This is a genomic window from Paraburkholderia sp. BR10872 (assembly GCF_040965835.1).
Classification (GTDB): Bacteria; Pseudomonadota; Gammaproteobacteria; order Burkholderiales; family Burkholderiaceae; genus Paraburkholderia; species Paraburkholderia nodosa_A.
Genome location: NZ_JBFRCN010000027.1, coordinates 1 through 57051, shown reverse-complemented (window position 1 = coordinate 57051; position 57051 = coordinate 1). Strand labels below are relative to the sequence as shown.

The window sequence follows — 57051 nt, the reverse complement described above, 5'->3', positions numbered from 1 at the left end:
GAGCGTGACCTGCGAGTTCATCGTCACGACGTTGGCGGCCATGTCGCGCGATTCCACGATCACGGCGTGTTCGAGGAGTTCGTCGAGCATGGCCTGGCGCGCGGGCGCGGCGCCGGGTTCCGCGGCGCATTTTTCGAGGCGGGCGACATCGAGTTCGGTGAAGTAACGGATTTTCTTCGACATGGCAGTCTTCCTTGCGGTCCAGAAAAGATTCGAGGTAACGGCGAGGGCTGGGAGCGAACTCGCGCAATCGGGCGCGGGCCGCAGCGGGGCGTAACGGCGGTGTAACGGATCGGCCCGGAGCCCGACCGACCGGCTCCGATGGGTTGGGGAGGCGGTTCAGTGCGGACGCCGGGCGGCGTAAAGCGGAGCGGAGAGAGTAGCTAGGGCGCGCGCTCGGGTGTCGAGAGGCCACGGCGCGGTTCGCTCGCGCTCGGCGCGTACGCGTGCCGACGCGCCGCGCAAATGACGCGGCGGCAAGGCGAATACGGGACGCGAAACGAGCGAAAGCATGGCGAGCGGCGTGTATGAAATCCGGTTGGTGAAAGTTAAGCGAAAGGTTTTGTCATGCTAGCACGGTCTTCCCAGCGCGGCGCAACGCGGCCGTTACACGGCAATATGGTGCGCGATCCGCGGTCCTCGCTTGCGCCGCTCACACTGTGACGCGCACGCAACGAATCGCTGCGCATAAAGCATCCTGAAAGCATCCGCAACACCCGGCGTTGTTGCATAATGCGCTTCGCCCGTCCCGGGTGTCCTTCGTACTCCGTCTTTTTTCGCGTTTTTGCGCATCTGCACCATGCCGTCGAGCTTCACACGTCCCGCCACCTTGCTGCCGGGGCGCCCGCGGTCCTGCCTTTCACCTGCCGCGGTGAATTGACGATGCCTCCCCGTTTGCCTTTCCACGTGAACACTCAATCTTTTTTCGCCGGGGCCCACCAGGTCGCAGCCGCGCTATGGCGTTTCGCGCGCGCCGTGCGACTGCCGCAATCGCGCACCGGGCGCGTCGCGCTCTCGCTCGCCGTCGTCTACTTCGTTTGGGGCTCGACGTATCTCGGCGTGAAAGTCGCGCTCGATTCTTTCCCGCCGCTCCTGCTTTCCGGCTTGCGCAATCTGCTCGCCGGGATCGGCCTGTTCGTCTTCGCCATGCGCCGGCGGCCCGTCATGCCGACGCTGCTCGAAGTGCGCAACGCGGGCGTGGTGGGCACGCTGCTCGTGGGCCTGTCGAGCGGCATGCTCGCCTACGGCATGCGTACCGTGGGCACCGGCAAGGCGGCCGTGATGGTCGCCACGGTGCCGCTCTTTGCGACCGTGATCTCGGCGGTCACCGGGCGGCGCGTGGCAAAGGCCGAATGGGCCGCGGTCGCGCTCGGCCTCGTCGGCATCGCCATCCTGAGCCACGGCGGCGCCGCGGCCGGCTCGGCGGGCGGCAGCCTCGCGATTCTGTGCGGCGCGCTCTTCTGGGCAATCGGCGCGCATCTGGCGGGCAAGCTCACGTTGCCGACCGATCTCTTCGTCGCGACGGCGCTGCAGATCGGCCTGGGCGGCGCCATTTCGACGACGGTCGCGTGGATCAGCGGCGAACGCATGGGCGAGTTGCATTTCCTGCCGCTCGTGGCGTTTCTCTACCTGCTTTTCATCGGCACGATGGCGGCCTACGTCGCTTATGGCTACCTGATCCGCCATACCAGCCCGCTCGTCGCGAGCAGTTGCATGTACGTGAATCCCGTTGTTGCCGTCGCACTCGGCGCGCTGCTGCTCGGCGAGCCGGTCACAAGCGCAACCGTTGTCGCGACCGTGCTGATTCTCGGCAGCGTGGGTCTGTCGTTCCTGTTCGACGACCGCCGCCGCACTGCCTGAGTTCATCCTGCCTTCGCGACGCGCCTCGCGTCATCGCGCCGCGTTGCGCGCGCGGCCGCTGCGCATGTGAGGCGCACAGCGGCCGCGACTTCGTCGTTCACCGGTGATTGATGCCGGTAGCGTACGTACGGGCTACGCGCACGCGTTAGCCGTCATTCCGGCGCCTTTACCGTTTGCCGGACACTATTTTGCCTTTTCCGCCGAATTCGTGAGGGCGTGGCCGCCTGCGGAAACGTCCTCGCCGGCACCCGCCATCGTGTTGCAGGCCGAGAGCGCTGCCAGCGATGCGGTAACGAGAAAGAGGGCAATCAGGCGTTTCATGAGGAAGTCCTCCACGGTGTCAAAGGAGGTCACTCTCCAGCATGTCGCGTGCCCGGTCATTTGTGCCGCCATGCGTCTGCGTGTGCGCAGGCGTCGGGTCCGCGGCTTGCGCTAGCGCTGACGCAGGCGCGACATAGCGCAGCACATCCGCCCACAAGGAGGACTACGCCATGCTTCACTACGCCATCGTGTTTTTCATCATCGCGATCATCGCCGCCGTGTTCGGCTTCACGGGAATCGCTGCGGGCGCGGCCGAAATCGCCAAGATCCTGTTCTATATCTTCCTCGTGGTCTTCGTCGTCACGTTGCTGCTAGGCGTGATGCACCGATGACGCGCGCATGCGAAACCCAATCCCACTCATGCATGTCATGTTCGAAGGAGAGTCAGATGTCGAAGACACACGCTTCGTTTGAGTTCGATCTCAAGCGCGTACGCGATGAGGCGCGCCGCAATCTCGACCAGGGGCCGGTCACGTCGGACTACCCCGCGAATCGCGAGACCGTGCTCAAGTTGCTCAACGATTCGCTCGCCACGGAGCTCGTGTGCGTGCTGCGCTACAAGCGGCACCATTTCATGGCGAAGGGCATCGAGTCCGAGTCGGTGGCGGCCGAGTTTCTCCAGCACGCGACCGAGGAGCAGCAGCACGCCGATATGCTCGCGGCCCGTATCGTGCAGCTAGGCGGCGAGCCAGACTTCTCGCCGGCAACGCTGCTCGAGCGCTCGCACTCGGAATACAAGGAGGGGGTCGACCTGAAGGACATGATCCGCGAGAATCTGATCGCGGAGCGCATCGCCATCGAGAGCTATCGCGCGATCATCAATTATCTCGGTCATGACGACACCACGACGCGACGCATCTTTGAGGAAATCCTCGCGACGGAGGAAGAGCACGCCGACGATATGACCGATTTGCTGTATGCGAGCAAATAACGCCTGACGCCAGCCCTCAGGAAGAAGTCCGCGCGCCCGCGCCCATGCGCGGGCGCGTTGCATGGTGAATCCAGCCGGCGAGCGCCGTGAATGCGATGCCCGCCGCGCACACGCCGATCCAGCCGAATGCGTGCCACGCGGTTACGCCCACGGCGGAACCGGTCGCGCCGCCAATGAAGTAGCAGACCATGAACACCGTATTCACGCGGCTGCGCGCCTCGGGGCGCAGCGCGTAGATGCGCGACTGATTCGAGATCTGCGCGGCCTGCACGCCCACGTCGAGCACGATCACGCCGATCACGAGGCCAATCAGGCTCGTGCCGGAGAATGCGAAGATCACGAACGCGAGCGCCATCAGCGCGATCGACATCGTGATGACAGCGCGCGGCCCGCGCTTGTCGGCGGAGCGGCCCGCCATCGGCGCGGCCAGCGCGCCCGCCGCACCGACGATGCCGAACAGGCCCGCCGCCTGCGGCCCGAGATGGAACGGCTCGCCCGCGAGCAGCAGCGTGAGCACGGGCCAGAAGAGGCTGAACGCGGCGAAGAGGCAGGCGCCGGTCGCCGATGCTTCACGCAGTCCGGGCAGCTCCAGCACGAGATGCCACATCGAGCCGAGCAGCTTGCCGTAGCCGAGCGTCGAGGTCGGCTGGCTCTTCGGCAACTTTTTCACGATGACGAGCGCGAGCGCGAGCAGCGCGACGATCGACGCGCCGAATACCGCGCGCCAGCCGAAGTACTGACCGACGAAACCGGCCGCCGTACGCGCGAGCAGGATGCCGAGCAAGAGGCCGCTCATCACCGTGCCCACCGCGTGGCCGCGCGCCTCGGGCGGCGCGAGTTCCGCGGAAAACGGCACGGCCTGCTGCGCGATGGTGGAGAGGATGCCGATCGCGAGGCTCGCGCCGACCAGCACGGCAAGCGAGGGCGCCGTGGCCGCGACGAGCAGCGCGACGCACAGGCCGGCGGTTTGCAGCAGGATGATGCGGCGGCGGTCGTAGCGGTCGCCGAGCGGCGCGAGCAGCAGCATGCCCGCTGCGTAGCCGAGCTGGGTGCCGGCCGGCACGGCGCCGATCCACGCGGCGCCGGCCGGGAAGCTCTGGCGGAAATCGTCGAGCAGCGGCTGGTTGAAGTAGATGTTCGCGACCGTGACGCCCGCGATGGTCGCGAGCAGGAGCAGCAGGCCGCGCAGCGACTGGCTTGCGCCAGCGGTTGCGGAATCAGGTGTGGACATGTGCGATGCGGGCGGCGCCCGGTGATGCGAAAGGCAGGCTTCGAGCGTGCCGATCATACCGGAGCGCGCACAATCGCGCTGGCGGCCCGGGAGCGCGCCGCCTGTCGCGCTTTCAGGCAATCAGCTTGCCCGAGGGCTCGTAGAACGGATACGGTCCGTCGAATGGATCGACGTAGCCATGATGCGTGACGATCCCGCCCCGCGGATCGTAGCGATGCATCGCGAAGGCGGGCGGCTCCAGCGTGAAGGTGGAGGGCGCATCGGGTGCGAGGTCGAGTGTGACCTGGTGGGCCGGCGCCGGCACGGCCGCAGCGATCGTGCCGCCGAAGCGCACGAACATGGGCCGGTGCACGTGGCCGCACAGCACGCGCTCGACGTTGGGATGGTGCGCCACGAGCGCTTCGAGCGCCTGCGCGGCACTGTCGTCGAGCCGAATCGCATCCATGTGGCCGATGCCGCAGTCGAACGGCGGGTGATGGAGTGCGACGATCACGGGCTTGCCGCGCGCCGCATCGAGCTGCTGCGCGAGCCACGCGAGGCGCGTCGCGCAGAGTGTGCCCGCGCTTTGCCCCGGCTGCATGGAGTCGAGCGCGATCACGCGCAGCGCGCCGAGGTCAACGGCGTACTGGATGAACTCGCCGCCTTCGCGCAGTTCGGGCCGATCGGCGAATACTTCGCGCAGCGGCTCGCGCGCGTCGTGGTTGCCGATCAGGAGCCAGTACGGAATCTCGAGCGTGTCGAGCAGCGATTTGAGGTGCCGGTATTCCTCGACCGAGCCCTGGTCGACGAGGTCGCCGGTCATGAGCACCGCGTCGGGGCGCGGCGTGAGCGCGTTCAACCGCGCGATGGTGCGTGCGAGGCTCGCGGCCGTATCGACGCGGCGATAGGCGAGCGCGCCCGGTGGCTTGATGTGCAGGTCGCTGATCTGGGCGAGCAGCATGGTAGTCCTCATTGAGTAAGAATTACGCGAGCGCGATGAGCGCTTCAGGGGCAATCGAAATGCCGACCGGCGTGCCGCGCGCCAGCTCGACGCGGCCCGCCACGTCGACGAGCAGGGCATCGGGCGCCGCGCCGCCGATCGTGAGCCGCGTGCGCTCGCCGAGAAAGGTCGCCTGTTCGATCACGCCGCGCAGCTGCGCGCCGACAGGGTCGGCGAGCGTGGCGTCTTCGGGGCGGAAATACAGCTCGGCGGTGCCGCTCGTCTGGTACGGGCCGGCCGGCACGGCGCCGCCGCTCGTGCGCAGCATGCCACCTTGCCATTCTCCGGCGATCCGGTTGAGCGTGCCGACGAACTGCGCGACCGCACGACTCGCAGGCCGGAAATAGATCTCGCGCGGCGTGCCGATCTGCTCGATGCGGCCTGCGCTCATCACGACGATGCGGTCGCCCAGCTCCATCGCCTCGGCCTGATCGTGCGTGACGTAGACCGTCGTCACGCCCAGCTCGCGCAACAGCGTGTTCATCTCGCTGCGCAAGGTATCGCGCAGGCGCGCATCGAGCGCGGTGAGCGGCTCGTCCAGCAGCAGTACACGCGGGCGTGGCGCGAGCGCGCGTGCGAGCGCCACGCGCTGGCGCTGGCCGCCCGAAAGCTGGTTGATGGGCTTGGTCGCGTGCGCTTCGAGACGCATCATCGCGAGCAATTCGTCCACGCGTGCGCGCGCGTCGGCGGCGGGAACGCGCTGGATTTTCAGGCCATAGCCGATGTTGCCGCGCACGTCGAGGTTCGGAAAGAGGGCGTAGTTCTGGAACACCATACCGACCTTGCGCCGCTCGATCGGCAGCGCGGTCACGTCCTCGTCGCCAAAGGCCACGCGGCCGCCGGCGTCGGGCGTCTCCAGACCCGCGATCATGCGCAGCGTGGTGGTCTTGCCGCAGCCCGAAGGGCCGAGCAGCACGAGCGTTTCGCCGGCGCCGATCGCGAGGTCGAGCGGTTCGAGCACGCGCGTGCCGCGAAACGTCTTCGCGCAGCGCGTGAGCGTAATCGGGATCGGTTCGAGTTTCATTCGGAATCCTTGTTGCTATTTTGCTGGCCTGCGAGGCGCTGCTTGCCAGTGGGCTTTCCCGAGGCGCCAGGCACGTCGACGCCGAGCCATTGCATCGCCACGAGCAGCGGCATCGTCATGACGAAGAAGAGGATCGTGTAGGCGCTGCCCACTTCGATGCGCAGCGACGCATAGGTGTCCGCGAGGCCGACTGGCAGCGTTTTGGTGTCGGGCGTGTGCAACATCCAGGTGAGGTTGAATTCGCCGATCGAAAGCGTGAGCACCGCGAGCGCGCCCGCCACGATGCCGGGCCGTGCATTGGGCAGCACGATGGTCGTGAAGCGCTGCCAGAAGCTCGCACCGAGGCTCGCCGCGCCTTCTTCGAGCGTGCGCAGGTCCGCCGACGCGCACACGGCTGCCACGGGCCGCACCATGAACGGCAGCGTGAACACCACGTGGCCGACCACGATGAATGCCGCGCTCATGCGAAAGGTGCTGAAGCCGCCGTACACCACGAGCAGGGCGAGCGCCGAAGCGAGGCCGGGCAGCGCAACGGGCAGCACGAGCAATTCCTCGATCAGGCGCGAGAGGCGCGTGCGGCTGCGTGCGAGCGCATAGCCCGCGGGCACGCCGGTCACGAGCGTGATGACGAGCGTGGCGGCCGCCACTTCGAGCGAGAGAAAGACGCTCGCGTGATACTGCGCCCAGACCTGGTCGAGCCAGCGCAGCGTAAGGCCGCTCGCGACGCCGCGAAAATAGTTGACGGTAAGCCCCGCGAGGATCGACATCACCACGGGCACGATGAGAAATGCGCAGGTGGCGAGCGTGACGAGCCATTGCGCGCACGCAATCCATGCGCGCACCGAGGGCCGGGCGAAGCGCCGCCGCGCGGCGGGCGGCTGGCCGGGCGCTTCGTGCATGTCTTGCGCAGCCGTTGCGGCGGGATTGACGACCGAATTCATTCTGGAGTCCTCGAAAACCACAGCGTGCTCATGCCGTGGCCGCGACGGCCGCGCCCGTCACGCTGCGTGCGAGCGTGAGCACCGCCCACGTCACGAGACCGAGCACGATCGAGAGGCCGGCTGCGGTGACCATGTTCGCGTTGAGCGTGAACTCGGTATAGATCGTCATCGGCAGGACGTCGATGTCGGTGGCGAGCGTGAAGGCCGTGCCGAACGCGCCCATCGCGGTCGCGAAGCAGATCGCTCCTGAGGCGACGAGGCCGGGCGCGAGCGCGGGCAGGATCACATCGCACAGCACGCGCCACGACGACGCGCCAAGCGATCGCGCGGCCTCTTCGAGCGAGCCGTCGAGCTGGCTTGCGCAGGCGATCACGGTCACGATCACCCGCGGAATCGAAAAGTACAGATAGCCCGCGAAGAGTCCCGCCATCGAGTACGCGAACACCCAGCGCTCGCCGGTGAGCCGCAGCGAGAGCGCGCCGATGAGCCCCTGGCGGCCGGCGAGCATGATCACCATGAAGCCGACCACCACGCCAGGAAAGGCCAGCGGAAACGTGAGCAGCGCGACGAGCGCGCGGCGCCCGGCGAACGTGCGCCGTGCGAGCAGAAGGCCGCAGATCGTGGAGATCACGAGCGTTGCCGCGGTCACGGCGGCCGAGAGCGCGATAGTCGCGCCAAGGCTCCTCATGTAGCGGCCATTCGTCAGGAGTGCGCGATAAGTTTCGATGAAGTGCCCGTCGGCGCTCACCTGCACGAGTGCGATCATCGGCAGCAGCCAGAAGGCGAGGAACACCGCGAGCGCGGGCGCGATGAGCGCCACACGCCAGCGCAGCGGAAAAGTGAGGTCATGCATGGAAGTGATCGGCCGGGGTATCAGTGCATGATCTGCAGATAGCGCTCGCCGAACGCCTGCTGCTGCGCCGCCATCTTCGCGAAGTCCACGGGTTTTGCGCGTGCATAATCGCTCGCGGGCAGGAACTTCGAAGCCGCTTCCGGCGAGAGCGCGCTTGCGCGCACCGGGCGCAGGTAGGCATTGGCCCAGAGCTTCTGGCCTTCGTCGGACAGCACGAAGTCGAGCACCTTCTTGCCGTTCGCTTCGTGCGGGCCGTTCTTCACGAGGCTCATCACGTAGGGCACCGAAATCGTGCCTTCCTTGGGGATCACGAACTCGACGTTTGCGTGGTCCTTGTACCTGGCGCGGTAGGCGTCGAAGTCGTAGTCGAGCAGGATCGGAATCTCACCCGACAGCACGCGCGCGTAGGCGGTCTGCTTCGGCACGATCGGCTGGTTGGCCTTGAGCTTGCCGAACCATTCGAAAGCGGGCTGGAAGTTGTCGAGCGTGCCGCCCAACGCGAGATTCACGGCTACCGCGCCCGCATAACCCACGAAGGCGCTCGACGGATCGAGGTAACCGACCATGCCCTTGTACTCGGGTTTGAGGAGATCGGCCCACGAACGCGGCACCGGCTTGCCTTCGAGCGCGTCCTTGTTGACGAAGAAGCCGAGCGTGCCCGAGTGGATGGCGAACCAGTAGCCTTGCGGGTCCTTCAGGTCGGCGGGAATGTCGTTCCAGTGCGCGGGCTTGTACGGCGTGATCACGCCCTTGTCCTTCGCCTGGAATGCCGATGACACGCCGAGATAAACGACATCGGCGACTGGGCTCTTCTGCTCGGCCATCAGTTGTGCGATGGATTGGCCGGAGTTCTTGTTGTCGAACGGCACGCGAATACCGGTCTCTTTCTGGATAGCCTGAATCTGGCTCGCCCAGTCGGCCCATTCGGGCGGACAGTTGTAGCAGATGGCGGTCTGATCGGCCTGCGCCGTCAGCGGCGCGGCAAATCCGGCTACGAGGGCGGCGGCGCTCGCGGCGAGCGGCAGCGCGCGGGAGGAGGGGGCGAAGCGGGTCAGGCGCCGCACGGGTGCGGCTAGCGTGCGCAGGACGGCGCGCACGGGCACAAGCGAAAGCGGGCCGGCAAAGGCGAGTCGGCTGGTCAAGGCAGGTCTCCAGGTCGGTTGCGAGAGCGTTCTGGTGGATGAGGGCCGCGTGCGTGCACGGCCCCGGATTGTTCGGCTGGTTCGGTTTGTTCCTCAGACGCGCCACAGACTCACGAGAGCGCGCCGCCGAGTTCGAGGCCGCGATCGATCGCGCTTCCACGCGCGCCGAGCGGCGCGTGCGCGATCGCCGCGATGGTGCCGCCGGTGCGCAAGGTGTGCGGCAGCGTATTGGCGAGTGGCCCCGCATACTGGCCGCCGATGCGCGCCATCAGGCATTGCCACGCTTCGCAGCCGATATCGCGGTTCGGCGTGCCGATGCTCGCAAGCGGCGGTGCGAGCAGTTCGCTCATCGCGAGGCCGTCGAAGCCGAGAATCGACATGTCCTGCGGCACGCGCAGGCGGGCGCGGCGCAGTCCGCGCATCACGACCATGGCCAGCAGGTCGTTGCTGCAGAAGAGGGCCGTGGGCCGCGCGGGCCCGCTCGTCAGATGTGCGAGCACCGAAGGCGCAAGCTCTTGCGCGTTGAAATCGACTTCGAGGGCCGGCGCGGGCGTGAGGCCGGCCTGCTGCATTGCGAGTGCATAGCCCGCATGGCGCTGGCGCGCGCGGTCGGAGGCGGCGAGCGTGCCGGCCAGCATGAGGATGCGGCGATGGCCGTGCGCGATGAGCATGCGCACGCCGTCGCAGGCGGCCTGGTGGTTGTCCACCGACACCGAAGGGCGCCGTTTCGTGTCGTTGTGCATCAGCACGTAGAGCGGGCCGTCCGCGTCGAGTTCGTCGAGCAGGGGATGGGTGTCGGCGTCGGCGACGGTCAGGATCAGCCCCTCGACACGTTGCGCGCGCAACGTCTCGATCGCATGACGCTCGCGTTCGGCGTCGTACTGCGTGGTCATCAGCATGAGGCGAAAGCCCTGCGCCGCGGCGAGTTCGTCGATGCCCTGCAGGCACTCGGCGAACACCGGATTGGCGAGCGTGGGCAGCACCACGCCGATCAGACGCGTGCGCTCGCCGCGCAACTGGCGGCCGAGCGGGTTCGGGCGGAACTTCAGCGCGTCGATTGCTTCGCGCACCCGCGCGAGCGTGACGGGGTTGACCGTATGAGGCGCATTGATCGCGCGCGACACGGTGGCGATCGAGAATCCGGCGTGTGCGGCGACATCCTTGATGGTTGGCGTCATGCGATCGGCCCCGGCGTCGTATGTAAACGTTTTCGATGGGGCCGATTATGAAAAATGCGTATGACCGGCAGATGACGGATGCGGTCCCCCGTCCCGCCTTTGGGAGGTGCGCCGGGCAATGGTAGAATCGCGTCCGCCCTGCCGGGGTGATGAAATTGGTAAACATAGCGGACTTAAGAAACGATTGAGTGCCCGACCGGAAACGGCCGGTGCAGAACCCCTCAAATTCGGCGAAACCCCTGGGCCTGGAAGCGCGTCGCGCGCGAGGCGCCGAGGCAACGCCGAGCCAAGCCGGCTGCCGCGCAAAGCGGTGGTCAGGAAGGTGTAGAGACTAGACGGGGGGCGCCTAAGGCGAGGCGCGGCGTGAGATTACGCGGCGCTCAGCGACGGTGAAGGCATAGTCCAGCGCACGAACGCGCGCCCATGCATGGCGTGTGGCGTCGAAAGACGTGGTGTGACGAAAATCCGCCGCCTTACGGCTTGCCGGTTCGAGTCCGGTCCCCGGCACCAGATGTTGTTGTTCCAGCGAATGCCGCTGGATTCCCGAAACCCGCGATAGCTTCAGGCTTCGCGGGTTTTTCATTTGCATGGCTAAATCCGTGCGGGCGCACGAAGGGATCTGGCTACACCGAAGAGAAAAAACAGGATAGGGCGGGAAAAGCCCGAGGCAGCCGCGCAGAATGGCGGCGCGAGGATTAGTCGGGCGCTGCGCCGCAACCGGGCGCTTGCGCAATCAACGACTACCGATCTTCCCGGTGAGAGGATTGATCAGCCTTGCGAACCCGAACAATGCCGCGATGCCGAAGGGGCAGGCGATAAAGAATGCGGTCAACATGACGCGGCCCTAAACGTAACAAAATGTATCGTCAGTTTAGCGCGGTCATGCGATTTGGGTATCAGGGTGAACGACAACAAACTATTGCGCCATCTCGAGCAATCTGGTCTGCAACAGCGCGCTAACGGGCTGCAACGCCCGTTTGACGCGGATGCGCGAGAAGACTATGCGGTCCCCCTCAGATGCAGTCGAAGATGACTTCTACTGTCTGGGACGTCATGCCGCGCACGCCTTCGCTGTGGATCTCGACCGTGTGCAACTGCTTCTTCCGTTTTTCGCAGTAGTCCTCGGCTTCGCTGAGCCCGACTGCGCGCACGTGGTTCCACGAAACAAGCTCCCAGCGCGCGCGGCTCGTGACGGTGAGATGCCCATCCTGTCTCGAATTGACGGCCGTTACCGATGTGCACGCCGCCAGCATGCTGACTCCAAACAACAGGATGCAACCTTTCATAGATTCTCCGTGGTCCGCGAGCATTCTCGCCGCCAACCCGGGGAATTGGCAACCCGCAGCGGTGCGTCCCGGCGCGCCGGGTTTGCTTGACGCTGTGGAACCGCCCGCGCCTGCGTCAACGAGCGGGAGCGACTGAGCGGTGCCTGCGGAGGTATCGACTTCGGGTGGCGCGGATGCGCGTGAACTTACGGGCGTCAGCGCGAGTCGACGACTTGTCGCACCTGAGGTCAAGGGCGAAGGTGTCGGGCAGCCGGGCGTTGGCTTCGGGGCGGCCGCGGACATCGAGGTCCGCAGTGGCGGGCGTGTGACCCTGTCCAGCCGAATGCTGAACGGCGTTCGGCGGGTCGGTCATGAGCGCGCTCCGGCGGTGGGGCCGCGAGCGAGCGTGGTACCACGTGTCGCGCCGTTAAACCGCGCCCACGCCGCGAAACGCGGCTGGGCGCTCGCGGCGTGGGCGCTCAGTCATTGGCGCTCAGTCGTGGGCGATCAGGTCGCCGACTTGACCCTGGCCTGAAACGAGACAGGAAGAGAGGAAGTTTTCGCTCTGGGCGCTCGCACCGTGTTCGCCGAATCCGCGCACGAGGGCTTCGGCCTTGACGAGTGCCGAGCCCTGGGCACAGGTAAGCGAGCCAGCCTCGTGAGCCTGCACACGTGTCATGGCACGATTCGCGAGGAGGAGTGCGAGGACGATGACAACACCAACGTTGAATGCTTGTCTCATGATTCCGTCTCCTTGTGCATTGAGACTATCTCAGCCGTTCGGCGTCCGAATCCAGGAGTTTCCCGGCGATGCACTGCAGCACATGCGGCGCGCAAAAACCCGGTTTCATGCGGTCTGCCTAATGCTTCGGCATCCTTTGCTTGCACCCCGCACGCCGCTGCGCCTTGAGCAGCGCGGCACGGTAAAAAGACGCCGGTACGCTGGGTGAAGCGCTGCGGCGCAACAATGCCGCGACGCGTCAGATTCGACGTCTGCTAACAAATGTAGCCCTGCAGTGCGGCGAGCCGGACGTGGCACATCGACACGGTGTGTTTTTGCACAACGACCGCGTTGCCGTGGCGCCGTTCCGGGATGCTCAACGTGGCTTGAAATGCGATGGGGCTTCCTGCAAGATCGACGTCCGATCCCTTTTTACTGTTCGAGGTGAACCCATGCAGTTGATCGGTATGATGGACTCCCCCTACGTGCGTCGCGTCGCGATTTCGCTCCATGTGCTGGGGCTCGAGTTCGAGCACCGCAGCATTTCGGTATTTCGGCAGTACGACGAATTTGCTCAGATCAATCCCGTCGTGAAGGCGCCGACCTTCGTCGACGACGACGGCACCCAGTTGATCGACTCGACGCTGATCCTCGACTATCTGGACCGCAAAGTGCCCGCCGCGCGGCGGCTCATGCCGGAGGAGGCGCAGGAGCGGACCTTCGCGCTGCGCGTGAACGGTTTCGCGCTCGCGGCCATGGAAAAGACGGTGCAGCAGGTCTATGAACGCCAGTTGCGCCCCGCCGAGCGCCAGCACGAGCCGTGGTTCGAGCGCGTGAACGCCCAGATGCACGCGGCCTGGACCGTACTCGACCAACTCGTTGCGGGTCGCGACGGCTGGCTGTGCGCGGGCCGCATCACGCAGGCCGACATCACCGCGGCCGTTGCGTGGCGTTTCAACCAGTACATGCTGCCCGGCTGCGCTGATCCCGCCCGATATCCGGCGATTGCCGCGCTTTCCGCACGTGCCGAGACACTGCCGGAATTCGTCGCCACGCCCCTCGACTGAAGCGCGTCCGCAGGGCCGGGATTCGCCCAAAGCCGCGTGGCGCGGCCGCGCGCGATGCCCGGCGAACACGGCGGACGCCGCCGCCGCAACCCTTGTTTCCACATTCGGGTCGATTGTTTGCGATTCTCGACAAGTGACTTCGCTGGCGGCCCATTTATCCACGCACGCCGCATTCCTAGAATGACAACCATGGAATGACCTTGCGTCAGGAGGACGCGGGGCATGCCAGCGGGAGCGGTCATGAAATCCTTTATCGAACGACAGTTATATCAGCCAGCATTGGTCCTGCCGATGGTGGACCTGATGCAGCTGATGGTGTCGCACGACTTCAACATGGGGCAAATCGGCCTGATGATGGCGACGCGCGGCGCGCGCGCCGCATTCCTGCGCTCGCGCGAACTCTGGAACGCGGGCCACGGAGAATGTGCGGCCACCGATTGTGTGCACTGATTGTGTGCTGATTGCACGCACGCGGAGCTTCCTCAACTTCAACGATTGAATATCCAGTCACGGATTCACCGAACGCCTGACGCAAGCGTGTCCAGAGTTCGCCGATCCCCCTGACGCGCAGCGGCTTCGCCCGTTTGCTGTTGCGACGTCACCCTGTGAGCCGCCTCGACGTGCGAGGCGGCTCTTTTTTTGCCCCTGCGCCCCCTTCGCAATACGTGCCAATGCGTACCCGATTCGCACAATCACGCTGCGGGCGGTGGCTAGTCGTCGCGCGTAAGATGGCGCGATCGGCCGCCTTTCGCGACTCGCGGCTCAACTCGCGTCAACGGCAAAGGAGAGCGGCATGGCACAACGTTTCGATGCGATCGTGATCGGCACGGGGCAAAGCGGGCCGCCTCTCGCGGTGCGGCTCGGCAAGAGCGGCCGCAAGACCGCGGTGATCGAGCGCGCGTCATTCGGCGGGACCTGCGTGAACGTCGGCTGCACGCCGACCAAGGCCTACGTCGCCTGCGCACGTGCCGCTCATGTTGCGCGCCACGCGGCGGACTTCGGCGTGCAGATCGGCACGGGCGCGCCGCCCGGCGACGTGCGCGTCGATCTCGCGTTCGTGAAGGCGCGCAAGGAGCGCATCATCGGGGCGTCGCGCGATGGTGTCGAGCAGTGGCTGCGCCATGCGCCGAACGTCACCGTGTTCAAGGGGCACGCGCGCTTCACGGGAGCGCATGCGGTGCGCGTGGCTGCGCACGACGGTGCGCAGGTCGATCTCGAAGCGCCCGAGATCTTCATCAACACGGGCACACGCGCGCTGATTCCTGCTATTCCCGGCGTCGAGACGATCCGCTACGAGACTAACTCGACGCTGCTCGCGCTGGAGCAACTCCCCGAGCATCTGGCGATCTGCGGCGGCAGCTACGTGGCGCTCGAATTCGCGCAGATGTTCCGCCGCTTCGGCAGCCGCGTGACGGTGCTCGTGCGCGGGCAGCGCGTCCTCGCACGCGAGGACGAGGATTATTCGCGCGCGGTCCAGGACGTGCTCGCACGCGAAGGCGTGGAGTTTCGCTTCGGCGCAGAGCCGCGCAGCGTTGCGCCGCTGGATGGCCAGGCTGGCGTGCGCATCGCGCTCGACAGTGGTTCGCTCGACGTTTCGCATCTGCTCTTCGCGACTGGGCGCCTGCCTAACACTGACGATCTGGGGCTGGACGCGGCGGGCATCGAGCGCGACGCCCACGGGCTCATCGCCGTGGACGGCCAGTTGCGCACGCGCGTAGAGGGCATCTGGGCGCTCGGCGACGTGAATGGCCGCGGCGCGTTCACGCACACGTCATACGACGACTTTCAGATCGTTGCGGCGAACCTGCTGGACGGCAAAGCGCGCAGCGCCGACACACGCATTCCCGCCTACGCGGTGTTCGTCGATCCGCCGCTCGCGCGCGTCGGCATGAGCGAGCGCGAAGTGCGCGAGCGCGGCAAACCCGCGCTCATCGCCACCATGCCGATGTCGCGCGTGGGCCGCGCTCGCGAACGCGGCGAGACGGACGGCTTCATGAAGGCGCTGGTGGACCCGCCAACGCAACGTATTCTCGGCGCAGCGATCTTCGGCATCGAGGGCGACGAGGCGATCCACACGTTCATCGACACGATGACGGCCGACGCCCCCTATACGACGCTGCAATACGCGATGCACATCCACCCGACCGTGAGCGAGCTGGTGCCGACCTTGCTCGACGGCCTGAAACCTCTCGAATGAGCGCATTGGCATGAACGAACCGAACACGGTTGCATTCGGCAATCTCTTCGCAGGCATCGACGCAAATGCCGAGGATGAGCGCTTCGACACGCTCGTTTCGCGTGACGGGGTGCTGATCGAGCGCATCGTCTCCACGGGCCAGGCGAGCCCGCCCGGTTTTTGGTATGACGACGCGCGCGAGGAATGGGTGGCGCTTCTCGCCGGCGCGGCGACGCTGGAATTCGAGAACCCGGCAGTGCCGCCGCGACGCCTGCTGCCCGGCGACTATGTGCACATCCCGGCGCACTGCCGTCATCGCGTGTCATGGACCGATCCGACCGTGCCGAGCGTCTGGCTCGCGGTGTACGTCGGCGCAGCGCCTGAGGAAGGCGACGGCGAGGCGTGAGCGCGGCGATAATCGGCAGGATTCAACCGAAACGCAACGTCATGTCCGCGAAACATCCGCTACCTCCGCTACGTGTTGCACTGGTTTCCGACACGCACAATCTGCTGCGTCCGGAGCTACTCGCCTTCGTCGAGGGCGCGGACGCCATCGTGCATGCGGGCGACATCTGCGATCAACGCGTGCTCGACATGCTCGCGGCCATCGCGCCGCTCACCGCCGTGCGCGGCAACAACGATCATGGCGCGTGGGCCGAGGCGTTGCCGGTGCAAACGACCGTCGCGTTCGCTGGGGTCCGGCTTGCGGTGGTCCACGAACTACCTGACCTGCAGGGCGATCCTGCTGGCGAAGGCATTGCTGTGGTCGTGAGCGGGCATTCGCACAAGCCCGCGCTCGAAGCGCGCGAGGGCGTGCTGTACGTGAACCCCGGCAGCGCGGGGCCGCGCCGTTTCAAATTGCCGATCTCGGCAGCGATGCTGACGATCGGCGACCACGGCGCATTGGACGTCGAGCACGTCAATCTCGTCGAATAGGCTCAAGCGAGCGCGCAAGAAAAAAGGCCAGCATGAAGAGCTGGCCTTTTTGCGTTTCAGTGGTGCCCTATCAGGCGCGCACGGCGTTGGCGACGGCGTATTCCTCGTCGAGTTCGCGCGCGAGACGCACCCCGCGTAGCACCGCGTGTGCTTCCGCCCTGGTGCTCACGCTCGGCGCCGAGCCCGGCAGCGGGCGGCGCGCCGTTTCATGCAGCGCCAGCACCGAAATGATGCCGATCACGGCTGCGCCCATCAGGTAGTACGCGGGCATCATGAGGTTCTGCGTGTGCTCGACGAGCCATGCCGCCACGAGCGGCGTGGTACCGCCGAACAGCGACACCGAGACGTTGAAGCCGATGGCGAGCGCGCCATAGCGGATCGCGGTCGGGAACAGCGCCGGCAGCGCCGAGGGCATCACGCCCGTGAAGCACGAGAGCAGCGCGCCGAGGATCAGGAGACCGAAAAACACCGGCACGAGGGCGCCCGTCTGGATCAGCGTGAGCGACGGGATCGACAGCAGGATCAGGCCCACGCAGCCCGCGAGCATCACGGGCTTGCGGCCCACGGCGTCGGACAGGCGGCCGAACGCGAGCGTCATCGGCATCATCAGCACCATCACGATCAGCACGAGGAAGAGGCCGTGCGTCTCGTTGAAGTGCAGCGTCGCCGAGAGGTAGCTCGGCAGGTACGACAGCGCCATGTAGTCGGTCACGTTGAAGATCAGCACGAGACCCACGCACAGCAGGAAGGGGCGCAGATGCTGTGTGAGGAGCGAATGCAGCGTGAGCTTGGGGCGCGTGTGCTCTTCGGCCTCGCGCAGTTCCGCTTCGCGCTTGAACGCCGGCGTTTCCTCGAGCTTCATGCGGATATAGAGACCGACGAGGCCGAGCGGGCCCGCGATCATGAACGGCACGCGCCAGCCCCAGTCGAGCAGTTGCTGGTGCGAGAGCACGGCGGTCAGCACGGCAACCGTGCCCGCGCCGAACACGTAGCCGATCAGCGTGCCGAACTCGAGGAAGCTGCCCATGAAGCCGCGGCGCTTGTCGGTGGCGAATTCGGCGATGAAGGTCGCCGCGCCGCCGTATTCGCCGCCGGTCGAGAAACCCTGAACGAGGCGTGCCACGAGCAGAAGCGCCGGCGCGGCAATGCCGATCGACTTGTACGAGGGAATCAAGCCGATGGCGAAGGTGCCGCAGGCCATCATGATCATCGTCATCGCGAGCACGCGCTGGCGGCCGATGCGGTCGCCGAGCGGCCCGAACACCATGCCGCCGATCGGGCGCACGACGAACGCGGCCGCGAATGTGCCGAACGTGGCGATGAGCTGCGCCGAGGGGCTGCTCGACGGGAAGAACACCTGGCCGAGCGTGACGGCGATGTAGCTGTACACGCCGAAGTCGAACCATTCCATGGCGTTGCCGAGCGCCATGGCGCCGACGGCGCGTTTGAGGAGGCTTTTGTCGACGATCGTGATGTCGTCGAGGGTAAGGTCGGTCTGGGCCGACGCGCCGGAAGTGGAAGCGGTCAAGGTCTGCATCTCCAATGACTGCGACGAACCCATGAGGGCCCGCCACGGTTGCCGGAGAGTACCGTTTCGCGATAGCGGCGACATTTCGCGCACGGCACGCCACGTTGCGTCAGCGACGAAGGCGGGCCGATGGTGCATCGCGCAAGGCGAGCGGCGCACGAAAGCAATGCTGAAGTGTCGCGAAACGACACTCGGACAAATTGTGTTTAACGTTGCGCCTGCGTGGCCGTGGATGGGGAGCAGGGCGCATGAGGACGCTGGACCGGCACGAGGTGCCTCGGATTGCCTGGTCAAAGCGCCACTGAAACGAAAAAGAAGCCCGCGTGGCGGAGCGTTCCTTTTGTCATATGCGCATTCGGAATGATGGCGTTTTTGGGCGCCGTGCCGAATGCAATTGATGGCTAATGCCTGTTGAACGAGGCCACATGTTAGCACGATAACGGAAGATCGCGCAAACCCAAGTATCTGCGGGGATTCGGGGCGCGGACTGGAAGCCCCACGCGGCGGGGGATTGCGCCGTTTCGATGGAACCGTTTCCGCGCCCTGGAATGCGCATGAAGCGCATAAAAAAACCGCGCCGGGGGCGCGGTTTTTGCAGGGTAACCGGTTGCGTGATGCGGCTCAGGGACGGATCCCGGTGCGCATCGCGAGGCCTTAGCCTTCGGTCGGCGGCACGTAGCCCGAAGCCTGGTCGGCGCCTTCGCCGAAGAAGAACTTCTCGGTCTGCTTCATCAGGTACTGGCGCGCGCGCGGATCGGCCATGTTCAGGCGGTTTTCATTGATGAGCATGGTCTGCTGCTTGAGCCACTGCTGCCATGCCTCTTTCGAGACGCTTTCATAGATACGCTTGCCGAGCTCGCCCGGCAGCGGCGGAAAGTCGAGACCTTCGGCTTCCTTGCCGAGCTTCGCGCATTGGATCATACGGGCCATGCTGTGCTTCTCCTGTAGTCGTATGTGTGGGTGGCGGCGCGCTCAGAGCTGTTTCATCAGCACGAGCGATTTGCGCTGCCAGTTATAGAGGCGGCGGCGGTCTTCGGGCAGGTCGTCGACCGTTGCCTTGACGAAGCCGCGCTTCAGGAACCAGTGTTCGGTGCGCGTGGTGAGCACGAAGATACGCGTGAGACCGCGCGCCCGTGCACGCTGCTCGATGCGGCGCAAGAGACGTTCGCCGTCGCCGGAGCCTTGTGCTTCGGGAGAGACCGTGAGGCACGCCATTTCGCCGATACGCTCCTGCGAGTACGCGTAAAGCGCCGCGCAGCCGAACAGCACGCCATCGTGCTCGATCACCGAGAAGTGGTCGATGTCGCGCTCGATCTGGTGACGCCCGCGCCGCACGAGCGTGCCGTCGGATTCGAGCGGCTCGATCAGCGTGAGAATGCCGCCGACGTCGTCAGGCGTGGCTTCGCGCAGGCTTTCCAGATTCTCGTACGAGATCATGGTGCCCACGCCGTCGTGCAGGAACAGTTCGAGCAGCAAGCCGCCGTCGAGCGCGTAGGGAATGATGTGCGCACGCCCCACGCCGCCGCGGCACGCGCGAATGGAGTGCTTCAGATAGAAGCCTTCGTCGCCGAGCACCGTGCCGCCTTCTTGCAGCTTGTAGGCGTCGTCGAGCGACATTTCGCGGATCAGCTCGCCTTCCTCGTCGATCAGGCCCTGCGTTTCCGTAAGGAAGACGATCTTGTCGGCGCGCAGCGCGATGGCTGCCGCCGAGGCGACGTCTTCCATCGACAGATTGAACGCCTCGCCCGTGGGCGAAAAACCGAGCGGCGAGAGCAGCACGAGCTTGCGGCTCGCGAGCGAGTGGCGGATCGAATCGGCGTCGATCTTGCGCACGACGCCCGTGTGCTGGAAGTCCACGCCGTCGAGAATGCCGACCGGCCGCGCCGTCACGAAGTTGCCCGACACCACGCTGATGTGCGCGTGCGCCATCGGCGTGTTCGGCAGACCCTGACTGATCGCGGCCTCGATGTCGAGACGCACTTCACCGGCCGCTTCCTTCGCCGATTCGAGCGCGCGGGCATTGGTGATGCGCATGCCGTGCGAGAACTCGGACTCGACGCCGTGCAGGCTCATCTGCTCCTCGACCTGCGGGCGCGAACCGTGCACGAGCACGATCTGGATGCCCATGGCCTGCAAGAGCGCGATGTCGGCGACGAGCGCGTTGAGCAGGTTCTGGTGCACGACCTCGCCGCCGAAACCGACGACGAACGTCTTGCCCTGGAACGCGTGGATGTAGGGCGCGACCGATCGCATCCAGTCGACGAACTGCGCGTGCTGCGCCATGATCTGCGAGTCGGAATCCGCAGCGGCGGCGGAGGCCGGCGCGCTGGCGGTGGCGGGGACGAGGTCGGTTTGGGAATTCATGCCCGGGATTATAATGCGCCCCCATGTCGAATGTACCCAAAAGACCTGCCTCGGCGCAGGGCAGCAACACCCCGGCCGGGAAGGAAACGGCGCAGGACGGCGCGAAAGCGAAAGGCGCGTCGCAGAAGTATGGCGACGGGCAAAAGCTCGCGTCGACGGACAAGCTTGCCGCGCTGATGGGCGGCGCGCTGGGCGGCGCGCGCGTGCAGGACAAGCGTGCGGAGCAGAAGCAACCACAGGCGCAACAGCAGACGCCGCCGCGCGCGGAACAGCGCCCGGATCAGCAACTGGATCAGCAACTGGATCAGCAGCCGGATCAGCAACTGCATCAGCAGCCTGAGCAGGGAAACGAAACGAAACCCGCGCCGCAGTCGCCGTCACAATCGCCATCGCGAGGCGAACCGCGTGCGCAGCGCAGCGCCGCTCAGCCGGCCAGGCGACACGAGGCGCGCGACGATCGACGCCCGGCGCAGCGAAACGAGCCGCGAGATCGCCCGAACGAATCGCGCGAGGCGCGCGCCGAGGCGCCGCGCAATCAACCGTCGCGCGCGCAGCAACCTCCGAAGCAGGCGAAGCCGCAGAACCCGCCGAATCCGCAGCGATCCGCAAAACCGAAATCCGAACACGCGCCGCGCCAAGGCAGTGAAGGCGAACGTGATCGCGCGCCGCGCGCCGAACGCCACGAACGTCCGCCGCGTGCACCACGCGCGCACATCGAGCCGAACAAGGTTCCGCCCATCACGTTCCCCGAAGCGCTGCCGGTCTCCGGCCGCCGCGAAGAGATCGCGCGTGCGATCGCACAGAATCAGGTCGTGATCGTGAGCGGCGAAACGGGCTCGGGCAAGACCACGCAGTTGCCGAAGATCGCGCTCGCGCTGGGTCGCGGCCTCGGCGCGGGCGGCACGGGTTTGATCGGCCATACGCAGCCGCGCCGGATCGCGGCCTCGGCCACGGCGCGGCGCATCGCCGACGAACTCAATACGCCGTTCGGCGAAGTGGTCGGCTACAAGGTGCGCTTCACCGACAATCTCTCGCCGGGCGCCTCGGTCAAGCTCATGACCGACGGCATCTTGCTCGCGGAGACGCAAACCGATCCGCTGCTCAAGGCCTACGACACGATCATCATCGACGAGGCGCACGAGCGTAGCCTGAACATCGACTTCCTGCTCGGCTATCTGAAAGAGATTCTGCCGCGCAGGCCCGACCTCAAGCTGATCGTGACGTCGGCGACCATCGACGCCGATCGCTTCGCGCGCCACTTCGGCAGCGAGGAAAAGCCCGCGCCGGTGATCGAGGTGAGCGGCCGGCTGTATCCGGTCGAAGTGCGCTATCGCCCGGTGCAGGAAGACAGCCCGGCGGTGAAGAACGCGCAGGGCACGACGGGCCGCGAAAAAGGTGCGAAGTCGCAGCGCGACACCGATCGCGACCTGATGGAAGCCATCGTCGATGCCGTCGACGAACTCTGCCGAGAAGGCTCAGGCGACGTGCTCGTGTTCCTGCCCGGCGAGCGCGAGATTCGCGACGCCGCGGAAGCACTACGCAAGCACCATCCGCCGCACACGGAAATCCTGCCGCTATTCGCGCGGCTGTCCGCGCAGGAGCAGGAGCGCGTCTTCAAGCCGTCGAACGCGCGCCGCATCGTGCTCGCGACCAATGTGGCGGAAACGTCGCTCACGGTGCCGGGCATCCGCTACGTGGTCGATACGGGCCTCGCGCGCGTGAAGCGCTATTCGTATCGCAACAAGGTCGAGCAGCTGCAGATCGAGTCGATTGCGCAGGCGGCGGCGAACCAGCGCGCGGGCCGTTGCGGGCGGGTCGCGGACGGCATCTGCATCCGGCTTTACGAGGAAGCGGATTTCATCGCACGGCCGCGCTTCTCCGATCCGGAAATCCTGCGCTCGTCGCTTGCCGCCGTGATTCTGCGCATGAAGTCGCTGCATCTCACGGCGATCGAGACGTTCCCGTTCATCGAGCCGCCGCCGGGCCGCGCGATCGCCGACGGCTATCAGCTGCTCAACGAACTCGGCGCCGTGGACGACGACAACGCGCTCACGCCGCTCGGCCGCGAACTCGCGCGCCTGCCGCTCGATCCGCGTGTGGGACGCATGATTCTCGGCGCACGCGACGAGCAGGCGCTGCGCGAAGTGCTCATCATCGCGAGCGCGCTGTCGGTGCAGGATCCGCGCGACCGACCGATCGAGGCGCAGGAGCAGGCGGACCAGGCGCATCGGCGTTTTGCGGACGAACGCTCCGAGTTTCTGCAGTGGCTCAAGATCTGGGCCTGGTTCGAAGAGGCCGTCGCGCACAAGAAGTCCAACCGGCAACTGCTCGATGCGTGCCGCGCGAATTTTCTGTCGCACTTGCGTCTGCGCGAATGGCGCGACGTGCATTCGCAATTGCTGACCGTGGTGCGCGAGCATGGCTGGCGCATCAACGAAGCCGACGCGACCTACGAGCAGATCCATCACGCGCTGCTCACGGGCCTGCTCGGCAATATCGGTCTAAAGGCCGACGACGACCCGCATTACCTCGGCGCGCGCGGCATCAAGTTCCACTTGTGGCCGGGCTCGGCGCTCGTGAAGAAGGCGGGGCGCTGGGTGGTGGCCGCCGAACTCGTCGAAACGAGCCGCCTCTACGCGCGCTGCATCGCGAAGATCGAGCCCGAGTGGCTGGAGAAGGTCGGCGCGCACTTGTTAAAGAAGTCGCTCTCCGAGCCGCATTGGGAAAAACGCGCGGCGCAGGTGAGCGCGTTCGAGCGCGGGGTGCTGTATGGCCTGCCGGTGTATCAACGCAGGCGCGTGGCGTTCGGCAAGCAGGACCCGGCGCGCGCCCGCGAACTCTTCATTCGCGGCGCGCTCGTGGAGGGCGAGTTCGACACGAAGCTCGCGTTCTTCGCGCACAACCGCAAGCTGCTCGCCGATATCGAGCAACTGGAACACAAGTCGCGCCGCCAGGATGTGCTGGTCGACGATGAGCTGATCTACGGCTTCTACGATCAGGCGATTCCGGAAGGCATTTACTCGGGCGCGTCGTTCGAGCGCTGGTATCGCGACGAGGTGAGGAAGGGCGGCGAGCCCGAGGACAAGCTGCGTCTGTTGTACCTCTCTCGCGACGACCTGATGCGCCATGAGGCGGCGGGCGTGACGACCGAGCTGTTCCCGAAGCGCATGACGATGTCGGGCGTGGCGATGGCGCTCACGTATCACTTCGAGCCGGGCTCGCCGCGCGACGGCGTGACGCTCGCGGTGCCGCTCTACGCGCTCAACCAGGTCGATGCGCGCCGCTGCGAATGGCTCGTGCCGGGCATGCTCAAGGAGAAGGCGCAACTGCTGCTGAAGTCGCTGCCGCAGAAGCTGCGCCGCCACTGCGTGCCGCTGCCCGAGTACGCGGCCGGCTTCGCGGAGCGCGTGGGCGGCGAGCGTTTCGGCGCGGGCGGCCTGCTGGAAGCGCTCATCGCCGACGTGCGCGAGCAAAAGCAGATCGCCCTGAAGTCGGCCGACTTCAAGCTGGAGACGCTGCCTGCGCACCTCTTCATGAACTTCAAGGTGGTCGACGAGCACGGTCGCCAGCTCGCGATGGGCCGCAACCTCGCGCAACTGCGCGCCGAACTCGGCGCGCAGGCGCAGCAGCAATTCCAGAAGCTCGCGAGCGCGACGGCGCTCGCGGCGCTGGAAACGCATGCGCAGGGCGGTGAAGCACCACAGAACGCTCCGGGCGAGCGCATCGCAAGCAACAACGCGCCGCAAAAGAGCAATGCACCACATACGCCCACGCTGGGCGACGGGGCGCCTGCCACGGCGCTCTACGAAAACCTCACGACGTGGAATTTCGGCAAGCTGCCCGAGCTGCTGGAAATCCGCCGCGGCGGACAGACGCTGTTCGGCTATCCCGCGCTCGTCGATCGCGGCACGCATTGCGACGTCGAAGTGTTCGATTCGCCGGAGGAGGCCGCACGCATCCATCGCGCGGGGCTGCGCCGGCTCTTCGGGCTGCAGTTGCGCGAGCCGATCCGCTACCTGGAGAAGAACCTGCCGGGCCTGCGCGAGATGGCGATGCAGTTCATGGCGCGCGCCACGCAGGAGGAGCTGCGCGACCAGCTGGTCGAACTCGCGCTCGATCGCGCCTGCCTGCAAGACCCGCTGCCCGATGACGACGCGAGCTTCCACGCACGCAAGGATGAAGGCCGCGGACGCCTTTCGCTGCTCGCGCAGGAAATCGCGCGGCTGGTCGGGCAGATCCTCGCGGAATACGCATCGTTGGCGAAGAAGCTCGTGCAGGCCAAGGCCTTTGGCGCGCCGGCCGCGGACATGCAGGCGCAGGTCGACGCGCTCATCAGCAAGCGCTTCATTCTGGAGACGCCCTATGCACAGCTCGTGCATTTCCCGCGCTACCTGAAGGGCGTCGCGCTGCGCATCGACAAGCTGCGCGCCGACCCCGCTCGCGACGCACGCCAGGCCGCCGAATTCCAGCCGCTCGCGCAGCAGTACCAGCGCGCGCTCTCGCAGCGCGGCGGCGTGTTCGATCCGCGTCTTTCGGAGTTCCGCTGGCTGCTCGAAGAACTGCGCATCTCGCTCTTTGCGCAGGAATTGCGCACGCCGATGCCGGTCTCGGTCAAGCGCCTCCACAAGGTATGGGAATCGATGCAGCGATAAAGCGCATTGCGGGCCATAACAGTTCTTCAAAATTGTTCGAAAAAGGGGCGCTCAATTGCGCCCCTTGCATATTTCAAGGGCTTTACGTCAACCTTGCTTGCGGGTAGACGTTCTACAATCACGAATCTGCCCGGGAACGATTCTTCATGCCGAACAACAACACCTTTAGCCGCGTCGCCGCCAAGGCCGCAACGTTTGCGCTCGCTTGCGCAGCGACGGTCGCCACTTTCGCCTCCACGGCCGCTTACGCGAACAACATCATCGTCCTGAATTCGGGCGAAGCCACGTTGAGCCTCATCGACGACAAGACGCACGAAGTCGTCGGCACCGTGCCCACGGGCAAGGAACCGCACCACCTCTTTCCCACGCCGGACAACACCTCGCTGATCGTCGCGAACTCGGTGTCGAACAACCTCCTGTTCGTCGATCCGAAGACCGGCAAGGCGCAGCGCTGGGTCGAAAACGTCGAAGACCCGTACCAGCTCGGCTTCTCGCCCGACCGCAAGTGGTTCGTGACCACGGGCCTGCGCCTCGACCGCCTCGACATCTACAACTACGCGGGCGGCAGCAACATCACGCTCGCCAAACGCCTGCCGCTCTCGGCCATGCCGAGCCACCTGGCGTTCACGAACGACAGCCGCACCGTGTTCGTTTCGCTGCAGGTTTCCGGCGAAATCGCCGCGGTCGATCTGCCGACGCAGAAGGTGCTCTGGAAGATGAAGGTCGGCGCCGCGCCCGCTGGCCTGTGGCTCACGCCCGGCGACAAGTACCTGCTCGTCGGCATGACGGGCGCCGACTACGTGGCGGTGGTGGACTGGCGCAACCAGAAGATCGTCAAGACGATCCAGGTGGGCAAGGCCGCGCACAACTTCCGCTCGCTCGTGGACGGCCACCACGTGCTGGTGTCGAGCCGCGTGGCGAACGTCATCAGCATCATCGACGAGGACACGCTCGAAAAGACCGGCGAGATCAGCGGCCTGATGCCCGGCCCCGACGACATGGAGCTGACCGCCGACAAGCGCTATCTGTGGGTGACGTTCCGTTTCGCGAAGCACATCGGCCTCATCGACATGCAAACCAGGAAGCTCATCAAAACCATCGCCGTGGGCCGCTCGCCGCATGGCATCTACTTCTACGATCGCGCGCCCGTCACGGCGCCGAACGGAGCTTAAGGCAACGGGGCGCGCGCATGGATACGGTGGCGTCGTTGCTGGCCTTCGTCGCGCACGCGGGGCAGTCCGTGATCGCGTCGGCAGACGACCTCGTCTCCTGGCTGCAAACGCTCCTCTACATCGACGTCATTCAGCCGCTGCTCTTCCGCGTCGGCATGATGGACGTGGACGAAGACACCTACGACGCACTGTACTGGGTGATCGTGGGTCTGCTCGAAGTGGGCCTGATGTACGCGCTGCTGCGCCCGCTCGAAGCGCTCGTGCCCGCGGAGAAGTGGCGCGACCGCAAGGGCGTGGGCGTCGACGCGCTCTACACGTGGGTCACGCGCCTCGGCATCCTGAACCTGCTGTTTTTCTTCACGATGCAGCCGTTCTTCGATCGTGCGCAGAGCGCGCTGCGGCTCATGGGCGTGAAGACGGTGGACCTCGACAATCTCTGGCCGGGCGTGAGCACGCAGCCGCTCGTGGCGTTCGCGATCTATCTCGTGGTGCTCGACTTCTTCAGCTACTGGTACCACCGGCTTTCGCATCGCTACGGCGTCTGGTGGGAGTTGCACGCCGTGCACCACAGCCAGCGCAAGATGTCGCTCTGGTGCGACGACCGCAACCACCTGCTCGACGTGATCGGGCAGTCGTGCATGTTCGCCGCCGTGGCACTCGTCATCGGCGTGCCGCCCGCGCAATTCGTGGTGCTCGTCGCGCTCACGAACTTCGTGCAGAGCGTGCAGCACGCCAACATTCGCGTGCATTTCGGCTGGCTCGGCGAACGGCTGCTGGTGAGCCCGCGCTTTCACCGCCGCCATCACGCCGTCGGCTATGGCCACGAAGGCACCCACTATGGCTGCAACTTCGGCGTGCTGTTCCCCTGGTGGGACATGATGTTCGGCAGCGCGTCGTTCAATCGCGAGATCGAGCCCACGGGCATTCGCGATCAGCTCGAAGGCGTGAGCTATGGCGAGGGTTTCTGGGCGCAGCAGGGTTATGCGTTCACCCGCATCGCGCGGCGCCTGCGTTCGCGTTCGCACGCCGCCGCCGCCACGCCGGCCGAGGCGCGCGACGACGCCACCGTGACCTGAGCGCCGCCACGGCGTCCTTGCACTTGCTCGCACCCGTCTCACCCGCCATGCGCGCGGTGGTTTATGCTGTCGGCTTGGTCGCACCGATTTCGCCGACACCGTGTTCTCCACCCGTCCTTTTCACCGTATTCCGCTCGCATGAATGACCTGTTGCGCTCGTTCGGACGCGCGCTCGCGAGCGTGTTCCATCCCGCCATGCTGCTGCTCACCTTCGTGCCATTTCTCGTGGCGGCGGCGGTGTGGGGCGCTGTGCTCTACGTGTTCTGGCAGCCGCTGCTCGACCTGATGCGCGGCGCGCTCGCGAACTGGTCCTCGACGGCCTACCTCTATCATCTGTTCGACGCGCTCGGTTTCGGCTGGCTGCGCGCGACGATCGCGCCGTTTCTCGTCATCATCCTGACGATTCCGCTCATCGTGATCACGGTGCTGCTGCTGATCGTCGCGATTTCGATGCCGCGCGTGATCCGCCATCTGTCGAAGCGCCAGTACGGGACGCTCGAGATGCGGCACGGCGGCAGTTGGTACGGCAGCCTGTTCTATTCGCTCGTCACGACGCTCGTCTGCCTGATCGTGATGATCGTGACGCTGCCGCTGTGGCTCATTCCGCCGTTCTTCGCGCTGATTCCGCCGCTGTTGTGGGGCTGGCTCACGTATCGGGTGATGACCTACGATGCGCTCGCGCTGCACGCAACCGTCGAAGAGCGCCGCACGCTGGTGCGCAGCCATCGGTTGCCGCTGCTCGTGATCGGCGTGGTGAGCGGACTGCTCGGCTCGCTGCCAACGGCCATCTGGGCCGTGTCCGCGTGGCTGCTGCTGTTCTTCCCGGTACTGGCGGCGGTGACCATCTGGATCTATGCGTTCATTCTGGTGTTCACGGCGCTCTGGTTCGGGCACTACTGCCTGCGGGCGCTGCAGCGCATGCGTGCCCACGATGTGCAGCAGGCGTCCGGCGACGTGACGATCGTGCACTAACGCTCAATCATCAAGACAATCCAACGAGGCGGCCCATGGCATTTGGCGTCATCATCATCGGCGACGAGATTCTCTCGGGGCGCCGCTCCGACAAGCATCTGCCGAAGGTCATCGAACTGCTCGGCGCGCGCGGCCTCTCGCTCGAGTGGGCCCAGTACGTGGGCGACGATCCCGAGCGCATCACCGAGACGCTGCGGCGCTCGTTCGCTTCGGGCGACATCGTGTTCTCGACGGGCGGCATCGGCGCGACGCCGGACGACCACACGCGCCAGTGCGCCGCTGCGGCGCTGGGGGTGCCGCTCGCGTTGCACCCTGACGCCGAGGTGGCGATCCGCGAGCGCATCCGCGACATGCACACGGGCGCCGATCCCGTGAATTACCAGTCGCCAGAGAATCTGCACCGCTTCCAGATGGGCACGTTCCCGCAGGGCTGCGAGATCATCCCGAACGGCTACAACAAGATTCCGGGTTTTTCGATTCGCGATCATTACTTCGTGCCCGGTTTTCCCGTGATGGCCTGGCCGATGATCGAATGGGTGCTCGACACGAAGTACGCGCACCTGCATCACCAGACGCCGCACGCCGAGAAGTCGCTGCTCGTGTTCGAGCTGCCGGAGTCGACGCTCACGCCGCTCATGGAGCGCATCGAGCGCGATTTTCCGGGCGTGCGGGTGTTTAGCCTGCCGAGCGTGGGCGATGCGGAGCGCGGCGGCATTTATGCGCGCCGGCACATCGATCTGGGCGTGAAGGGCGAGCCCGAGGCCGTGGCGGCCGCCTTCGTGAAGCTGCGCGAAGGCGTGCACGAGCTCGGCGGCGATGTGGTCGAGCCGGCGGCGCCGGGCGAGGGGACGCCCGATCGCGAACGCCGCAGCGCGCCGCGCGCCGGTTTTTGAATCAGCGTGTGAAGATGGGCCGCGTGCGGCGGGAGGGCAGGCGGCGCATCATCGGCATGTCACACGGGGCGCTCAGAGTGGCCCGTTGGGTTGGAGCGGGGCGGTTTCAGGGTGTCAGGCGCCGATCCACGGCAGGCCGCGGAAGCACCAGCCCGTAACGGTCTTGCGGTGCCCCTGGCCGTCCTTGTCGCCTTCGAAGCCTTCGAGCAGGTCATAGGCCTTCGTGAAGCCGGCCTTGGCGGCCTCGATGGCGGCGAGCTTGGAGCGCGCGGCGCTGCGGCACAGGAACAGCACTGGCGCGTCGGCTTCCACGGCGCTCTTGAGCTGGGTGAGGAACTCGGCGTTGGGCACGCCGCCCGGATAGCGGGTCCATTCGACATGCGAATACTGGCCGTCGCCCACGACGGGACGGCCGACCCAGTCGAGTTCGGCGCGTGTGCGCACGTCGACGAGGCGCGCACGCGGGTCGAGCTGCAGAAGCTCGAATGCCTCTGCGGGCGACACCGCGCCCGCGTAGGGCAGCTGGTTCTCGACGCGGCGTTTCTCGGCCTGGGCGTACAACTGTTCGAGCGTACTCATGACAACGGATCTCCTGTTTCGCGTTGGACCAAAAAACCATTCTAGCGCGTAGGGACGGAGCGGGCTGGACGGTCCGGACAAGGTGAAACCGGACGGGCGCGATGGATGGGGCGGCACAAAGGGCGGGTTGCATTGAAATGGTGCATGCGAGGTGTTTTGCACCATAATGAAGAGAGATTCGCGCGCCAAATTCGGGATTGCACGAATTTGGTGCCGATGAGCCGCCACGGTGGCGGCTCCATAAAAGCGCGGCGCACGATTTTTGACTCCAAGTGCGTGTCGCGAAAGGGATTTGCGCCACGTTGGCGCATGCATGGCACGGAAGCTGCTTTATACGTCTCGATCGATTCGCAGCCGGCCAGCCAGGGCAGCAGGGCAGACCCGGGAAAGAGGCGGCCGGCGGGGATCAAACAAGATTGGGACGGCGGCAGCGTTCGCCGAAATCGTTAATCAGGAGAATAGGTTATGAGTAAATCCGTGGCCGACGTCATGCAACTCGTCAAGGACGAAGACGTCAAGTTTGTCGACTTCCGCTTCACGGACACGCGCGGCAAGGAGCAGCACGTTTCGGTTCCGCTGTCGGCATTCGACGAAGACAAGTTCGAGTCGGGTCATGCGTTTGACGGTTCGTCGATCGCCGGCTGGAAGGGCATCGAAGCCTCGGACATGTTGCTCGTGCCGGACCCGAACACGGCCTTCATCGACCCGTTCTACGAAGAATCGACGCTCGTGCTGACCTGCGACGTGGTCGAGCCGGCCGACGGCAAGGGCTACGAGCGCGACCCGCGTTCGCTCGCCAAGCGCGCTGAAGCCTACCTGAAGAGCACGGGCCTCGGCGACACCGCCTTCTTCGGTCCGGAGCCGGAATTCTTCATTTTCGATTCGGTCCAGTGGAACACGGATCAATCGGGCTGCTTCGTGAAGATCGGCTCGGATGAAGCACCGTGGTCGTCGGGCCGCGAAATCGAAGGCGGCAACACGGGTCACCGTCCGGGCACGAAGGGCGGCTACTTCCCGGTCGCACCGGTCGACACGTTCCAGGACATCCGCTCGGAAATGTGTCTGCTGCTCGAGCAGATCGGCATTCCGGTCGAAGTGCACCACCACGAAGTGGCGGGCCAGGGCCAGAACGAAATCGGCACGAAGTTCTCGACGCTGGTTCAGCGCGCGGACTGGACGCAGCAACTGAAGTACATCGTCCACAACGTCGCGCACACGTACGGCAAGACGGCGACGTTCATGCCGAAGCCGGTCGTCGGCGACAACGGTTCGGGCATGCACGTTCACCAGTCGATCTGGAAGGACGGCCAAAACCTGTTCGCGGGCAACGGCTACGCCGGTCTGTCGGAATTCGCGCTGTTCTACATCGGCGGCATCATCAAGCACGCTCGCGCGCTGAACGCCATCACGAACCCGGGTACGAACTCGTACAAGCGTCTCGTTCCGCACTTCGAAGCGCCGGTCAAGCTCGCTTACTCGGCACGCAATCGTTCGGCATCGATCCGTATTCCGCACGTGTCGAACCCGAAGGGCCGCCGTATCGAAACGCGCTTCCCGGATCCGCTCGCCAACCCGTACCTGTGCTTCTCGGCACTGATGATGGCAGGTCTGGACGGCGTGCAGAACAAGATCCATCCGGGCGAAGCCGCCGACAAGAACCTGTACGACCTGCCGCCGGAAGAGGATGCAAAGATCCCGACCGTCTGCGCCGGCCTCGACCAGGCTCTCGAAGCGCTCGACAAGGATCGCGAGTTCCTGACGCGCGGTGGTGTGTTCACCGACGGCATGATCGACGCGTACCTCGCGCTGAAGGAAAGCGAACTGCAACGCGTGCGTATGACGACGCACCCGGTCGAGTTCGAACTGTACTACTCGCTGTAATTGGCGATGGCGCTTCGCTGCATGCTACACAGCGAAGCGCCGGTTCAGTTTCTTCGACTCGCAGGACGCGTGCGCGTTGGGTCTCCAAGGGACGGCGGTGCCGTCCCTTTTTCATTGGGACACCTGTCGCTCGTCGACGAGACGTATCGACCCGCTAGTTGACCAGCGTATTGACCAGAACTAACGACCAGGACCGTTGCTGGCGCGCCGCATGGCGTCCGGCCTGAAACATGGTGCTCAAGAATCTGATCAGGGCAAGAAAGGGCCACGCCGAACCGCTCTCCGACGACGCGCCGCTCGTCGAGTCGGGCCTGCTGCCCGGCTTCGAGGCGCTGCCCACGGTCGTGCTCGTGCTCGACAAGCGCACATTGCGCGTTGCCTTCGCGAATCCGTCGGCGGAGGCGATGCTCGATCTGTCGCGCCGTCAGCTCGCGCAGATGGGGTGGTCCGATCTCTTCTCGAATGCGGACGAGCTGCTTTCGACGATCGCGTCGATCGCCGAGCATCGCTTTCACGCGACGCGGCTCGACGCTTCGCTGGAACGCCCCGGACGCGAGCCGCTGAACGTGCATGTGGTCGTGGGCTTTCTCGAAAGCACGCCCGATTACGTGCTGCTCGAACTCTTCGAGAACGAGCGGCATCTGCGCAGCGACCGCGAGGAGCGTATTCACGACCTCACGGCCGTGAACAAGCATCTGATCCGCAATCTCGCGCACGAGATCAAGAATCCGCTCGGCGGTATTCGCGGCGCGGCGCAGTTGCTCGAATTCGAGCTCGGTGCGCTGGAGCGCGACGAGCTGCGCGAGTACACGCAGGTGATCATCAAGGAGTCGGACCGCCTGCAGACGCTCGTCGACCGGTTGCTGGAGCCGCACCGGCATCCGCATATCGTCGGCGACGTGAACATTCACGAAGTATGCGAGCGCGTGCGCGCCGTGATCCTCGCGGAGTTCCCGCGCGGCCTCACCATCGAGCGCGACTACGACGTGAGCGTGCCCGACCTGCGCGGCGACAAGGAGCAGTTGATCCAGGCACTGCTGAACATCGTGCGCAACGCGGCGCAGGCGCTGCGCGAACGCATTTCGCAGGGCGACGCGCGCATTGAATTGCGCACGCGCATTGCGCGCAAGGTCACGATTTCCAAACGCTTGTGCAAGCTGGCACTGGACTTGCATATCACTGACAACGGGCCCGGCATTCCCGAGGAGATTCGCGACCGCATCTTCTATCCGCTCGTCTCCGGACGCGAGGATGGCAGCGGTCTCGGCCTCACGCTCGCACAGACGTTCGTCCAGCAGCACGACGGATTGATCGAAGTGGATAGCCGGCCGGGACACACCGAGTTTCAGATACTGCTGCCGCTTGAAAGTTGAATCGATAGCTAGACCTGAATTGAGATTTACCGATACCGCACGCCACCAGGACTTCTGACCGAACTTATGAAGCCGATCTGGATAGTAGACGACGACCAATCGATACGCTGGGTGCTAGAAAAGGCCCTTGCCCGCGAGAACTTCGCTACCCGAAGCTTTTCGAACGTGCGCGAAGCCGCGAGCGCGCTCGATCACGACAGCCCGCAGGTGCTCGTCTCCGACATCCGCATGCCGGGCGGCTCGGGCCTCGAGCTGCTGCAAACCGTGCGTGAGCGCGTGCCGGGCTTGCCCGTCATCATCATGACGGCGTTCTCCGACCTCGACAGCGCCGTTGCCGCGTTTCAGGGCGGCGCGTTCGAGTATCTCGCCAAGCCGTTCGACGTCGACAAGGCCGTCGAGCTGATTCGCCGCGCCGTGGACGAAAGCATGCGGGGCGAGCAGCAGTGGGACGAGCGTCCCGCCGAAGCGCCCGAGATGCTCGGCCAGGCGCCGGCCATGCAGGACATGTTTCGCGCCATCGGGCGGCTTTCGCATTCGGCGGCTACCGTGCTCATCACCGGCGAGTCTGGCACCGGAAAGGAGCTTGTCGCGCGCGCCTTGCACCGACATAGCCCACGCGCGAACGGTCCGTTCATCGCGCTGAACACTGCGGCGATCCCGAAGGATCTTCTGGAATCCGAACTGTTCGGCCACGAGCGCGGTGCGTTCACCGGCGCGCAGGCCATGCGCCAGGGCCGCTTCGAGCAGGCCGAGAACGGCACGCTGTTCCTCGACGAAATCGGCGACATGCCGTTCGACCTGCAAACGCGCCTCTTGCGTGTGCTCTCCGATGGGCAGTTCTACCGCGTGGGCGGGCATAACCCGCTGCGTGCGAACGTGCGCGTGATCGCCGCGACGCATCAGAACCTCGAAACGCGTGTGCGCCAGGGGCTGTTCCGTGAGGACTTGTATCACCGCCTCAACGTGATTCGGCTGCGTTTGCCTGCGCTGCGCGAACGCAGCGAGGACATTCCGCTGCTCACGCGCCACTTCCTTCAGAAGAGCGCGCGCGAGCTGGGCGTGGAGCCCAAGCGCGTGTCGGACGAGGCGCTCGCGTGGATGTCGTCGCTACCGTTTCCCGGCAATGTGCGTCAGCTCGAGAATCTCGCGAATTGGCTCACCGTGATGGCGCCCGCGCAGACCATCGAGATCAAGGATCTGCCGCCTGACCTCGTGCCTGCGCACAGCTCGGCGGGAGCGGTGGTGCATCTCGCCGATGCTTCGGCCGCCTCCGAAGTGGGCGCGGCGGCCAATGGCGCGGGCGGCGTCTCGCCGGTTGCGGGCGCCGTGGCCGGCGCGGGCTTGCCCGGCGTGATCGGCGGCGTGGTGTTCGGCACGCCCGCGTTCGGTGCGTCCAACGGCGCCGTTGCCGCAGTCTCGGCGCTGAGCGTGTGGGAGAGCGGTCTGCGCACGGAAGTCGCGCGTCTGTTGCGCGAAAACAGCGCCGACGTCATGGACGAACTCTCGCGCCGCTTCGAGGCCGCCGTGATCCGCGAGGCGCTCGACTTCACGCGCGGGCGCAAGGTCGAGGCGGCCGAGCGTCTTGGCATCGGCCGCAACACCATCACGCGCAAGATCCAGGAACTCAATCTGGAATGAGCGCGTACTAGCTTGTGGCACCGGGCCGGTCTCGCGTCACGCGAGCCGGCCCGGCGCGCAGTGCATCGGCGCGCACACAGGGCATAATCGACGCTGTTTTCCTGTCGACGACCGATCATGCCCGTGACTTCTCCCTGGCCCACCGAGGCCGATCCGTTCCTTTCGCTCGAATCGCTCGACGACCCTGCCGTCATGGCCTGGGTCGAATCGCAGAATGCGCGCACGCGCGCCGCGTGGCAAGGTGGTGCGCGCTTCGAGGCGCTCGAGAAGCGCCTCGCGCAGGCCTACCTGCCGCGCGAGCGGCCCGTGATCCCGAGCCGCTGGCAGGAATGGGCCTACGATCTCTGGGAGGACGAAGACAATCCCAAGGGCCTGTGGCGCCGCGCGCTTTGGGCCGACTGGCGCGCCCACGAGCCGCAGTGGCAAACGCTCATCGACTTCGACGCGCTCGGCGCGAAAGAAGGCATGCCATGGGTGTGCGCCGGCATCGACATCCTCTACCCTGACGGCGACCGCGCGCTGATCCAGCTTTCCGATGGCGGCTCCGATGCGGTCATCGTGCGCGAGTTCGACATCGTGAAGCGCGAATTCCTCGACGATGGTTTCGCCATCGCGAAGGAAGGCAAGCACATCATTTCGTGGATCGATCGCGATACCGTGTACCTGGGATGGGACGCGGGCGGCAAGAGCGGCAAGAAGATGCTCACGCGCTCGGGCTATCCGCGCGAGGTGCGCCGCTGGACGCGCGGCACCGCGCTCGCCGACGCACCCGTGGTGTTCAGCGGCGAGTTCGACGACATCAGCGTGGAGGGCGACTACGATCCGGTCGAGAAGCGCCACGACGTGGTGCGCAGTGTCGACTTCTTCGATTCATACACCTATCGTCTCGATGAGCGCGGCGACTGGCAGGTGTACGACGTGCCTACGCATGTCTCGGTCGGCGCGTGGCACGGCTGGCTGCTGCTCGAGCCGCGCCTCGACTGGAGCGTTGCGGGCGTGACGTACAAGGGCGGTGCGTTGCTCGTGATCCGCGAAGACGCTTTCCTCGCGGGCGATCGCGCGTTCACGACGCTCTTCACGCCCACGCCGGTTACGTCGGCGTGCGACTGGACCAATACGCTCAACGTCTTGATCGTCTCCTGGCTCGATGATGTGGAAAGCCGCACGATGCTATGGCAGCCGCGGCAGGACGATGGCGCATGGCGCTGGGAGTCGCGCGTGTTTCCTGCGCGTGCGAGTTCGCAGGTGGATGTCTCGCCCATCGAAGACACGCTCAACGACGAGGTATTCGTCGATGTCGACGACTACTTGCTGCCGCCCGAATACTGGCTCGCCGATCTCGCGCAAACCGATCTCCAGCAGTGGGAATTGCTCGACCGCTGGCCCACACAGTTCGATTCCGGCCCGCTCGCGGTGATCCGCTCGCACGCGCGCTCGGCGGACGGCACGAGCGTCCCGTTTACCGTGATCGGCCCGAAGGCCGTACTCGAAGGCGAGTCGCGCAAGGCGTCGCCGTGTCTGCTCACGGGCTACGGCGGCTTCGCCATCGCGCTCACGCCGCAATACCTCGTCGGCTCGGGCATTGGCTGGCTGGAGCAGGGTGGCGTGGTGGCGATCGCGCATATTCGCGGCGGCGGCGAGTACGGCACCGCCTGGCACGTCGAGGCGCAGCGCGAGCATCGCCAGCGCTCGTTCGACGACTTCATCGCGGTGGCCGGGCAGTTGATCGCCGATGGCTACACGAGCGCCGCGCAACTGGGCATCAAGGGCGGCAGCAATGGCGGGCTCCTCGTGGGCGCGTGCATGGTGCAGCGCCCCGAGCTGTTCGGCGCCGTGGTGTGCGAGGTGCCGCTGCTCGACATGCAGCGCTACCCGCTGCTGCATGCGGGTGCGTCATGGATCGACGAATATGGCGATCCTGAGGATGCCGAAGAGTCGCGTGCGTTGGCCGCCTATTCGCCTTACCACCATGTGAAGCCCGGTGTCGTGTATCCGCCGTCGCTGTTCACGACTTCGACGAGCGACGACCGCGTGCACCCCTCACACGCGCGCAAGATGGTCGCGCGCATGGAGCAGCAGGGGCATGCGAATGTCTGGTATCTGGAGAACACTGAAGGCGGCCACGGCCCCGGCAGCGATTCGCTCGAGCGCGCGGAGTATGACGCGCTCGTTTATCGCTTTCTGTGGACTACGCTCGTAGGGAACTGGTAAGGCGCGCGTTTAGCCCGCGATATCGAGCGTGGCGATCACCGGCGTGTGATCGGAGGGTTGTTCCCATTTGCGCGGCACCTTGTCGACTTCACACGCGGTGAGGTGCCCGGCAAGCGCGGGCGAGAGCAGGATATGGTCGATGCGCAAGCCCGCGTTGCGGCGAAACGCGAACATGCGATAGTCCCACCACGTGAAGAGCTTTTCGGGCTGCTCGAACTGGCGGAACGCGTCGACGAAACCCAGTTCGATCAGGCGGCGAAACTGCGCGCGCTCTTCGGGCGAGACGAGGTTCTGGCCTTCCCAGGCCTTCGGATCGTGCACGTCGCGGTCTTCGGGCGCGATGTTGTAGTCGCCGAGCAGCGCGAGTTTCGGGTAGCGCTGCATCTCCTGCGCGAGCCAGTCGTGCATGGCGTCGAGCCATTGCAGCTTGTACGCGAACTTTTCGGTGCCGGGCGCCTGGCCGTTGGGGAAATACGCGCTCACCACGCGTACGTCGCCGATGGTCGTGGCGATCACGCGCTGCTGTGGATCTTCGAAGCCCGGAATGTTGCGCACGACCGTGGCCTCGTCGACGAACAGGCCTTCGCGCACGAGGATGCCCACGCCGTTATAGGTCTTCTGGCCCGCGAACCAGCTGCGATAGCCGTGCGCCTCGAGTTCGGCACGCGGGAACTTGTCGTCGGTGAGCTTGAGTTCCTGGAGGCAGAGCACGTCGGTCTTGCTCTCGTTGAGCCAGTCGATGACGTGCTGCAGACGGACCTTGAGGGAGTTGACGTTCCACGTTGCGATTTTCATGTGAGGCTCGATAGGGTGACGGTGTGCATTCGGTGCACTTGGCCGCCATTATCGCCTGCTTCGCCAGGCGGGCAACAGTTGCCTCACCATTGCTCGAGCCACGGCCGCAGATCGAGTTCGTGTGTCCACGCATCGCGCGGCTGCTGGTGCAGCGTCCAGTAGGCGTCGGCGATGTGCTCCGGGTTCAGGATGCCGTCGCGTTCCTTGAGCTTGTAGCGCTCAGGAAAATTCTCGCGGATGAACTCGGTATCGATCGCGCCATCGACAATGATCTGGCCGACGTGAATGCCCTGCGGTCCGAGTTCGCGCGCCATCGACTGGGCGAGGGCGCGCAGCGCGTGTTTTGCGCTTGCGAACGCCGCAAAACCCTCGCGCCCGCGCAGGCTCGCGGTGGCGCCCGTGAAGAAGATCGAACCGCGCTCGCGCGGCAGCATCACTTTTGCGGCTTCGCGACCCATCAAAAACCCGGCGAAGCAGGCCATTTCCCAGACCTTGTGATAGACGCGCGCCGTGGTTTCGGTAATGCCGAAGCGCACGTTCGCGCCGATATTGAAGATCGCCACCTCGATGGGCGCGATGCGCGTTTCGATGTCCGCGAACAGCGCGATCATGTCCTCTTCCTTGCGCGCGTCCGAGCCGAAGGCGTGTGCTTCGCCGCCCTCGGCTTCGATCTGCGCGACGAGCGGCGCGAGCTTGGCGGCGTTGCGACGCGTCACGCACGCAATGTAGCCTTCGCGTGCGAAGCGGCGCGCGATGGCGCCTCCGGTGGCGTCGCCTGCGCCGATTACCAATACGGCTTTCTTTTGCGTCATGGTGCTTGTCTCACTGTCGATTGCAGCGGCCCGGTTTCAGGTATCTTAGGACGTCGGCGCGCCCGGGCAAAGGTGCGCGAATTCACATAAGGGAGACACGATGGCTGACATCAAGGTGCAGTTTCTGTTCGACTTCGGCAGTCCTAACGCTTACCTGTGCCACAAGGTGATCGGCGGCATCGAAGCGCGCCGGCAGGTGCGTTTCGAGTATGTGCCGATCCTGCTTGGCGGCCTCTTCAAGCTGAGCGGCAATCGCTCGCCGGCCGAGGCGTTCGCGGACATCGAAAACAAGCGCAAGTTCATGATGCTCGAGATGCGGCGCTTCATAGAGCGGCATGGGCTGAGCGCTTATCGGCCCAATCCGCACTTCCCGGTGAATACATTGCAGATCATGCGCGGCGCGATTGCGGCGCAGCGCTTCGGCACGTTCGAGCGCTACGTGGACCGCATGTTCGCGCACATGTGGGAAGAGGGCCTCAAGATGGACGACCCCGCCGTGATCCGCGCGGCGCTGGAGGCGGACGGCCTCGATGCCACGGCATTCGAGACGGCGATTCAGGACGCCGATGTGAAAGCCGCGCTGCTTGCGAACACGCAGTCGGCGTTCGAGCGCGGCGCGTTCGGTTCGCCGACGTTCTTCGTCGGCGAGGAAATGTACTTCGGCAAGGATCAATTGCGCGACGTCGAAGAGGAAATCGCGCGCCTGAAGTCGCACGCGTAAAAGGCGTTGCATCACGAGGCGAGGCGGATGCGGCATGATCGCTCCCGCCTCGCGCTGCGCATCAGAGCGCGGCTTGTTCTACGGATCGTTGCTCGGCTAGCGGCGCGCTCACCACGCCGAGACGCACGCGCGCCGCCTCGTATTCGCGCTTCAAACGCGCGATGAGTTCAGCCGCCGGGACGATGCTCTTTACCGCGCCGATGCCCTGGCCCGAGCCCCAGATGTCCTTCCACGGCTTCACGCGCGTCGAGCCGAAATTCATCGCCGACGGATCCGACTGCGGCAGCGCCTCCGGATCGAGACCGCTCGCCACGATGCTCTGGCGCAGATAGTTGCCGTGCACGCCCGTGAAGAGATTCGAGTAGACGATATCGCCCGCGCCGCCTTCGACGATCATCTCCTTGTAGGCGTCGACGGCATTCGCTTCATGCGTGGCGATGAACGCCGAGCCGATATAGGCGAGATCGGCGCCCGCCGCCTGCGCCGCGAGAATCGCGTTGCCGTTGCCGATCGCGCCCGACAGCAGCAGCGGGCCGTCGAACCATTCGCGAATTTCGTGGATGAGGGCGAACGGCGAGAGTGTGCCCGCATGGCCGCCCGCGCCAGCGGCCACGGCGATCAGGCCGTCCGCGCCTTTCTCGATGGCCTTCTTGGCGAACGTGTTGTTGATCACGTCGTGCAGCACGATGCCGCCCCATGCGTGGATCGCGTGGTTGACCTCTTCGCGCGCGCCAAGCGACGTGATGACGATCGGCACCTTGTATTGGGCGCACACGCCGAGGTCGTGCTCGAGGCGGTCGTTCGACTTGTGCACGATCTGGTTGACCGCGAAAGGCGCCGCCGGGGCGTCAGGATGCTTCGCGTTGTACTCGGCGAGCTCGTTGGTGATGCGGTCGAGCCATTCGCCCAGCACGTGCTCGGGCCGCGCATTGAGCGCGGGGAACGAGCCGACGACGCCCGCCTTGCACTGGGCGATCACGAGATCGGGATTCGAAATGATGAAGAGGGGCGAGCCGACGACCGGAATCGACAGGCCGCGGCGCAGCACGGCGGGCAGGGACATCCATATCTCCTGGACTGGCGGGGCCGCCGGGTGCGGCTGCCCTCGCGTGATTCGATGCGCCGGCGTGCGCGCCGGCTGGCAGGTTCAAACATAGCAAAGCCGTCGAAACTATGCAACCAGTTGCATAGATGGAAAATTCGATCCGCAACAGATCCGGTATCGGGCGAGGCGTGGTTTAGAATCGCCGCATGTCGACGCCGCATGCCATCCTCATCGCCTTGCTGGAAAAGCCTTCGTCAGGCTACGACCTCGCGCGCCGCTTCGATCGCGCAATCGGCTACTTCTGGCACGCCACCCATCAGCAGATCTATCGCGAGTTGGGCCGCATGGTCGACGCGGGATGGGTGTCGGTCATCGAGGACGAGACGGCCGCCGCGTCGCGCAAGAAGGTGTATTGCGTATTGGCGGTCGGGCGGGACGAAGTGGCGCGCTGGGTGCGCGAGACCGCGCTCGACCTCGACTCGCGCAACGTGTTTCTGCTCAAGCTGCGCGCCGATGCCGTGATCGGGCCGCTTGGCCTCGCCGAGGAACTCGCGCGGCTCATCGAAGAAAATCGTGCACGGCTCGCGACGTATCGGGAGATCGAGCAGCGCGATTTCGGCGCGGCGTCGCTCACGCGCGGGCAGCAGTTGCAGTACGCGATCCTCAAGGCGGGCATTCATACGCAGGAGATGTGGCTTGCCTGGGCGGAAGAGGTGCGCACGCTGGTGGAACCTTTGCAGGCACAGTGATGTGCCAGGTTGTCCGAAGTAATTCCCGCTGTGTGATCGCCGGCTCGATGATGCCCGAACGCGTGATGTTTCAGTGATGTGAAAAAGACGCTTGACGGAGCGGTCTCTGCACCCTATAATTCTTTTCTCTGACGGACGCGGGGTGGAGCAGTCTGGCAGCTCGTCGGGCTCATAACCCGAAGGTCGTAGGTTCAAATCCTACCCCCGCAACCAAACGTCTGAAGCAGCAAGGCCTCGTGCCAATCAATGAACCCGCTCCAAGCGGGTTTTTTGTTTTCTGCGTCTCGAAGCAGCCACGAGCGTCATAGCGCTAAGCACCTGCCTCGCTTCCAATCGCCCAATCCACCGCAGCCTGCGCGTGCAACGCGGTCGTGTCGAACACCGGCAGGGCAGAATCGTTCTGCCCGATGAGCAGCGTGATTTCCGTGCAGCCGAGAATGACCGCCTGCGCGCCGCGTGCCGCGAGGTCATCGATCACGCGCTGATACACGCGCCGCGACTGCGCATCGACGTTGCCGTGACACAGCTCGTCGTAGATGATCCGATGCACGTCCGCGCGATCGTGTTCGTTCGGCACGATCGCTTCGATGCCGTGCGTCTCGCGCAATCGTCCCACGTAGAAGTCCTGTTCCATCGTGTAGCGCGTGCCGAGCAGGCCCGCGCGCCTGAAGCCCGCCGCGCGCAGCGCCTCGCCGGTCGGGTCCGCGATATGCAGGAAGGGGATCGAAATCGTCGCCTCGATTGCCGCGCGCACGCGGTGCATCGTGTTCGTCGCGAGCAGCACGATATCGGCGCCGCCGCGTTCGAGCTGCTGCGCTGCTTCGGCCATCTGCACGCCTAGCGCGGCCCAGTTGCCCGCGCGCTGGAGCGCTTCGACCTGCGCGAAGTCTACGGTCACCATCAGGCTGCGCGCGTTGTGATGGCCGCCCAGACGCGCCTTGGCGTGGCGGTTCAGCAGCCGGTAATACTCGGCCGACGATTCCCAACTCATCCCCCCAATCACCCCGATTGTCTTCATCGATTCGTTCCTCACGCTCGTGGCCTGTTCAGTCCGCACGAGTATAGGCCCGCGCAGCCAGCAGTCCAGAGACGGTCCGGCCGATCCGAAGCGGTACGGGAGCCGACAAAGGGCGCGGACACTTGTCTTGAAAATAATACTGTGTTTTTGTACAGTATCGGGACCGTGACCTCGCCTTCTTCCGACCTCGCGCCGCCGCCTGCACCCGACCCGGGGCGCACCGCCGCCGCACTTGCCGCCGCCGGTCGCAAGATCATCCATTGCGACTGCGACTGCTTCTATGCGTCGGTCGAAATGCGCGACGACCCCTCTTTGCGCGGCCGTCCGCTCGCGGTGGGCGGCCGGCCCGACCAGCGCGGCGTGATCGCCACCTGCAACTACGATGCGCGGCGCTTCGGCATTCATTCGGCGATGTCCTCGGCGCTCGCCATGCGCAAGTGCCCCGAGCTCTTGATCCTGCCCACGGCGATGGAGAAGTACCGCACCGCCTCGCGCGCGATCATGGCGATCTACCGGGACTACACGCCCGACGTCGAACCGCTCTCGCTCGACGAAGCCTATCTCGACGTCACGCGCGCCTCGCGCTGCAAAGGCAGCGCCACGCTGATCGCCGAGGAAATACGCGCGCGCGTGCGCGAAACCGTGGGCGTGACGGTATCGGCCGGCGTCGCGCCGAACAAATTCATCGCCAAGATCGCCTCGGACTGGAACAAGCCCGATGGCCTCTTCGTCGTGCGGCCGCCTGAAGTCGATGCCTTCATCGCTGCACTGCCCGTACGCAAGATTCACGGCGTCGGCAAGGTCACGGCAGCGAAGCTCGAAAACCTCGGGCTCACCACGTGCGCGCAACTGCGCACATGGTCGCTGTTCGATCTGCATCGGCATTTCGGCGTGTTCGGCAAGCGGCTCTACGAACTCGCGCGCGGCCTGGACGACCGGCCCGTGCGCGCCGATCAGGAGCGCAAGTCGGTGAGCGTCGAGACGACCTACGTGGACGATCTGCTCACGCTCGAAGCGTGCAGCGAGGAGCTGAAGCGTCTTGCAGTGCAGCTCGACGCGCGCATCGAACGCGCGGGTTGCGCGCACGCCGTGCGCAAGCTCTTCGTGAAGATCCGCTTCGCCGACTTCCAGCGCACGACGGTCGAGTGTGTGGCCAGTTCCACCGATGTGCGCACCCTGCTGCTGATGCTCGAAAAGGGGCTCGCGCGACGCAAGCTGGCGGTGCGGCTGCTCGGCGTGGGCGTGCGGCTCGAAGAGGAGAGCCCGGCGTTGCGCGGGCAGTTCGCGCTTTTCGACGACGACCCAGCGGAAGACGATGGCCCGAACGCGCTCGTGTGACGCCTTCGCGTGGAGGGGGGCCACGCCGCTGGCGGCGCCATTCTGGCGCCGATAGAATCGACGCGAGCCGAAACGAAAGCGCCACGCCACCACGCCAGAACAAGGAGCCGCAGATGGACCTGATCATTCGCCGCGCGGTGCTCGCGCATGCGCATCCCGCCGGGTATCCCACGGTGGATATCGGCATCGAGGCGGGGCGCATTACCGCGGTGGAGCCGCACCTCGCGACCGCGGCGCGCGAGGAGATCGACGCCGCGGGTGCGCTCGTGAGTGCGCCGTTCGTCGATGCGCATTTCCACATGGACGCCACGCTCTCGTACGGCCTGCCGCGCGTGAATGCGTCGGGCACGCTGCTGGAGGGCATCGCGCTGTGGGGCGAGCTCAAGCCGCATCTCACGCAGGAGGCGCTCGTCGAGCGCGCGCTGCAGTACTGCGACTGGGCTGTCGCGCGCGGGCTTCTCGCGATCCGCTCGCACGTCGACGTGTGCGATGCACGGCTACTCGCGGTCGAAGCGCTGCTCGAAGTGAAGCGCCGCGTCGCGTCGTATCTCGATCTCCAACTCGTGGCGTTTCCGCAGGATGGTGTATTGCGCAGCCCCGGTGCGTTCGACAATCTCAAGCGCGCGATCGCGATGGGGGTGGACGTGGTGGGCGGCATTCCCCACTTCGAGCGCACGATGGCCGACGGCGCCGAATCGGTGCGCCTGCTCTGCGAGTTCGCCGCCGAAAAGGGACTGCGCGTGGACATGCATTGCGACGAATCCGACGACCCGCTCTCGCGCCACATCGAAACGCTCGCGGCGCAAACGCACCGGTTGGGCCTGCATGGGCGCGTAGCCGGCTCGCATCTCACGTCGATGCATTCGATGGACAACTACTACGTGAGCAAGCTGATCCCGCTCATGCGCGAGTCGGGTGTCGCGGCGATCGCGAATCCGCTCATCAATATCACGCTGCAAGGGCGCGCCGATACCTATCCGAAGCGCCGCGGCATGACGCGCGTGCCCGAGTTGATGGCGGCAGGCGTGACCGTCGCGTTCGGCCATGACTGCGTGATGGACCCGTGGTACAGCTTCGGCTCGGGCGACATGCTCGAAGTCGCGCACATGGGCCTGCACGTCGCGCAAATGACGGGCACCGAGGCCTCGCGCGCCTCGTTCGACGCGGTGACCGTGAATGCCGCGACGATCCTCGGCCTCGAAGGCTACGGCGTGGCGCCCGGTTGCGCGGCGAATCTCGTGGTGCTCGACGCGCGCGATCCCATCGAGGCGATCCGGCTGCGCGCGGCGCGGCTCGCGGTCGTGAGCCGGGGCAGGGTGGTGAGCCGGCAACCCGCGCAGCGCGCGGCGCTTGCACTCGAAGGTCGGCCGCCAAGCGTCGATTTCAGGCTGTATCGATAAAACGCGGGGCAATAAAAAACCGCGTATGGGTTCCACACCCATGCGCGGTTTTAGTTCGGATCGCTTACGAGCGAGTCACGCGTTCACTGCTGTGCCGGCGGCTGCTCCATGCCGTTGTGGCGCAGCAGCGCGTCGATGTTCGGCTCGCGGCCGCGGAAGGCCTTGAACGATTCCATCGCCGGGCGGCTGCCGCCCACTTCCAGAATTTCCTTGCGGTAGCGCGTGCCGGTCGCTTCGTCGAGCACGCTCGACTTCGCGGCCTGCGCGGCTTCCTCGAAGGCCGCATAGGCATCGGCGGAAAGCACTTCGGCCCACTTGTAGCTGTAATAGCCGGCCGCGTAGCCGCCCGCGAAGATGTGGCTGAACGTGTTCGGCCAGCGCGAGAACGATGCCTGCGGAATGACGTGGTAGCGCTCGTTGATCTCGCGTGCGAGGTCGTTCGCGCTCTTGCCCTTCGAAGCGTCGAAGTCCACGTGCAGCGCCATGTCGAACATCGAGAACACGATCTGGCGCAGCGTGCCGAGACCGCTCTGGAAGTTCTTCGCGGCGAGCATCTTGTCGAAGAGTTCGCGCGGCAGCGGCCTGGCGGTTTCGACGTGCGAGCTCATTTCGCGCACTACGTCCCATTCCCAGCAGAAGTTTTCCATGAACTGCGAGGGCAATTCGACGGCATCCCACTCCACGCCGTTGATGCCCGACACGCCCAGTTCGTCCACACGCGTGAGCATGTGGTGCAGGCCGTGACCGAACTCGTGGAAGAGCGTAATGACTTCGTCGTGCGTGAAGCACGCGGGGCGGCCGCCGACCGGCGCCGAGAAGTTGCACGTGAGATACGCGACGGGCGTTTGCACGTCGTTGCCTTCGAGCTTGCGGCGCGAGCGGGCGTCGTCCATCCATGCGCCGCCGCGCTTGCCTTCGCGTGCATAGAGGTCGAGATAAAACTGCGCGACGAGCGTGCCGTCCGCGTTTTCCACGCGGAAGAAACGCACATCGGGATTCCACACCGGCGCGCTGTCCGGGCGGATGCGCACGCCAAAGAGCGTTTCCGTGACCTTGAAGAGGCCCTGCAGCACGAAGTCTTCCGGGAAGTACTGCTTCACTTCATTTTCCGAGAACGAGTAGCGCTTCTGGCGCAGACGCTCGGCGGCGAATGCCATGTCCCACGGCTCGATCTGCGTGAGGCCCAGTTCACTCGCGGCGAACTCGCGCAGCTCTTCCCAGTCCTTTTCGGCGTGCGGGCGCGCGCGCGTGGCGAGGTCTTCGAGGAAGCTCATCACCTGAGCCGGCGTTTCCGCCATCTTCGGCGTGAGCGAGACTTCGGCGAAGTTGTCGTAGCCGAGCATCTTCGCTTCTTCGGCGCGCAGCTTCAGTTGCTCCTCGATGATCGCCGTGTTGTCCCATTCGGCCTTGCCGCCGCCGTAGACGGGGCCAAGCTCGGACGCGCGTGTGACGTAGGCGCGGTACATCGTCTCGCGCATCGCGCGGTTTTCCGAGTACTGCAGCACCGGGAAGTACGAGGGGAAGTGCAGCGTGAACTTCCAGCCTTCCTTGTTCTCGCGCTCGGCGGCTTCGCGCGCGGCGGCGATCACGTCCTCGGGCAGGCCCGCGAGGTCGGCTTCATTCGTGGCATAGAACGCGTAGCCATTGGTCGCGTCGAGCACGTGGTCGGAGAAGGCTTTGGCGAGCGCGGCCTGGCGCTCCTGCAGCTCGGCGAAGCGCGGCTTCTGGTCTTCGGGCAGTTCCGCCCCGGAGAGGCGGAAGTCGCGCAGCGAGTTGTCGAGGATCTTCTTGCGCTCGCCCGAGAGCAGCTCGAACGAGTTGTGATTCGTAATGGCCTTGTACTTCTTGAAGAGCTCGAGATTCTGGCCGACGCTCGACCAGAATTCGGTCACGCGCGGCAGGTTCTCGCCGTGGGCGGCGCGCAGCTCCGGCGTGTCGGCGACGGCGTTCAGGTGGCCGACCACGCCCCAGGCGCGCGAAAGCGGCTCGCTGGCGCGCTCGACCGGCTCGACCACGTCGCTCCATTGCGCGGGCGTCATGGGTTGCGCGGCGCGCTCGACCGCGGCCTTCGCGTTCGCGAGCAGGACGTCGAGCGCGGGCGTCACGTGTTCGGGGCGGATTTCGCCAAAGCGCGGCAGTCCGGTGAAGTCGAGGAGCGGATTGTCGGAGGGGGTAGTAGCCATGATGCTTCCTGTTCCTGTCTGTCGCGGGTTAGTGGACCGGGGCGCGGCATGCGCGCGCCCGATAGCCAGAGTATTGGGGCGCCAGGCGCGCTTTCCAACCGGGTTATCCGAGCAAATTAACAGATGTCGGGGGGCGGTGCCGCAATCGCGGCTGCACTCGTTCAGGCGGGCGGCGCCGCAAAAAGAAAGCGGCCCGTGGTGGGCCGCTTCGGGAACGTCATGCCGCGACGCGTCGTCGCGTGCTGCTTACGCGCCTGCCGCGCGCTCTGCGGCTTCGATCGTGTTCACGAGGAGCATCGTGATGGTCATCGGGCCGACGCCGCCCGGCACCGGCGTGATGAAGCCGGCCACGTCCTTCAGGCCCGCAAAATCGACGTCGCCGCAGAGCTTGCCGTTGTCGTCGCGATTCATGCCCACGTCGATCACGGTCGCGCCGGGCTTGACCATGTCGGCGCTCAGCACGTTGCGCTTGCCCACCGCGGCGACCACGATGTCGGCGTCGCGCGTGTGCTTCGCGAGGTCGCGCGTCTTGCTGTGGCAGATCGTGACCGTCGCGCCCTTTTCGAGCAGCAGGAGCGCCATCGGCTTGCCGACGATGTTCGAGCGGCCGATCACCACGGCGTTCGCGCCTTCGAGCGGGATCTCGTATTCCTCGAACATCTTCATCACGCCATAGGGCGTGCAGGGGCGAAAGAGCGGCTGGCCCGTCATGAGCGCGCCCGCGTTGGCGACGTGAAAGCCGTCCACGTCCTTCTCGGGCGCGATGGCTTCGATCACCTTGTGGCTGTCGATGTGCTTCGGCAGCGGCAACTGCACGAGAATGCCGTTGATTTTCGGGTCGCGGTTCAACTCGTCGATGCGCTTGAGCAGGTCGGCTTCGGAAAGCGAGTCGGGATAGCGGTCGTACGACGAGTAGAGGCCGTTGTCCTCGCAGGCCTTGACCTTGTTGCGCACGTAGACCTCGCTTGCCGGATTGTCGCCGACCAGCACGACGGCGAGTCCCGGCTGATGGCCGCGGGCGGTGAGGGCGGCGGCGCGCGTAGCGACTTGCGCGCGCAGTTTCCTGGAGAGGGCGTTGCCGTCGATGATAGTGGCAGTCATGGTCGGTCGGGGTCGAGAGTGGGCTATGCGGGCTCGTGTGGGCGCGAGCGCTGGCGCGCGTGGGGCGGGCGCCATTCGAAGGGCGATATTATACCCGCGCAGCGGCCGTGCTCCTGCCTGAACGGACGATGGGGGGTGGAAAGAGGGTCGCGGCGAGACGCCGGCGGCAGCATGCGCGCGCCGTGGGTGCGCATGCATGCTGCCGGAGAAAGACGTGCTTACCGCTGCGCTTGTTGCGGCTTGTTGGAGAGCGCGAGTCGCAGCAGGTCGGCGACCGTGTTGACGTTGAGCTTCTCCATGATGTTGGCGCGGTGCGCCTCCACCGTCTTGATGCTGATCCCGAGGTCGTCGGCGATCTGCTTGTTCAGGCGGCCCGCGATGATGCGCTCGAGCACCTGGTGTTCGCGCGCCGTGAGCTTGCCGAGGCGTTCGGCGGCCGCGCGCTGTTGCTGCACGTTGGTGCTTTCGTTGCGCGCCTTGTCGAGCATGCGCTCCACCAGCTTGCGCAGCTCGGCTTCGTCGAAGGGCTTCTCGATGAAGTCCATCGCGCCCTTCTTCATGGTCGAAACGGCCATCGGCACGTCGCCGTGGCCCGTCACGAAGATGATCGGCAGCGAGGCGTTTTCGGCGATCAGACGTTCCTGCAGTTCGAGGCCGCTCATGCCTTGCATGCGCACGTCGAGAATCATGCAGGCGATTTGCCCGGCCTGTTGCGCCGGCTGGTACGCCTCGAGGAACTCCTCCGCGCTGTTGAAACACTGGACGCGGTAGCCGTTCGCTTCGAGGAGCCAACGCAGGGAATCTCGTACGGCCTCGTCGTCATCGACAACAAAGACGGTTTCCTGGGTGGTGACTGGGCTGTTCATGGCTCTCCCGTAACGGTTTGTGGAGTCGGTTCGTCGGTGTTCCGCGAGGGGGTGTCCGATTCGCCGATAGGCAGACTGCAATGGAACGTTGCGCCGCTGATGTGGCCGTCGGATTCGACGTTGTTGACCACCCAGAGACGCCCGCGGTGCGATTCGATGATGGAACGGCAGATGTTCAGGCCCATGCCCATGCCGTCCGACTTGGTGCTGTAGAAGGGTTCGAAGAGACGCTCGGCCGTGGCTTCGTCGACGCCGGGGCCCTGATCGACCACGCTGATGCAGACGTTGCCGCCTTCGCGCTTCACGATCACGCGGATCACCGGGTCGATCGCATTCGGGCGCGCTTCGGCCATGGCTTCCGCGGCGTTCTTCAAGAGGTTGACGAGCACCTGTTCGATCAGCACCGGATCGACGTAGATCACGGGCATGCGCGAGCGCATGTCGGTCACGATGCGGATGCGGCGCTTGCGCGCCTCGATCTCGGCGAGGCCCACCGCGTCGGCGACGATGTCGGCTACGCGCGTGGCCTGCCGCTTGGGCTCGGAGCGTTTCACAAACTCGCGGATGCGCTTGATGATCATGCCCGCGCGCACGGCTTGCTGCGCCGTTTTCTCGAGCACGGGCAGCAGGTTGTCGGGCGCGGCACGGCCCGACTTCACGAGCGCGACGGTGCCCGAGGCATAGTTGTTGATCGCGGCGAGCGGCTGGTTCAGCTCGTGCGCCAGCGACGAGGCCATTTCGCCCATCGTCATCAGGCGGCTCGTGAACTGGAGCTTTTCGTCCTGCTGGCGAGCCAGTTCCTGCGCCTGCTTGCGCGTGGTGATGTCGGTCGCGATCTGCATCTGCGCGAGGTGGCCGTCCACCCACTGGATGTACTGACGGCGCACTTCGAACCACTTCTGGATGCTCTCGACATAGACCTCCTGCGCGTCCGCCGTGCTCTCGGTGAGCGCGGTGGCGGGCAGGCCGGCGAAGGCGTCGACCATGTCGATCGAATCGGAAGAGGCGCTCGCCGAATCGAAGCCGCCGCCGCCCGCGAGTTCCAGATGGCCGTCCGGGCGGATGCCGAAGAGGTGGCGGTAGTAGCGGTTCGCAAACAACAGTTCGGCTTCGTCGGCGGCGAGCACCGAGACGGCGGCGTCGAGGCTTTCCAGCACGGTGGTGAAGCGCTCGTGCGCGGCGGCGAGTTCTTCGCGGGCGCGCTTGGGCTCCGTGATGTCGGTCATCGACGACATCCAGCCAGTCTGGCGGCCCGAGCTGTCGATGAGCGGCGAGACATAGAGGCGCGCATGGAACTGCGAGCCGTCCTTGCGGCGCACGCGCAGTTCGAACCCCGAGGAGGGCGCCTTGCCACGCAGCGTCATGTCGAGCTGGCGCTGCATTTCGGGGTAGGCGTCGCGCGGCCAGTAGGGGAACGGTGCGTTCTTGCCCACGAGGTCGCTTTCGTCCCAGCCGGTCATGCGGCAGAACGCCGGGTTCACGTGCGTGATGCGGCCGTGCATGTCGAGCACGCGCATGCCGATCAGCACCGAGTTTTCCATCGCGCGGCGGAAGAACGCCTCCGCATAGAGCGCCTGCTGTGCCTCGAAGCGCTGGCGCGTGTGCTTCCAGAGGCTCCAGAGGCTCCACAGCACGAAGCACGACAGCCCCGCGACCAGCCACACGAGCGTGTTATTCGTGAAGTTGGTCATCTGCGGATACGAGTACACGCGTACCGACACGCCCTGGCCGGGCGGATCGAGCGGCAGGTCGTAATAGACGTCGCGCGGCAGGCGCGGCCGGGTCGAGGTGGTGGCGAGCTCGCGGTTGTTCGCGTCGAGGATCGAAATCTTGTACTTGGCCGACAGCTCAGATGGAATGTCGTGCTTCAGGATGCCTTCGACCGAAAACACGGCCGCGATCGACCCAAGAAATTCACGATCGCGGTATACCGGCGTTTGCAGCGTGATGTAGCCGTTACCGACGTCGTCGTAAATAAGCGGCGAATACACCTGGCGGCGCGTGGCGCGCGCCTCGGCGAAAGCGGCCTTCACGGCCTCGTCCATTTGCGCGTCGTTGGGCTTCGCGAGGCGCTGGCCGAAGACCGGCATCGCCGTGTTGGGCCAGCGCGGCGCCTCCTGGCTCGTGTACCAGTTGAGATAGAGGATCTCCGGATGGCCCTGCATGATGTCCGTGGTGGACGTCTGGAAATACTGCGGATCGCTGTGGCCCGCGGCGAGGTCGCGAGCGAGCGCCTGCAGCTGCTCCTGCGCGCCTGTCATGGATAGCCGGATCTGCTGCTGGGCCCATGCGACGTTGCGGTAGAGCGTGTCTTCCTGCTGCTGTTGCTCGCGGCGGTTCAGGCTCCACAAGATCAGGCTCATGACGATCAGGAACACGAGGATCGACAGGAGCGGCGTCAGCAAATAGGAATTCGACCACCAGGGTCCGTGGTGCCAGCGAGACGGCGACGACTCGCCGGGCGTTCCGGGCGGCCGCGCCGAGCGTGCGAAAAGCCGTTCGGTCAACATGGCAAGGATTGTAGCTCAGCGTAAGACACGGAAATGCCGCGAAAAAAGGCGTAAATCGCCGATAAACAGGTGCAAACTGGCCGTTATCGGCTCAAGGGCGCGAACGATTAAGCGTGCGCTGCAGCAATTTTTCGCATTATAAAATCGCATCTCGCAATTCGAAAATTTTGTTGCGCGATGGTCAGGGGGGTCATTACAATCGCCCCGAAGCTGCTGCGGTTGGCCCGGTCACGTCTTAAGCGTTGCCGCCCGCATGGTCCGATCAACAGCGTTCCCCTATATTCAGGAGACGAGCATGTCCGCTGTACCCGACGAAGTCCTCAAGTACGTTGCCGCCGACAAGGACGAGGATCCCCAGGAAACCGCCGAATGGCTTGAAGCGCTGGACGGCGTCATTTCGACTGTCGGCCCTGATCGCGCCCACTACCTGATCGAAAAGCAGATCGAATTCGCCCGTGTGCACGGCGAGCATCTGCCGTTCTCGGCGAACACGCCGTACATCAACACGATCCCCGTCGCCAACCAGGCCAGGAACCCGGGCGACCAGGATATCGAACACCGCATCCGCTCGTACACGCGCTGGAACGCCATGGCCATGGTGCTGCGCGCGGGCAAGCACACGAACGTGGGCGGCCACATCGCTTCGTTCGCATCGGCGGCCACGCTCTATGACGTCGGCTACAACCACTTCTGGCGCGCACCTTCCGCCGAGCATGGCGGCGACCTCGTGTTCGTGCAGGGCCACTCGTCGCCGGGCGTCTACTCGCGCGCGTTCCTGCTCGGCCGCCTGACCGAAAAGCAGCTCGACAACTTCCGCCAGGAAGTGGGCGGCGAGGGCATCTCGTCGTACCCGCACCCGTGGCTCATGCCGGACTTCTGGCAGTTCCCGACCGTCTCGATGGGTCTCGGCCCGATCATGGCGATCTACCAGGCGCGCTTCATGAAGTACCTGCAGGCGCGCGGCATTGCCAAGACCGACGGCCGCAAGGTCTGGGCCTTCCTCGGCGACGGCGAAACGGACGAGCCGGAATCGCTCGGCGCGATCGGCATGGCCGGCCGCGAGCGTCTGGACAACCTCGTGTTCGTCATCAACTGCAACCTGCAGCGCCTCGACGGCCCGGTGCGCGGTAACGGCAAGATCATCCAGGAACTCGAAAGCGAGTTCCGCGGCGCCGGCTGGAACGTCGTCAAGGTCATCTGGGGCAGCCGCTGGGACGCGCTCTTCGCACGCGACAAGTCGGGCGCGCTGATGCGCCGCATGATGGAAGTGGTCGACGGCGAGTACCAGACGTACAAGTCGGAGTCGGGCGCGTTCGTGCGCGAGCACTTCTTCAATACGCCGGAACTGAAGGCGCTGGTCGCCGACTGGTCCGACGACGACATCTGGAACCTGAACCGCGGCGGCCATGACCCGCACAAGATCTACGCGGCATTCCACGAAGCTTCGAACTCGAAGGGCCAGCCGACCGTCATCCTCGCGAAGACGATCAAGGGCTACGGCATGGGCGAAGCCGGCCAGGCCATGAACATCACCCACCAGCAGAAGAAGATGCAGGTGGATCAGCTCAAGAAGTTCCGCGACCAGTTCCGCCTGCCGATCACGGACGAGCAGATCGTCGACGTGCCGTACCTCACGTTCGAAGAAGGCTCGAAGGAACTCGAGTACATGCGCCAGAAGCGCATGGACCTCGGCGGTTATCTCCCGGCTCGCCGCCAGAAGGCCGAGTCGCTGCCGGTGCCGGCGCTCGACGCATTCGAGCCGCTGCTCAAGGGCACGGGCGAAGGCCGCGAGATCTCCACGACGATGGCGTTCGTGCGGATCCTGAACATCCTGTTGAAGGACAAGGCGCTCGGCAAGCGCGTCGTGCCGATCGTGCCGGACGAGTCGCGTACGTTCGGTATGGAAGGCCTGTTCCGCCAGATCGGCATCTGGAATCAGCAAGGCCAGAAGTACGTGCCGGAAGATTCCGACCAGCTGATGTTCTACAAGGAATCGGAAAGCGGTCAGATCCTGCAGGAAGGCATCAACGAAGCCGGCGGCATGTCGGACTGGATCGCAGCTGCGACGTCGTACTCGACGCACGGCGAGATCATGATCCCGTTCTACATCTTCTACTCGATGTTCGGCTTCCAGCGTATCGGCGACCTGGCCTGGGCCGCAGGCGACATGCGTTCGCGCGGCTTCCTGCTGGGCGGCACGGCGGGCCGTACGACGCTCAACGGCGAAGGTCTGCAGCACGAAGACGGCCACTCGCTCCTGTGGGCGGCTTCGGTGCCGAACTGCGTGAGCTACGACCCGACGTTCGGCTATGAACTCGCGGTCATCATGCAGGACGGTCTGCGCCGCATGGTGCAGGACCAGGAAGACGTGTTCTATTACGTCACGGTGATGAACGAGAACTACGAGCACCCGGCGATTCCGCAGGGCGAGAGCGTGGCGGCCGACATCATCAAGGGCATGTACTCGTTCCGCAAGGCCGACGCGAACGCCAAGGCGCCGCGCGTTCAGCTGATGGGCGCGGGCACGATCTTCAACGAAGTGATCGCGGCCGCTGACCTGCTGAAGAACGACTGGGGCGTCGAAGCCGATCTCTGGAGCGTGCCGAGCTTCACCGAACTCGCTCGCGAAGGTCATGAAGTCGAGCGCTGGAACCTGCTGCACCCGAGCGAGCCGCGCCGCGAATCGCACGTCGAGAAGCTGCTCAAGGACACGCAAGGTCCGATCATCGCTTCGACCGACTACGTGCGTGCGCTGGTCGACCAGATCCGCGGTCTGGTGCCGCGCAAGTTCGTGGTGCTCGGCACCGACGGCTTCGGCCGTTCGGACACGCGTGAGAAGCTGCGTCACTTCTTCGAAGTCGATCGTTACTGGACCACGGTTGCAGCGCTCAATGCGCTCGCAGACGAAGGCAAGATCGAGCGCAAGGTGGTTGGCGAGGCGATCGCCAAGTACAACCTCGATCCGTCCAAACCCAACCCGATGACCGTCTAACCCATCACCCCAGTGCATGGCATGTGCGCCTCCCCGAAGCGGGGAGGCGTGTCGTATGCGGCCCCGGAGACACTAACAATGAGTCAAGCGATCGAAGTCAAGGTGCCGGACATCGGCGATTACAAGGACATTCCTGTGATCGAGGTGCTGGTGAAGGCGGGCGATACCGTCGAAAAAGAGCAGTCCCTCATCACGCTCGAGTCGGACAAGGCGACCATGGACGTGCCGAGCCCGGCGTCGGGCACGGTCAAGGAAGTGAAGGTCAAGGTCGGCGATAACGTGTCGGAAGGCTCGCTCGTGCTGGTGCTGGACGGCGCCGGTGCAGGCGCTGCGCCCGCCGCTCCCGCGCCCGCCGCGAAGGCAGAAAAGGCCGCTCCTGCCGCCGCGCCCGCGCAGGCGGCTGCGCCGGCCCCCGCTGCAGCGCCCGCCGCAAGCGGCGGCGTGCAGTCGGTCAAGGTCCCCGACATCGGCGACTACAAGGACGTACCGGTCATCGAGATCGGCGTGAAGGTCGGCGACCGCGTCGAGAAGGAGCAGTCGCTCGTCACGCTCGAATCGGACAAGGCGACGATGGACGTGCCGAGCCCCGTGGCCGGCGTCGTCAAGGAAATCAAGGTCAAGGTCGGTGACAACGTGTCGGAAGGCACCGAGATCGTCGTCGTCGAAGCAGAAGGCGCCGTGGCACCCGCCGCCGCACCGGCTGCGAAGCACGTCGAAGAGCCGTCGGACGCGCCCCAGCAAGCGCCGGCCAAGGCTGCCGCCGCAGCGCCTTCGGCACTCGCGCAGGCGCCGATCATTCCGGCAGGCGAAGGCGGCTCGAGCCGTCCGAGCCATGCCTCGCCGTCCGTGCGCAAGTTCGCGCGCGAACTCGGCGTGGACGTTGCCCGTGTCACGGGTACGGGTCCGAAGGGCCGCATCACCCAGGACGACGTCACCGCGTTCGTGAAGGGCGTGATGACGGGCGCGCTCGCAGCGCCGGCCGGCGCCGCAGCCGCACCGGCTGCGGGCGGCGCGGGCCTGAACCTGCTGCCGTGGCCGAAGGTCGACTTCACGAAGTTCGGCCCGATCGACACGCAGCCGCTGTCGCGCATCAAGAAGATCTCCGGCGCGAACCTGCACCGCAACTGGGTCATGATCCCGCACGTCACGAACAACGACGAAGCGGACATCACCGACCTCGAAGCGCTGCGCGTGCAGTTGAACAAGGAAAACGAGAAGGCGGGCGTGAAGTTCACGATGCTCGCGTTCGTCATCAAGGCCTGCGTCGCGGCGCTCAAGAAGTTCCCGGCGTTCAATGCGAGCCTCGACGGCGACAACCTCGTCTTCAAGCAGTACTACCACATCGGTTTTGCCGCCGACACGCCGAACGGCCTCGTCGTTCCGGTGATCCGCGACGCGGACAAGAAGGGCCTCGTCGACATTGCCAAGGAAATGGCCGAGCTCTCGAAGCTCGCGCGCGAAGGCAAGCTCAAGCCGGACCAGATGCAAGGCGGCTGCTTCTCGATTTCGTCGCTCGGCGGCATCGGCGGCACGCATTTCACGCCGATCATCAACGCACCGGAAGTGGCGATCCTCGGCCTGTCGAAGAGCGCGATGAAGCCGGTGTGGGACGGCAAGCAGTTCGTGCCGCGCCTCACGCTGCCGCTGTCGCTCTCGTACGATCACCGCGTGATCGACGGTGCAGCGGCCGCGCGCTTCAACGCGTACCTCGCTTCGATCCTCGGCGATTTCCGCCGCGTGATTCTGTAAAACCGATTTGACCGGCACGCGCTAACGCGCCGCACGTCCACGACGTGCGCGCTGCGGCAGGCGCGGCCGGTCATCCTTTAGGGGTAGGGGACACCATGAGTCTCGTCGAAGTGAAAGTGCCGGATATCGGCGACTTCAAGGACATCGACGTCATCGAAGTCAATATCAAGGCGGGCGATGTCATCGAGAAGGAGCAGACGCTGCTCTCGCTCGAGTCGGACAAGGCCACGATGGAAGTGCCCAGCGACGTCGCGGGCACCGTCAAGGAAGTGAAGATCAAAGCCGGCGACAAGGCTTCGCAGGGCACGGTGATCGCGCTGGTCGAGGCGTCGGAAGGCGCAGCGGCGCCGGCTCCGAAGGCTGAAGCGCCCAAGGCTGCCGAAACACCGAAGGCGGCTGAAGCACCGAAGACCGCAGAAGTTTCGAAAACCGCGGCCCCGCAAGCCGGCAGCTTCGGCGGCAGCGCCGATGTCGAATGCGACATGCTCGTGCTCGGCGCGGGCCCCGGCGGCTACTCGGCGGCGTTCCGCTCCGCCGACCTCGGCATGAAGACCGTGCTGGTCGAGCGTTATTCGACGCTCGGCGGCGTGTGCCTGAACGTGGGCTGCATCCCGTCGAAGGCGCTGCTGCACACGGCGCTCGTGATCGACGAAGCTGAAGCGCTCGGCTCGCACGGCATCACGTTCGGCAAGCCGCAAATCGACCTGGACCGCCTGCGCGACTTCAAGTCGGGCGTCGTCAAGAAGCTGACGGGCGGCCTCGCCGGCATGGCGAAGGCGCGCAAGGTCGAAGTCGTGACGGGCGTGGG

General features: G+C 65.5%; 48 protein-coding genes, 1 tRNA gene and 1 pseudogene (1 of these 50 only partly in view). 26 read left to right on the top strand and 24 right to left on the bottom strand.

The window, feature by feature from the left end; translation table 11 throughout:
* A protein-coding gene (locus AB4Y43_RS21325) for a GreA/GreB family elongation factor (RefSeq protein WP_342945925.1) crosses the window boundary here: on the bottom strand, positions 1-183 show its 5' end (the start). The gene continues 225 nt to the left of window position 1, outside the view; only the first 183 of its 408 coding nucleotides appear in the window; the start codon lies at positions 181-183; the stop codon falls past the left edge of the window.
* 792 nt (positions 184-975) lie between these two features.
* On the opposite strand from AB4Y43_RS21325, the gene AB4Y43_RS21320 reads away from it, so the two are divergent.
* Positions 976-1860, top strand: a complete 885-nt coding sequence (locus tag AB4Y43_RS21320) for an EamA family transporter (RefSeq protein ID WP_368728720.1) — start codon at positions 976-978, stop codon at positions 1858-1860.
* A 183-nt stretch (positions 1861-2043) separates the two neighbouring features.
* Here AB4Y43_RS21320 and AB4Y43_RS21315 read toward each other — a convergent pair whose 3' ends face one another.
* Positions 2044-2181, bottom strand: a complete 138-nt coding sequence (locus AB4Y43_RS21315; RefSeq protein WP_042264962.1) for an entericidin A/B family lipoprotein — start codon at positions 2179-2181, stop codon at positions 2044-2046.
* 170 nt (positions 2182-2351) lie between these two features.
* On the opposite strand from AB4Y43_RS21315, the gene AB4Y43_RS21310 reads away from it, so the two are divergent.
* Together AB4Y43_RS21310 and AB4Y43_RS21305 are read left to right on the top strand one after the other, a co-directional pair.
* The gene (locus AB4Y43_RS21310; protein WP_028204224.1) at positions 2352-2513 is read left to right on the top strand and encodes a DUF1328 family protein; all 162 of its coding nucleotides are present in this window, start codon (positions 2352-2354) and stop codon (positions 2511-2513) included.
* A 56-nt stretch (positions 2514-2569) separates the two neighbouring features.
* The gene (locus AB4Y43_RS21305; protein WP_256094991.1) at positions 2570-3112 is read left to right on the top strand and encodes a bacterioferritin; all 543 of its coding nucleotides are present in this window, start codon (positions 2570-2572) and stop codon (positions 3110-3112) included.
* A gap of 16 nt (positions 3113-3128) precedes the next feature.
* On the opposite strand, the gene AB4Y43_RS21300 is transcribed toward AB4Y43_RS21305, so the two are convergent.
* The 10 genes from AB4Y43_RS21300 to AB4Y43_RS21255 form a co-directional block, all read right to left on the bottom strand.
* A complete protein-coding gene (locus AB4Y43_RS21300; RefSeq protein ID WP_368728719.1) occupies positions 3129-4343 on the bottom strand; it encodes an MFS transporter in 1215 nt (404 codons plus the stop codon).
* A 112-nt stretch (positions 4344-4455) separates the two neighbouring features.
* Positions 4456-5283 carry a phosphodiesterase gene (locus AB4Y43_RS21295; RefSeq protein WP_368728718.1) on the bottom strand — a complete coding sequence of 276 codons (828 nt, stop codon included), beginning with the start codon at positions 5281-5283 and terminating at the stop codon, positions 4456-4458.
* 22 nt (positions 5284-5305) lie between these two features.
* The gene (locus tag AB4Y43_RS21290; protein ID WP_368728717.1) at positions 5306-6346 is read right to left on the bottom strand and encodes an ABC transporter ATP-binding protein; all 1041 of its coding nucleotides are present in this window, start codon (positions 6344-6346) and stop codon (positions 5306-5308) included.
* Positions 6343-7245, bottom strand: coding sequence for an ABC transporter permease (locus tag AB4Y43_RS21285; protein ID WP_368728731.1), 903 nt, complete (start codon positions 7243-7245; stop codon positions 6343-6345). Before AB4Y43_RS21285 ends, AB4Y43_RS21290 begins: the two co-directional genes overlap by 4 nt.
* Before the next feature lie 70 nt (positions 7246-7315).
* A complete protein-coding gene (locus AB4Y43_RS21280; RefSeq protein ID WP_368728716.1) occupies positions 7316-8140 on the bottom strand; it encodes an ABC transporter permease in 825 nt (274 codons plus the stop codon).
* 20 nt (positions 8141-8160) lie between these two features.
* Positions 8161-9165 carry an ABC transporter substrate-binding protein gene (locus tag AB4Y43_RS21275; protein WP_342946009.1) on the bottom strand — a complete coding sequence of 335 codons (1005 nt, stop codon included), beginning with the start codon at positions 9163-9165 and terminating at the stop codon, positions 8161-8163.
* Between the two features lie 227 nt (positions 9166-9392).
* Positions 9393-10460 (bottom strand): LacI family DNA-binding transcriptional regulator, encoded by a 1068-nt coding sequence (locus AB4Y43_RS21270; RefSeq protein WP_342945920.1) that lies wholly within the window; start codon positions 10458-10460, stop codon positions 9393-9395.
* Between the two features lie 346 nt (positions 10461-10806).
* Positions 10807-11049 carry a hypothetical protein gene (locus AB4Y43_RS21265; protein ID WP_368728715.1) on the bottom strand — a complete coding sequence of 81 codons (243 nt, stop codon included), beginning with the start codon at positions 11047-11049 and terminating at the stop codon, positions 10807-10809.
* Positions 11050-11473: 424 nt separating this feature from the next.
* Positions 11474-11746, bottom strand: coding sequence for a hypothetical protein (locus AB4Y43_RS21260; RefSeq protein WP_069268162.1), 273 nt, complete (start codon positions 11744-11746; stop codon positions 11474-11476).
* Positions 11747-12218: 472 nt separating this feature from the next.
* Positions 12219-12467, bottom strand: a complete 249-nt coding sequence (locus AB4Y43_RS21255) for a hypothetical protein (RefSeq protein ID WP_069268161.1) — start codon at positions 12465-12467, stop codon at positions 12219-12221.
* A gap of 431 nt (positions 12468-12898) precedes the next feature.
* Between AB4Y43_RS21255 and AB4Y43_RS21250 the strand changes: the two genes are divergently transcribed.
* The 5 genes from AB4Y43_RS21250 to AB4Y43_RS21230 all read left to right on the top strand — a co-directional run bounded on the left by AB4Y43_RS21250 (position 12899) and on the right by AB4Y43_RS21230 (position 16625).
* A complete protein-coding gene (locus AB4Y43_RS21250) occupies positions 12899-13513 on the top strand; it encodes a glutathione S-transferase (RefSeq protein ID WP_342945918.1) in 615 nt (204 codons plus the stop codon).
* Positions 13514-13753: 240 nt separating this feature from the next.
* Complete coding sequence (locus AB4Y43_RS21245) at positions 13754-13963, top strand: hypothetical protein (protein WP_069268200.1); 210 nt, start codon at positions 13754-13756, stop codon at positions 13961-13963.
* A gap of 343 nt (positions 13964-14306) precedes the next feature.
* Positions 14307-15710, top strand: coding sequence for an FAD-containing oxidoreductase (locus tag AB4Y43_RS21240; protein ID WP_342945917.1), 1404 nt, complete (start codon positions 14307-14309; stop codon positions 15708-15710).
* A gap of 10 nt (positions 15711-15720) precedes the next feature.
* A complete protein-coding gene (locus AB4Y43_RS21235; RefSeq protein WP_069268158.1) occupies positions 15721-16095 on the top strand; it encodes a cupin domain-containing protein in 375 nt (124 codons plus the stop codon).
* A 41-nt stretch (positions 16096-16136) separates the two neighbouring features.
* Complete coding sequence (locus AB4Y43_RS21230) at positions 16137-16625, top strand: metallophosphoesterase family protein (protein WP_342945916.1); 489 nt, start codon at positions 16137-16139, stop codon at positions 16623-16625.
* A gap of 70 nt (positions 16626-16695) precedes the next feature.
* Here AB4Y43_RS21230 and proP read toward each other — a convergent pair whose 3' ends face one another.
* The 3 genes from proP to argA all read right to left on the bottom strand — a co-directional run bounded on the left by proP (position 16696) and on the right by argA (position 20517).
* Positions 16696-18162, bottom strand: coding sequence for a glycine betaine/L-proline transporter ProP (gene proP, locus AB4Y43_RS21225; protein ID WP_342945915.1), 1467 nt, complete (start codon positions 18160-18162; stop codon positions 16696-16698).
* Between the two features lie 645 nt (positions 18163-18807).
* Positions 18808-19083 (bottom strand): oxidative damage protection protein, encoded by a 276-nt coding sequence (locus AB4Y43_RS21220; protein ID WP_069268157.1) that lies wholly within the window; start codon positions 19081-19083, stop codon positions 18808-18810.
* A gap of 42 nt (positions 19084-19125) precedes the next feature.
* Positions 19126-20517: an amino-acid N-acetyltransferase gene (gene argA, locus AB4Y43_RS21215; RefSeq protein WP_342945914.1), complete on the bottom strand. Its 1392-nt coding sequence runs from the start codon at positions 20515-20517 to the stop codon at positions 19126-19128.
* Positions 20518-20540: 23 nt separating this feature from the next.
* Here argA and hrpA point away from each other — a divergent pair, with 23 nt between their 5' ends.
* The 5 genes from hrpA to AB4Y43_RS21190 all read left to right on the top strand — a co-directional run bounded on the left by hrpA (position 20541) and on the right by AB4Y43_RS21190 (position 29282).
* Positions 20541-25169 (top strand): ATP-dependent RNA helicase HrpA, encoded by a 4629-nt coding sequence (hrpA, locus tag AB4Y43_RS21210; RefSeq protein WP_368728714.1) that lies wholly within the window; start codon positions 20541-20543, stop codon positions 25167-25169.
* A 146-nt stretch (positions 25170-25315) separates the two neighbouring features.
* Positions 25316-26341, top strand: a complete 1026-nt coding sequence (locus AB4Y43_RS21205; RefSeq protein WP_069268155.1) for a beta-propeller fold lactonase family protein — start codon at positions 25316-25318, stop codon at positions 26339-26341.
* 17 nt (positions 26342-26358) lie between these two features.
* Positions 26359-27417 (top strand): sterol desaturase family protein, encoded by a 1059-nt coding sequence (locus AB4Y43_RS21200; RefSeq protein WP_342945911.1) that lies wholly within the window; start codon positions 26359-26361, stop codon positions 27415-27417.
* 138 nt (positions 27418-27555) lie between these two features.
* Complete coding sequence (locus tag AB4Y43_RS21195) at positions 27556-28389, top strand: EI24 domain-containing protein (protein ID WP_069268153.1); 834 nt, start codon at positions 27556-27558, stop codon at positions 28387-28389.
* Positions 28390-28424: 35 nt separating this feature from the next.
* Entirely contained in the window at positions 28425-29282 is an 858-nt protein-coding gene (locus tag AB4Y43_RS21190) for a molybdopterin-binding protein (protein WP_342945910.1), read from the top strand.
* 114 nt (positions 29283-29396) lie between these two features.
* On the opposite strand, the gene AB4Y43_RS21185 is transcribed toward AB4Y43_RS21190, so the two are convergent.
* Positions 29397-29861, bottom strand: a complete 465-nt coding sequence (locus AB4Y43_RS21185) for a rhodanese-like domain-containing protein (protein WP_133181498.1) — start codon at positions 29859-29861, stop codon at positions 29397-29399.
* A 465-nt stretch (positions 29862-30326) separates the two neighbouring features.
* Here AB4Y43_RS21185 and glnA point away from each other — a divergent pair, with 465 nt between their 5' ends.
* The 4 genes from glnA (at position 30327) to AB4Y43_RS21165 (ending at position 36964) form a co-directional block, all read left to right on the top strand.
* On the top strand, positions 30327-31742 hold the full coding sequence (gene glnA, locus AB4Y43_RS21180) for a type I glutamate--ammonia ligase (RefSeq protein WP_042264808.1): 1416 nt from the start codon (positions 30327-30329) through the stop codon (positions 31740-31742).
* A gap of 230 nt (positions 31743-31972) precedes the next feature.
* Positions 31973-33115 (top strand): nitrogen regulation protein NR(II), encoded by a 1143-nt coding sequence (gene glnL / locus AB4Y43_RS21175; RefSeq protein WP_069268150.1) that lies wholly within the window; start codon positions 31973-31975, stop codon positions 33113-33115.
* A 66-nt stretch (positions 33116-33181) separates the two neighbouring features.
* A complete protein-coding gene (ntrC, locus tag AB4Y43_RS21170) occupies positions 33182-34753 on the top strand; it encodes a nitrogen regulation protein NR(I) (RefSeq protein WP_342945909.1) in 1572 nt (523 codons plus the stop codon).
* Positions 34754-34870: 117 nt separating this feature from the next.
* Positions 34871-36964, top strand: coding sequence for a prolyl oligopeptidase family protein (locus AB4Y43_RS21165; protein ID WP_368728713.1), 2094 nt, complete (start codon positions 34871-34873; stop codon positions 36962-36964).
* Between the two features lie 9 nt (positions 36965-36973).
* Here the strand turns inward: AB4Y43_RS21165 and xth are convergent, their stop codons facing one another.
* Together xth and AB4Y43_RS21155 are read right to left on the bottom strand one after the other, a co-directional pair.
* Entirely contained in the window at positions 36974-37759 is a 786-nt protein-coding gene (gene xth, locus AB4Y43_RS21160) for an exodeoxyribonuclease III (RefSeq protein ID WP_368606283.1), read from the bottom strand.
* Between the two features lie 83 nt (positions 37760-37842).
* A complete protein-coding gene (locus tag AB4Y43_RS21155) occupies positions 37843-38571 on the bottom strand; it encodes an SDR family oxidoreductase (protein WP_342945906.1) in 729 nt (242 codons plus the stop codon).
* A 100-nt stretch (positions 38572-38671) separates the two neighbouring features.
* Here AB4Y43_RS21155 and AB4Y43_RS21150 point away from each other — a divergent pair, with 100 nt between their 5' ends.
* Entirely contained in the window at positions 38672-39292 is a 621-nt protein-coding gene (locus tag AB4Y43_RS21150; protein ID WP_342945905.1) for a 2-hydroxychromene-2-carboxylate isomerase, read from the top strand.
* A gap of 61 nt (positions 39293-39353) precedes the next feature.
* Here the strand turns inward: AB4Y43_RS21150 and AB4Y43_RS21145 are convergent, their stop codons facing one another.
* A complete protein-coding gene (locus tag AB4Y43_RS21145; protein ID WP_342945904.1) occupies positions 39354-40355 on the bottom strand; it encodes a nitronate monooxygenase family protein in 1002 nt (333 codons plus the stop codon).
* 188 nt (positions 40356-40543) lie between these two features.
* Between AB4Y43_RS21145 and AB4Y43_RS21140 the strand changes: the two genes are divergently transcribed.
* Both AB4Y43_RS21140 and AB4Y43_RS21135 read left to right on the top strand, forming a co-directional pair.
* Positions 40544-41086, top strand: coding sequence for a PadR family transcriptional regulator (locus AB4Y43_RS21140; protein ID WP_342945903.1), 543 nt, complete (start codon positions 40544-40546; stop codon positions 41084-41086).
* Between the two features lie 136 nt (positions 41087-41222).
* Positions 41223-41299: transfer RNA gene (locus AB4Y43_RS21135), tRNA-Met, on the top strand.
* Positions 41300-41396: 97 nt separating this feature from the next.
* Here AB4Y43_RS21135 and AB4Y43_RS21130 read toward each other — a convergent pair.
* The gene (locus AB4Y43_RS21130) at positions 41397-42104 is read right to left on the bottom strand and encodes an aspartate/glutamate racemase family protein (protein ID WP_368728712.1); all 708 of its coding nucleotides are present in this window, start codon (positions 42102-42104) and stop codon (positions 41397-41399) included.
* A 141-nt stretch (positions 42105-42245) separates the two neighbouring features.
* Between AB4Y43_RS21130 and dinB the strand changes: the two genes are divergently transcribed.
* Together dinB and AB4Y43_RS21120 are read left to right on the top strand one after the other, a co-directional pair.
* Positions 42246-43442: a DNA polymerase IV gene (gene dinB / locus AB4Y43_RS21125; protein ID WP_368728711.1), complete on the top strand. Its 1197-nt coding sequence runs from the start codon at positions 42246-42248 to the stop codon at positions 43440-43442.
* A gap of 113 nt (positions 43443-43555) precedes the next feature.
* Entirely contained in the window at positions 43556-44842 is a 1287-nt protein-coding gene (locus AB4Y43_RS21120; RefSeq protein WP_368617688.1) for an amidohydrolase family protein, read from the top strand.
* An 83-nt stretch (positions 44843-44925) separates the two neighbouring features.
* Here AB4Y43_RS21120 and AB4Y43_RS21115 read toward each other — a convergent pair whose 3' ends face one another.
* The 4 genes from AB4Y43_RS21115 to fixL all read right to left on the bottom strand — a co-directional run bounded on the left by AB4Y43_RS21115 (position 44926) and on the right by fixL (position 51502).
* The gene (locus tag AB4Y43_RS21115; protein WP_368617687.1) at positions 44926-47025 is read right to left on the bottom strand and encodes a M3 family metallopeptidase; all 2100 of its coding nucleotides are present in this window, start codon (positions 47023-47025) and stop codon (positions 44926-44928) included.
* Positions 47026-47271: 246 nt separating this feature from the next.
* Positions 47272-48126 (bottom strand): bifunctional methylenetetrahydrofolate dehydrogenase/methenyltetrahydrofolate cyclohydrolase FolD, encoded by an 855-nt coding sequence (gene folD, locus AB4Y43_RS21110; RefSeq protein WP_342945898.1) that lies wholly within the window; start codon positions 48124-48126, stop codon positions 47272-47274.
* Positions 48127-48344: 218 nt separating this feature from the next.
* The gene (fixJ, locus tag AB4Y43_RS21105) at positions 48345-48992 is read right to left on the bottom strand and encodes an oxygen response regulator transcription factor FixJ (RefSeq protein WP_368728710.1); all 648 of its coding nucleotides are present in this window, start codon (positions 48990-48992) and stop codon (positions 48345-48347) included.
* Entirely contained in the window at positions 48989-51502 is a 2514-nt protein-coding gene (gene fixL, locus AB4Y43_RS21100; protein ID WP_368606274.1) for an oxygen sensor histidine kinase FixL, read from the bottom strand. The genes fixJ and fixL overlap by 4 nt, the downstream gene beginning before the upstream one ends.
* On the opposite strand from fixL, the pseudogene AB4Y43_RS21095 reads away from it, so the two are divergent.
* The 4 genes and pseudogenes from AB4Y43_RS21095 to AB4Y43_RS21080 form a co-directional block, all read left to right on the top strand.
* Positions 51422-51644: pseudogene (locus tag AB4Y43_RS21095) on the top strand (hypothetical protein). The gene fixL and the pseudogene AB4Y43_RS21095 overlap by 81 nt on opposite strands.
* Positions 51645-51797: 153 nt before the next feature.
* Positions 51798-54494: a pyruvate dehydrogenase (acetyl-transferring), homodimeric type gene (gene aceE / locus AB4Y43_RS21090; RefSeq protein ID WP_368728709.1), complete on the top strand. Its 2697-nt coding sequence runs from the start codon at positions 51798-51800 to the stop codon at positions 54492-54494.
* A 78-nt stretch (positions 54495-54572) separates the two neighbouring features.
* Positions 54573-56243, top strand: a complete 1671-nt coding sequence (gene aceF / locus AB4Y43_RS21085) for a dihydrolipoyllysine-residue acetyltransferase (protein ID WP_368610259.1) — start codon at positions 54573-54575, stop codon at positions 56241-56243.
* Between the two features lie 95 nt (positions 56244-56338).
* On the top strand, positions 56339-57051 hold a 713-nt coding region (locus tag AB4Y43_RS21080), incomplete at its 3' end, for a biotin/lipoyl-containing protein (protein ID WP_368728708.1).

Coding starts and splice junctions, on each gene's coding strand:
- AB4Y43_RS21315 (WP_042264962.1), bottom strand. CDS start 2,181: ATGAAACGCCTGATTGCCCTCTTTCTCGTTACCGCATCGCTGGCAGCG.
- AB4Y43_RS21310 (WP_028204224.1), top strand. CDS start 2,352: ATGCTTCACTACGCCATCGTGTTTTTCATCATCGCGATCATCGCCGCC.
- AB4Y43_RS21305 (WP_256094991.1), top strand. CDS start 2,570: ATGTCGAAGACACACGCTTCGTTTGAGTTCGATCTCAAGCGCGTACGC.
- AB4Y43_RS21300 (WP_368728719.1), bottom strand. CDS start 4,343: ATGTCCACACCTGATTCCGCAACCGCTGGCGCAAGCCAGTCGCTGCGC.
- AB4Y43_RS21295 (WP_368728718.1), bottom strand. CDS start 5,283: ATGCTGCTCGCCCAGATCAGCGACCTGCACATCAAGCCACCGGGCGCG.
- AB4Y43_RS21290 (WP_368728717.1), bottom strand. CDS start 6,346: ATGAAACTCGAACCGATCCCGATTACGCTCACGCGCTGCGCGAAGACG.
- AB4Y43_RS21285 (WP_368728731.1), bottom strand. CDS start 7,245: ATGCACGAAGCGCCCGGCCAGCCGCCCGCCGCGCGGCGGCGCTTCGCC.
- AB4Y43_RS21280 (WP_368728716.1), bottom strand. CDS start 8,140: ATGCATGACCTCACTTTTCCGCTGCGCTGGCGTGTGGCGCTCATCGCG.
- AB4Y43_RS21270 (WP_342945920.1), bottom strand. CDS start 10,460: ATGACGCCAACCATCAAGGATGTCGCCGCACACGCCGGATTCTCGATC.
- AB4Y43_RS21265 (WP_368728715.1), bottom strand. CDS start 11,049: ATGCAAATGAAAAACCCGCGAAGCCTGAAGCTATCGCGGGTTTCGGGA.
- AB4Y43_RS21260 (WP_069268162.1), bottom strand. CDS start 11,746: ATGAAAGGTTGCATCCTGTTGTTTGGAGTCAGCATGCTGGCGGCGTGC.
- AB4Y43_RS21255 (WP_069268161.1), bottom strand. CDS start 12,467: ATGAGACAAGCATTCAACGTTGGTGTTGTCATCGTCCTCGCACTCCTC.
- AB4Y43_RS21250 (WP_342945918.1), top strand. CDS start 12,899: ATGCAGTTGATCGGTATGATGGACTCCCCCTACGTGCGTCGCGTCGCG.
- AB4Y43_RS21245 (WP_069268200.1), top strand. CDS start 13,754: ATGAAATCCTTTATCGAACGACAGTTATATCAGCCAGCATTGGTCCTG.
- AB4Y43_RS21240 (WP_342945917.1), top strand. CDS start 14,307: ATGGCACAACGTTTCGATGCGATCGTGATCGGCACGGGGCAAAGCGGG.
- AB4Y43_RS21235 (WP_069268158.1), top strand. CDS start 15,721: ATGAACGAACCGAACACGGTTGCATTCGGCAATCTCTTCGCAGGCATC.
- AB4Y43_RS21230 (WP_342945916.1), top strand. CDS start 16,137: ATGTCCGCGAAACATCCGCTACCTCCGCTACGTGTTGCACTGGTTTCC.
- proP (WP_342945915.1), bottom strand. CDS start 18,162: ATGCAGACCTTGACCGCTTCCACTTCCGGCGCGTCGGCCCAGACCGAC.
- AB4Y43_RS21220 (WP_069268157.1), bottom strand. CDS start 19,083: ATGGCCCGTATGATCCAATGCGCGAAGCTCGGCAAGGAAGCCGAAGGT.
- argA (WP_342945914.1), bottom strand. CDS start 20,517: ATGAATTCCCAAACCGACCTCGTCCCCGCCACCGCCAGCGCGCCGGCC.
- hrpA (WP_368728714.1), top strand. CDS start 20,541: ATGTCGAATGTACCCAAAAGACCTGCCTCGGCGCAGGGCAGCAACACC.
- AB4Y43_RS21205 (WP_069268155.1), top strand. CDS start 25,316: ATGCCGAACAACAACACCTTTAGCCGCGTCGCCGCCAAGGCCGCAACG.
- AB4Y43_RS21200 (WP_342945911.1), top strand. CDS start 26,359: ATGGATACGGTGGCGTCGTTGCTGGCCTTCGTCGCGCACGCGGGGCAG.
- AB4Y43_RS21195 (WP_069268153.1), top strand. CDS start 27,556: ATGAATGACCTGTTGCGCTCGTTCGGACGCGCGCTCGCGAGCGTGTTC.
- AB4Y43_RS21190 (WP_342945910.1), top strand. CDS start 28,425: ATGGCATTTGGCGTCATCATCATCGGCGACGAGATTCTCTCGGGGCGC.
- AB4Y43_RS21185 (WP_133181498.1), bottom strand. CDS start 29,861: ATGAGTACGCTCGAACAGTTGTACGCCCAGGCCGAGAAACGCCGCGTC.
- glnA (WP_042264808.1), top strand. CDS start 30,327: ATGAGTAAATCCGTGGCCGACGTCATGCAACTCGTCAAGGACGAAGAC.
- glnL (WP_069268150.1), top strand. CDS start 31,973: ATGGTGCTCAAGAATCTGATCAGGGCAAGAAAGGGCCACGCCGAACCG.
- ntrC (WP_342945909.1), top strand. CDS start 33,182: ATGAAGCCGATCTGGATAGTAGACGACGACCAATCGATACGCTGGGTG.
- AB4Y43_RS21165 (WP_368728713.1), top strand. CDS start 34,871: ATGCCCGTGACTTCTCCCTGGCCCACCGAGGCCGATCCGTTCCTTTCG.
- xth (WP_368606283.1), bottom strand. CDS start 37,759: ATGAAAATCGCAACGTGGAACGTCAACTCCCTCAAGGTCCGTCTGCAG.
- AB4Y43_RS21155 (WP_342945906.1), bottom strand. CDS start 38,571: ATGACGCAAAAGAAAGCCGTATTGGTAATCGGCGCAGGCGACGCCACC.
- AB4Y43_RS21150 (WP_342945905.1), top strand. CDS start 38,672: ATGGCTGACATCAAGGTGCAGTTTCTGTTCGACTTCGGCAGTCCTAAC.
- AB4Y43_RS21145 (WP_342945904.1), bottom strand. CDS start 40,355: ATGTCCCTGCCCGCCGTGCTGCGCCGCGGCCTGTCGATTCCGGTCGTC.
- AB4Y43_RS21140 (WP_342945903.1), top strand. CDS start 40,544: ATGTCGACGCCGCATGCCATCCTCATCGCCTTGCTGGAAAAGCCTTCG.
- AB4Y43_RS21130 (WP_368728712.1), bottom strand. CDS start 42,104: ATGAAGACAATCGGGGTGATTGGGGGGATGAGTTGGGAATCGTCGGCC.
- AB4Y43_RS21120 (WP_368617688.1), top strand. CDS start 43,556: ATGGACCTGATCATTCGCCGCGCGGTGCTCGCGCATGCGCATCCCGCC.
- AB4Y43_RS21115 (WP_368617687.1), bottom strand. CDS start 47,025: ATGGCTACTACCCCCTCCGACAATCCGCTCCTCGACTTCACCGGACTG.
- folD (WP_342945898.1), bottom strand. CDS start 48,126: ATGACTGCCACTATCATCGACGGCAACGCCCTCTCCAGGAAACTGCGC.
- fixJ (WP_368728710.1), bottom strand. CDS start 48,992: ATGAACAGCCCAGTCACCACCCAGGAAACCGTCTTTGTTGTCGATGAC.
- fixL (WP_368606274.1), bottom strand. CDS start 51,502: ATGTTGACCGAACGGCTTTTCGCACGCTCGGCGCGGCCGCCCGGAACG.
- aceE (WP_368728709.1), top strand. CDS start 51,798: ATGTCCGCTGTACCCGACGAAGTCCTCAAGTACGTTGCCGCCGACAAG.
- aceF (WP_368610259.1), top strand. CDS start 54,573: ATGAGTCAAGCGATCGAAGTCAAGGTGCCGGACATCGGCGATTACAAG.